At 67.6% G+C, this 57671-nt stretch carries 46 protein-coding genes and 1 riboswitch (2 of these 47 cut by a window edge); of the genes, 23 read left to right on the top strand and 23 right to left on the bottom strand.

The annotated features are described in order from the left end of the window. The 3 genes from ACZK1G_RS17005 to hslO all read right to left on the bottom strand — a co-directional run. Positions 1-2488: the 5' portion of a TonB-dependent receptor domain-containing protein gene (locus ACZK1G_RS17005; RefSeq protein ID WP_049442991.1), read on the bottom strand. The gene continues 401 nt to the left of window position 1, outside the view; the window shows 2488 of its 2889 coding nt (coding positions 1-2488); its start codon is at positions 2486-2488; its stop codon lies beyond the left edge, outside the window. 385 nt (positions 2489-2873) lie between these two features. Next, positions 2874-3722, bottom strand: coding sequence for an XOO1806 family protein (locus ACZK1G_RS17000; protein WP_014038162.1), 849 nt, complete (start codon positions 3720-3722; stop codon positions 2874-2876). A gap of 116 nt (positions 3723-3838) precedes the next feature. Beyond that, the gene (gene hslO / locus ACZK1G_RS16995) at positions 3839-4732 is read right to left on the bottom strand and encodes an Hsp33 family molecular chaperone HslO (RefSeq protein WP_049442992.1); all 894 of its coding nucleotides are present in this window, start codon (positions 4730-4732) and stop codon (positions 3839-3841) included. Positions 4733-4809: 77 nt separating this feature from the next. Between hslO and mtgA the strand changes: the two genes are divergently transcribed. From mtgA to ACZK1G_RS16980, 3 genes are all read left to right on the top strand, one after another. Next, positions 4810-5559, top strand: coding sequence for a monofunctional biosynthetic peptidoglycan transglycosylase (gene mtgA / locus ACZK1G_RS16990; protein ID WP_014038160.1), 750 nt, complete (start codon positions 4810-4812; stop codon positions 5557-5559). Between the two features lie 64 nt (positions 5560-5623). Next, positions 5624-6643 (top strand): glycosyltransferase family 2 protein, encoded by a 1020-nt coding sequence (locus tag ACZK1G_RS16985; RefSeq protein WP_101765936.1) that lies wholly within the window; start codon positions 5624-5626, stop codon positions 6641-6643. Continuing rightward, the gene (locus tag ACZK1G_RS16980; RefSeq protein ID WP_014038158.1) at positions 6603-7034 is read left to right on the top strand and encodes a CBS domain-containing protein; all 432 of its coding nucleotides are present in this window, start codon (positions 6603-6605) and stop codon (positions 7032-7034) included. The genes ACZK1G_RS16985 and ACZK1G_RS16980 overlap by 41 nt, the downstream gene beginning before the upstream one ends. 488 nt (positions 7035-7522) lie before the next feature. On the opposite strand, the gene ACZK1G_RS16975 is transcribed toward ACZK1G_RS16980, so the two are convergent. The 4 genes from ACZK1G_RS16975 to ACZK1G_RS16960 form a co-directional block, all read right to left on the bottom strand. Next, the gene (locus ACZK1G_RS16975; protein ID WP_049442994.1) at positions 7523-9496 is read right to left on the bottom strand and encodes an AsmA family protein; all 1974 of its coding nucleotides are present in this window, start codon (positions 9494-9496) and stop codon (positions 7523-7525) included. Between the two features lie 80 nt (positions 9497-9576). Then, positions 9577-10215 carry a PAQR family membrane homeostasis protein TrhA gene (gene trhA, locus ACZK1G_RS16970; protein ID WP_014038156.1) on the bottom strand — a complete coding sequence of 213 codons (639 nt, stop codon included), beginning with the start codon at positions 10213-10215 and terminating at the stop codon, positions 9577-9579. A 177-nt stretch (positions 10216-10392) separates the two neighbouring features. Continuing rightward, on the bottom strand, positions 10393-11997 hold the full coding sequence (locus ACZK1G_RS16965) for a peptide chain release factor 3 (RefSeq protein WP_014038155.1): 1605 nt from the start codon (positions 11995-11997) through the stop codon (positions 10393-10395). A gap of 66 nt (positions 11998-12063) precedes the next feature. Next, positions 12064-12948, bottom strand: coding sequence for a M23 family metallopeptidase (locus tag ACZK1G_RS16960; RefSeq protein WP_197659453.1), 885 nt, complete (start codon positions 12946-12948; stop codon positions 12064-12066). 148 nt (positions 12949-13096) lie between these two features. Next, positions 13097-13215, top strand: a riboswitch (SAM riboswitch). A 77-nt stretch (positions 13216-13292) separates the two neighbouring features. Between ACZK1G_RS16960 and metX the strand changes: the two genes are divergently transcribed. Genes metX through ACZK1G_RS16945 form a run of 3 tightly spaced genes read left to right on the top strand, consistent with a single transcriptional unit; the run spans position 13293 to position 16620 of the window. Further along, positions 13293-14324 carry a homoserine O-succinyltransferase MetX gene (gene metX / locus ACZK1G_RS16955; RefSeq protein ID WP_049442996.1) on the top strand — a complete coding sequence of 344 codons (1032 nt, stop codon included), beginning with the start codon at positions 13293-13295 and terminating at the stop codon, positions 14322-14324. Next, on the top strand, positions 14321-15556 hold the full coding sequence (locus ACZK1G_RS16950; RefSeq protein ID WP_101765934.1) for an O-succinylhomoserine (thiol)-lyase: 1236 nt from the start codon (positions 14321-14323) through the stop codon (positions 15554-15556). The genes metX and ACZK1G_RS16950 overlap by 4 nt, the downstream gene beginning before the upstream one ends. After that, positions 15553-16620 carry a homoserine dehydrogenase family protein gene (locus tag ACZK1G_RS16945; protein WP_101765933.1) on the top strand — a complete coding sequence of 356 codons (1068 nt, stop codon included), beginning with the start codon at positions 15553-15555 and terminating at the stop codon, positions 16618-16620. The genes ACZK1G_RS16950 and ACZK1G_RS16945 overlap by 4 nt, the downstream gene beginning before the upstream one ends. 107 nt (positions 16621-16727) lie before the next feature. Here ACZK1G_RS16945 and ACZK1G_RS16940 read toward each other — a convergent pair whose 3' ends face one another. Together ACZK1G_RS16940 and ACZK1G_RS16935 are read right to left on the bottom strand one after the other, a co-directional pair. After that, entirely contained in the window at positions 16728-17723 is a 996-nt protein-coding gene (locus ACZK1G_RS16940) for an alpha/beta fold hydrolase (protein ID WP_049442999.1), read from the bottom strand. Between the two features lie 94 nt (positions 17724-17817). Continuing rightward, a complete protein-coding gene (locus ACZK1G_RS16935; protein ID WP_049443000.1) occupies positions 17818-19200 on the bottom strand; it encodes an L-serine ammonia-lyase in 1383 nt (460 codons plus the stop codon). Positions 19201-19299: 99 nt separating this feature from the next. Here ACZK1G_RS16935 and ACZK1G_RS16930 point away from each other — a divergent pair, with 99 nt between their 5' ends. After that, entirely contained in the window at positions 19300-19572 is a 273-nt protein-coding gene (locus ACZK1G_RS16930; protein WP_080347449.1) for a glutaredoxin family protein, read from the top strand. Positions 19573-19605: 33 nt separating this feature from the next. On the opposite strand, the gene ACZK1G_RS16925 is transcribed toward ACZK1G_RS16930, so the two are convergent. From ACZK1G_RS16925 to ACZK1G_RS16915, 3 genes are read right to left on the bottom strand one after another with little or no spacing between them, the layout of a single operon-like run. Next, positions 19606-20178 (bottom strand): YceI family protein, encoded by a 573-nt coding sequence (locus tag ACZK1G_RS16925; RefSeq protein WP_101765932.1) that lies wholly within the window; start codon positions 20176-20178, stop codon positions 19606-19608. Positions 20179-20181: 3 nt separating this feature from the next. Further along, positions 20182-20754 carry a cytochrome b gene (locus ACZK1G_RS16920; RefSeq protein WP_005418388.1) on the bottom strand — a complete coding sequence of 191 codons (573 nt, stop codon included), beginning with the start codon at positions 20752-20754 and terminating at the stop codon, positions 20182-20184. Further along, the gene (locus ACZK1G_RS16915) at positions 20751-21395 is read right to left on the bottom strand and encodes a YceI family protein (RefSeq protein ID WP_014038146.1); all 645 of its coding nucleotides are present in this window, start codon (positions 21393-21395) and stop codon (positions 20751-20753) included. The genes ACZK1G_RS16920 and ACZK1G_RS16915 overlap by 4 nt, the downstream gene beginning before the upstream one ends. Positions 21396-21559: 164 nt before the next feature. Here ACZK1G_RS16915 and ACZK1G_RS16910 point away from each other — a divergent pair, with 164 nt between their 5' ends. Beyond that, entirely contained in the window at positions 21560-25102 is a 3543-nt protein-coding gene (locus tag ACZK1G_RS16910; protein WP_049443003.1) for a sensor histidine kinase, read from the top strand. 96 nt (positions 25103-25198) lie between these two features. Beyond that, complete coding sequence (locus ACZK1G_RS16905) at positions 25199-28726, top strand: ATP-binding protein (protein ID WP_197622252.1); 3528 nt, start codon at positions 25199-25201, stop codon at positions 28724-28726. Positions 28727-29213: 487 nt separating this feature from the next. Here the strand turns inward: ACZK1G_RS16905 and mdtD are convergent, their stop codons facing one another. From mdtD to ACZK1G_RS16880, 5 genes are all read right to left on the bottom strand, one after another. Then, positions 29214-30623, bottom strand: coding sequence for a multidrug transporter subunit MdtD (mdtD, locus tag ACZK1G_RS16900; protein ID WP_101766438.1), 1410 nt, complete (start codon positions 30621-30623; stop codon positions 29214-29216). Positions 30624-30715: 92 nt separating this feature from the next. Then, the gene (hemE, locus tag ACZK1G_RS16895; protein ID WP_049443006.1) at positions 30716-31798 is read right to left on the bottom strand and encodes a uroporphyrinogen decarboxylase; all 1083 of its coding nucleotides are present in this window, start codon (positions 31796-31798) and stop codon (positions 30716-30718) included. A 25-nt stretch (positions 31799-31823) separates the two neighbouring features. Beyond that, on the bottom strand, positions 31824-32063 hold the full coding sequence (locus ACZK1G_RS16890; RefSeq protein WP_014038141.1) for a WGR domain-containing protein: 240 nt from the start codon (positions 32061-32063) through the stop codon (positions 31824-31826). 143 nt (positions 32064-32206) lie between these two features. After that, positions 32207-33319, bottom strand: a complete 1113-nt coding sequence (gene aroB, locus ACZK1G_RS16885; protein WP_101765930.1) for a 3-dehydroquinate synthase — start codon at positions 33317-33319, stop codon at positions 32207-32209. Beyond that, positions 33316-33858: a shikimate kinase gene (locus ACZK1G_RS16880; RefSeq protein WP_014648049.1), complete on the bottom strand. Its 543-nt coding sequence runs from the start codon at positions 33856-33858 to the stop codon at positions 33316-33318. Before ACZK1G_RS16880 ends, aroB begins: the two co-directional genes overlap by 4 nt. Positions 33859-33956: 98 nt before the next feature. Here ACZK1G_RS16880 and ACZK1G_RS16875 point away from each other — a divergent pair, with 98 nt between their 5' ends. Continuing rightward, positions 33957-34160, top strand: a complete 204-nt coding sequence (locus ACZK1G_RS16875; RefSeq protein ID WP_005410663.1) for a dodecin family protein — start codon at positions 33957-33959, stop codon at positions 34158-34160. Positions 34161-34166: 6 nt separating this feature from the next. Here the strand turns inward: ACZK1G_RS16875 and ACZK1G_RS16870 are convergent, their stop codons facing one another. Next, a complete protein-coding gene (locus tag ACZK1G_RS16870) occupies positions 34167-34994 on the bottom strand; it encodes a kinase (protein ID WP_101765929.1) in 828 nt (275 codons plus the stop codon). A 40-nt stretch (positions 34995-35034) separates the two neighbouring features. On the opposite strand from ACZK1G_RS16870, the gene pdxH reads away from it, so the two are divergent. From pdxH to ACZK1G_RS16855, 3 genes are all read left to right on the top strand, one after another. Then, positions 35035-35634: a pyridoxamine 5'-phosphate oxidase gene (pdxH, locus tag ACZK1G_RS16865; protein ID WP_049443009.1), complete on the top strand. Its 600-nt coding sequence runs from the start codon at positions 35035-35037 to the stop codon at positions 35632-35634. Next, positions 35631-36098 (top strand): aminoglycoside 6'-N-acetyltransferase, encoded by a 468-nt coding sequence (gene aacA, locus ACZK1G_RS16860; protein ID WP_049443010.1) that lies wholly within the window; start codon positions 35631-35633, stop codon positions 36096-36098. The genes pdxH and aacA overlap by 4 nt, the downstream gene beginning before the upstream one ends. Before the next feature lie 122 nt (positions 36099-36220). Next, the gene (locus ACZK1G_RS16855; RefSeq protein ID WP_049443011.1) at positions 36221-36682 is read left to right on the top strand and encodes a DoxX family protein; all 462 of its coding nucleotides are present in this window, start codon (positions 36221-36223) and stop codon (positions 36680-36682) included. Positions 36683-36818: 136 nt separating this feature from the next. Here ACZK1G_RS16855 and prpR read toward each other — a convergent pair whose 3' ends face one another. After that, the gene (gene prpR / locus ACZK1G_RS16850) at positions 36819-38402 is read right to left on the bottom strand and encodes a propionate catabolism operon regulatory protein PrpR (protein ID WP_049443012.1); all 1584 of its coding nucleotides are present in this window, start codon (positions 38400-38402) and stop codon (positions 36819-36821) included. A 153-nt stretch (positions 38403-38555) separates the two neighbouring features. Between prpR and prpB the strand changes: the two genes are divergently transcribed. The 9 genes from prpB (at position 38556) to pbpC (ending at position 54274) form a co-directional block, all read left to right on the top strand. Beyond that, positions 38556-39449, top strand: a complete 894-nt coding sequence (gene prpB / locus ACZK1G_RS16845; protein ID WP_049443047.1) for a methylisocitrate lyase — start codon at positions 38556-38558, stop codon at positions 39447-39449. A gap of 36 nt (positions 39450-39485) precedes the next feature. Then, positions 39486-40643 carry a bifunctional 2-methylcitrate synthase/citrate synthase gene (prpC, locus tag ACZK1G_RS16840; protein ID WP_014038133.1) on the top strand — a complete coding sequence of 386 codons (1158 nt, stop codon included), beginning with the start codon at positions 39486-39488 and terminating at the stop codon, positions 40641-40643. 97 nt (positions 40644-40740) lie between these two features. Next, positions 40741-43359 carry a Fe/S-dependent 2-methylisocitrate dehydratase AcnD gene (gene acnD / locus ACZK1G_RS16835; RefSeq protein ID WP_101765928.1) on the top strand — a complete coding sequence of 873 codons (2619 nt, stop codon included), beginning with the start codon at positions 40741-40743 and terminating at the stop codon, positions 43357-43359. A 101-nt stretch (positions 43360-43460) separates the two neighbouring features. Then, positions 43461-43718 carry a type II toxin-antitoxin system ParD family antitoxin gene (locus ACZK1G_RS16830; protein WP_006384133.1) on the top strand — a complete coding sequence of 86 codons (258 nt, stop codon included), beginning with the start codon at positions 43461-43463 and terminating at the stop codon, positions 43716-43718. Further along, positions 43705-44031: a type II toxin-antitoxin system RelE/ParE family toxin gene (locus ACZK1G_RS16825; protein WP_049443014.1), complete on the top strand. Its 327-nt coding sequence runs from the start codon at positions 43705-43707 to the stop codon at positions 44029-44031. The genes ACZK1G_RS16830 and ACZK1G_RS16825 overlap by 14 nt, the downstream gene beginning before the upstream one ends. Positions 44032-44054: 23 nt before the next feature. Further along, positions 44055-45233 (top strand): 2-methylaconitate cis-trans isomerase PrpF, encoded by a 1179-nt coding sequence (gene prpF / locus ACZK1G_RS16820; protein WP_049443015.1) that lies wholly within the window; start codon positions 44055-44057, stop codon positions 45231-45233. A 71-nt stretch (positions 45234-45304) separates the two neighbouring features. Further along, positions 45305-46765 carry a bifunctional 2-methylcitrate dehydratase/aconitate hydratase gene (locus ACZK1G_RS16815; RefSeq protein ID WP_049443016.1) on the top strand — a complete coding sequence of 487 codons (1461 nt, stop codon included), beginning with the start codon at positions 45305-45307 and terminating at the stop codon, positions 46763-46765. A gap of 155 nt (positions 46766-46920) precedes the next feature. Next, complete coding sequence (locus tag ACZK1G_RS16810; RefSeq protein WP_101765927.1) at positions 46921-51828, top strand: alpha-2-macroglobulin family protein; 4908 nt, start codon at positions 46921-46923, stop codon at positions 51826-51828. 64 nt (positions 51829-51892) lie between these two features. Continuing rightward, on the top strand, positions 51893-54274 hold the full coding sequence (gene pbpC, locus ACZK1G_RS16805) for a penicillin-binding protein 1C (RefSeq protein ID WP_049443019.1): 2382 nt from the start codon (positions 51893-51895) through the stop codon (positions 54272-54274). Between the two features lie 114 nt (positions 54275-54388). On the opposite strand, the gene ACZK1G_RS16800 is transcribed toward pbpC, so the two are convergent. Continuing rightward, positions 54389-54964, bottom strand: coding sequence for a ferritin-like domain-containing protein (locus ACZK1G_RS16800; RefSeq protein ID WP_049443020.1), 576 nt, complete (start codon positions 54962-54964; stop codon positions 54389-54391). Between the two features lie 29 nt (positions 54965-54993). After that, positions 54994-55476: a peroxiredoxin gene (locus ACZK1G_RS16795; protein WP_032127816.1), complete on the bottom strand. Its 483-nt coding sequence runs from the start codon at positions 55474-55476 to the stop codon at positions 54994-54996. A gap of 261 nt (positions 55477-55737) precedes the next feature. On the opposite strand from ACZK1G_RS16795, the gene ACZK1G_RS16790 reads away from it, so the two are divergent. After that, positions 55738-56631, top strand: a complete 894-nt coding sequence (locus ACZK1G_RS16790) for a DnaJ C-terminal domain-containing protein (RefSeq protein WP_049443022.1) — start codon at positions 55738-55740, stop codon at positions 56629-56631. Positions 56632-56760: 129 nt separating this feature from the next. Here the strand turns inward: ACZK1G_RS16790 and pilH are convergent, their stop codons facing one another. Together pilH and ACZK1G_RS16780 are read right to left on the bottom strand one after the other, a co-directional pair. Beyond that, on the bottom strand, positions 56761-57132 hold the full coding sequence (gene pilH, locus ACZK1G_RS16785) for a twitching motility response regulator PilH (RefSeq protein ID WP_005410644.1): 372 nt from the start codon (positions 57130-57132) through the stop codon (positions 56761-56763). 88 nt (positions 57133-57220) lie between these two features. Continuing rightward, a protein-coding gene (locus ACZK1G_RS16780; RefSeq protein WP_101765926.1) for a YhdH/YhfP family quinone oxidoreductase crosses the window boundary here: on the bottom strand, positions 57221-57671 show its 3' end. Its footprint extends 545 nt past the window's final position; only the last 451 of its 996 coding nucleotides appear in the window; its start codon lies beyond the right edge, outside the window; the stop codon is at positions 57221-57223.

The following is a 57671-nucleotide window of genomic DNA, read 5'->3' as shown; positions in this document are numbered from 1 at the left end:
ACTCGGCATTGGTGGTCTTCAGCACGTTCTTGCTGACGTAGGTGTTCTGCAGGTTGGCGTTGAAGCTGCCCCAGCTGCTGGTTTCGAAGCGATAGGCCACATCGAAGTCGAAGCCTTCGGTTTCCTGGTAACCGGCATTACGCGGTGCGTACGTCAGGTTCGTCACGATGCCGCGGGTTGCGTCGCGGGTGAACGAGTTGCAGCGGTCGGCGATGCCGAGCACGTAGCAGTCGTTGAGCTGGGTGGTCGGATCGTCGGTGACGATGGTGTTGGTGATCTTGATGTTCCACCAGTCCAGGCTCATGTTCAGGCCCTGGGCGAAGGTCGGGCTCCACACCAGGCCGACGGTCTTGGACTTGGACTTTTCCGGAGTCAGGTTCGGGTTGGAGACGGCGTTGAACGGCACCGGGCTCTGCTCATCCTGGCCTTCCGCCGGGACGTAACCCTGCTTCAGCTGGCGGAAATTCGGGGCCAGTGCGCCCAGGGCGGCGGCGCAACGCTGGGCGGTGGCCGGATCGCTGGCAGCCAGACCGAAATCGGTATCGCACGGATCGGTGAAGTAGGCGAAGGTCTGCGAGCTGCCGCCGTACAGGTTGTCGATGGTCGGCGCGCGGAAGCCTTCGGCGTAGGTTGCACGCACCAGCAGCTGGTCGATCGGCTTCCACTTCAGGCCGAACTTGTTGTTGGTGGTGTTGCCGAAGGTGTTGTACTTCGAGTAGCGCGATGCGGCGTTGAAGCTCAGTTCCTTGGCACCCGGCAGGTCAGCCAGGATCGGAACGTTCAGCTCCAGATAGACTTCGTTGACGTTGTAGCCACCACCGGTCGGGCCGGCGGCCAGATCGGTCGAGTAGCCCGACTGCGACAGCGCATCCGGAACGTAGGTGCCCTTGTCTTCGCGGTACTCGTAACCCAGTGCGAAGCCCAGGTCGCCGGCGGGCAGGGTGAACAGGCTGCCGGCGATGTTCGCGTAGTAGGTCTTGGTGGTGACTTCACCGGTGTTCTTGGTGGTCGGGAACAGGAACTGCTGCAGGGCAGGATTGCCGGTCAGGCCGCCGTCGCCGGTACGTCCGTACGGAATGGCCGGATTCCACGGAATGCAGCCGCCCGGGCCCGGGCCATAGATCGGGTTGGTGCCTGCGGCCAGGCCGGCGGCTGTGCCGCACTCGACGCGGCCGGTGGCCGGGTTGAGGAACGACGCACCGGTGGCCTGGGTGACCGCCAGCATGTTGTAGTTGCCGGTCTGGGTCTGCAGGTTCTCCGAATTCTGGTAGATGTAGCCGGCTTCCCAGTCGAAGTACTTGTCATTGAACTGGAAGCTGCCCTGCAGGGCGCCAGTGAAGCGGAAGGTGGTCAGCTTGTTGGTCGACAGGCGCGGCACTTCCCAGCCACGGCGGATGAAGCCCATGTCGGTGCCGAACGGGTTGTAGTAGCTGTCCTGCGAGAGCACGGTACCCAGCTGGCGCTCGTAGTCGGCCGACTGCAGCGGATAACCGGCGACCTGGGCCTGCGACTCGCGACGGGTGTACAGCAGGTCGGAGACGAAGCGGATGTTGTCGGTCAGGTCGTACTGCACGTTTGCGAACACCGAGCGACGCTTGGTCGGCGTCAGCAGGTGCATCTGCTCGTTCGAGTTGCTGACGTCACCGGTGATCGGGGTGAGGTCGGTCTCGTGATAGGCGTTCGGATCGAACGGATTTCCGCCACGGTTCAGCGTCAGCAGCGGTGCTTCTTCATCATTCAGATCATAGAGCGCGCCCCACTGACTGACCGAGGTCCAACCGCGGTCGGGGTGGCGGTTGGTGCGCTGGGACTTACTGAACCAGCGATCCTTGGCCCAGACGGCCTTTTCTTCGGCGTATTCGGCGCCGATGGTGACCGAACCACGATCACCGGTGAAGCCGGCCACGAAGTCGAAGCTGCTCTTCTGGCCATCGCCTTCGCCGTACTGGCCGACGTAGGCATTGGCTTCCAGGCCCTGGAAGTTCTTGCGGGTGATGATGTTGATCACGCCGGCAATCGCGTCGGAGCCGTAGATCGACGAGGCGCCGTCCTTCAGCACGTCGATGCGTTCGACGATGGAGGACGGAATCTGCGACACGTCCTGCAGGCCACTGACGCTGGCGCCGAGGCGCTTGCCGTCGACCAGCACCAGCGTGCGTTCGGCACCGAGGTTGCGCAGGTCGATGTAGAAGCCACCGACGGCTTCACCGGAGGACAGCGGCTCGGAACGGCTGATGGCCGGGCTGCCGGCGGCAGAGATGTTCTGCAGGACGTCGGCAACCGTCTTGAAGCCGCTCTTCTCGATCGAAGCGCGGCTGATGCTCAGGACGGGCTGGGCGGTTTCGGTATCGACCTGACGGATGCGCGAACCGGTGACCTCGATACGGTCGAGGTTGGTGGCTTCCTGGGCGTGGGCCGTCGCGGTGGTGGCACCGGCGACAAGCGCGATCACAACTGCGTCACGCAGCTGGCTGGACTTGAGTTTCATTGGCTCTCTCTCTCTCCAAGAAATCTTGGCTGGGGTTAATGCCCGGCGGGGGAGCGAAAAAGCGCTCCCAAATCGCGAGGCTGACCCGATAGTAACGGGCGTTCGCCAAGAATTAAAGCTGTGTTAATCAAGTCTGTGATTTTGGTAAAAATGCGCTTTCTCCATGCCAATCAAAAGGTTGCTGGTATGGGCATGACGTTCTGCCTCGTTTGTTAACGCAGAATGATGAAAAAAGTTTCGATTGAAATGTATCTCACTATGTCGATGCGCACTGTTTCATCGCCCAGTGGCGATACCGATTACGTAAGTGCGTAGCAGGCATGCTTATGCAAAAGGCGCCTTTCGGCGCCTTTGGGAATATCGTTGCTGAGCCTGTTTACCGGGATCAGAGATCCTGTTCGTAACGCACATACGGCACGGTGCCGTCGTCGTTGCTTTCGTTGCGCGGGGAGAACGGATTCTTGCCGCGGCTGATCACATTCTCGGCGCCGACGGTGAGCTGGCCGGACCACGGGGTACGCCAGGTCAGGCCGATGCCCAGGCCTTCCCACTTGCCGGGCTTGCCCGGGACGTCGACCACGCGGCCGATGATGCTGCCGGTGAAGTTGCCGTAACCGGCGCCGATGCTCAGGCTCTTGCTGTCCCAGCGGTCGACGATGGCCGGCGAGGCGTCGGCCAGCGGAACCAGGCGCGCCTTGGCGTAGGTACCGGCAATGGAGACGAAGCCTTCGCGACCGATGTTCTTCTGCGCGAACACGGTCAGATCGTTCTGCTCGGCGCGCAGCGAGGGTGTCTTGTTCGGGCCCGACAACCAGGCGGGCAGGGTTTCACGGCCGGTGCCGGCGGTGATGCCAAGGCGGCTGTTGCCCCGGTTCAGCGCGGCGGTACCGCTGAAACGACGGCTGTTCAGATCATCCTCGTCGCCCAGGCTGGCCAGCATGCAATGGCTGGCCAGGCCGCTGATGCTGGTGCCGCTGCTGCTGTTGCAGAGCAGGCCCAGCGAATCGCCGGAGGACAGGCCAAAGGCCGCGTCCAGCGAATTGCGGCCGAAATGCCAGCGGGCGCCGGCTGCCTGTTCACCGGTCGGTTCCAGGTACAGCAGCGCCTCGACCTTGCCGCTGCCCTTGTTCCATACCGGCAGGACGGTGCGGGTGTCCTTGCTCTGCGCATGCACGCCCGTGATCGCGCCAAGGGCGATCAGCAGGGCCAGCGGTAGACGCAGGTAGGTACGCATCGGACCAGTTCAGACAGGGACGGACAACGGAAGTTCCCGTGGGGACGGGAACCTGATCCTAGGGTGTTTATGAATTCTTAACAAGCCTTGATCCTCCCCAGGTACAAGACTGCCGTTTACTGAAGTCGTTCAGGCGCCGGTACAACCCCCTGGGCGCCGTGGAACAGTATGCCGAACTCCGTCAATGGAAAGTGATACTCGCGCCCGCAGAATTCGCAACGCACCTCGACGGCGCCAGTGTCCTCGGCGGCCGCACGGGCCTCCTCTTCCCCCAGCGACTGCAGCATGCCGGCCACCCGCTCGCGCGAGCAGGAGCAGGCGAAGGACAGCGGCTTGTCGCCCAGCAGTTCCGGCCGCTCCTCGTGGAACAGGCGGTGCAGCAGCTGCTCGGCCGGGGTCGCCAGCAGCTCGGCCTTGCCCAGGGTCTCGAACAAGGCGCTGGCGCGGGCCCAGCCATCCTCGTCGCCTTCGTCGCCCGGCAGCTTCTGCAGCAGCAGGCCAGCGGCACCGTTGCGGTCGGCCGCCAGCAGCAGGCGGGTCGGCAGCTGCTCCGACTGGCGGAAGTAGTCCTCGAAGGCCTCGTCCAGTTCCGGCGCGGTCAGCGCGACCAGGCTCTGGTAGCGCTGCGGCTCGCGCGGGTCCAGGCCGGGGTTCTCGATGGTGATGGCCAGGATGGCGTCCTCGCCGAGGCTGGACAGGTCACGCGGCGCGTCGGCGCCTTCGCTGAGCTGGGCGATGCCGCGCAGGGTGCCGGCGGCGGTGCATTCGGCGAACAGGGTGCGCAGGGCGGTGCTGCTGCGCAGCTGCACCGACAGGCGGCCGTCGATCTTGGTGTGGCCGGTGAACAGTGCCGAGGCGACACAGGCCTCGCCGAGCAGCTCGGCAGCGGCGTCCGGGTACGCGGCGTGGGACAGGATTTCCTGCCAGGTGGCCTGCAGGCGCACATGCACGCCGCGGACGCCGGCGTCGGGGAGCAGGAAACGGATCAGGGAATCGGAGTTGGCGGTCATCGGCTCACATCGCGCGTAAACGGGGGCGGTTGCCGGATAATGCGCCGACAACCAGACAGAAGAAGGATGCACCAGTAATGGGGGCAGCGGGAGAGCAGCACAAGGTAGAGGCGGTGGTGGCCGCGCCGCGCCGGCGACGCTGGCGCTGGAAGCGGCTGCTGTGGCTGCCGGTGCTGCTGGCCGCCTTCAGCTGCCTGCAGGTGCTGGTGCTGCGGTTCATCGACCCGCCGGTGTCCACGGTGATGCTGTGGCGCTATGGCGAGGCGCTGGGCGAGGCCGACTGGTCCTATCGGCTGCATTACCAGTGGCGCGACCTCGACCAGATGGCCCCGAGCCTGCCGATCTCGCTGGTGGCGGCCGAGGACCAGCGCTTCCCCGACCACAATGGCTTCGACCTGCAGGCCATCGAAAAGGCCCGCGACCACAACGCCAGGGGCGGGCGCCTGCGCGGCGCCAGCACGATCAGCCAGCAGGTGGCCAAGAACCTGTTCCTGTGGCAGGGCCGCAGCTGGATCCGCAAGGGCCTGGAAGTCTGGTACACGGTGCTGATCGAGGCGCTGTGGCCGAAGGAGCGCATCCTGGAGATGTACGCCAACATCGCCGAATTCGGTGATGGTGTGTACGGCGCGCAGGCGGCAGCGCAGAAATACTGGGGCAAGGACGCGGCCCGGCTGAGCCCGGCCGAGAGCGCGCGACTGGCGGCGGTACTGCCGGCACCGCGACGCTACAACGCGGCCGCACCGGGGCCGTATGTGCAGCGGCGCGCCGCATGGATCCAGCGCCAGGCGCGCCAGCTGGGGGGCGCGTCATACCTGTCGGAGGACTGAGACAGGCGTGGCGTGATCGACAGGCGACGGGCCGTGCGCCCGGCGGGCAACGTACAATCCGGGCATGACCCGCGAACGGCTCACTTTTGTCATCGCCGCCTACAACGAGGCCCTGGCACTGCCGCTGCTGCATCCGCGGTTGTGCGCGGTGCTGGACGGCCTGCCCGACATCGACGGCCACATCCTCTATGTGGATGACGGCAGCCACGATCGCACCTGGGAGGTGATCGCCGGGCTGGCCCAGGCCGATGCGCGCGTCTCGGCGCTGAAGCTGTCGCGCAACTTCGGCAAGGAGGCGGCGCTGACCGCAGGCCTGGATCTGGTGCACGAGGGTGCTGCGATGATCCTCGATGCCGACGGCCAGGATCCGCCGGAGCTGGTGCCGCAGTTCGTCGCGCGCTGGCGCGAGGGCCATGACAATGTCTACGGCACGCGCATGGCCCGCGATGGCGAGGCCTGGATCAAGCGCGCCACGGCAGCGGTGTTCTATCGGGTGATGGGCCGCCTGTCGCGTACGCCGATTCCGGCTGATACCGGAGATTTCCGCCTGCTGTCGCCGCGCGCGCTGAGCGCCCTGCGCGGGATGCGTGAGCGCCACCGCTTCATGAAGGGGCTTTTCAGCTGGGTAGGCTTCAAGCGGATTGCCGTGCCCTATCACCGCCACGCGCGCGTGGCCGGCACCAGCAAATTCAGCCTGTGGCGGCTGTGGAATTTCGCCCTTGAAGGCATCACCGGGTTCTCGACCGTGCCGCTGCGAGCCGCCACCTACCTGGGCCTGGCAACCGCAGCGGTCGCGTTCGTGTTCGGCCTGTGGGTGATCGTGAAGGCGGCGCTGTATGGCGACCGGGTGGCGGGTTGGCCGACGATGATGGCGGTGATCCTGTTCCTGGGTGGGGTGCAGCTGATCGCGCTGGGCCTGATCGGCGAGTACCTGGGGCGGCTGTACGAAGAGTCCAAGCAGCGGCCGTTGTACCTGGTTGACGCGTGGCTAGCATCCGCCGTGGCAGACTCGGCCCTGCAACCCACCCTCGGAGGGCAGGCAGATGACGACGGTACGGCAACTGTTGGACGGCAAGTCTCCTGAAGTACATGCGGTCGCGCCGGATGCGGCGGTGATCGATGCGATCCGGTTGATGGCGGAAAAGGGCATCGGTGCGGTGCTGGTGATGGACGGGCCGCGGCTGGTCGGGATCCTGTCCGAGCGTGATTACGCGCGCAAGATCGTGCTGCGTGATCGTTCGTCGCGCGATACCGCGGTGGCGGAGATCATGACGGCGCAGGTGGTGACCGTGTCGCCGGGCGAGAAGGTGGAGCACTGCCTGCAACTGGTGACCGACTACCGCATCCGCCACTTGCCGGTGGTCGAGGGCGCGCAGGTGCTGGGGGTGATCTCCATCGGCGATCTGGTGAAGTCGGTGATCGATGCGCAGCGGCGCGAGCTGGACCAGCTGCAGCAGTACATCGTGGCAGGGTGAGTTGTTCGCTGGCGGGCCTGCGGCCCGCCGGCCCGCTTTTTGAAGCTCAAAGCCAAAGCCAAAGCCAAAGCAGCGCCTTCCTGATACGTCGGTAGGCTGAGGGCATGGGCGTGCAGGACACGCCGCAAGTACATCCCTGTAGGCTCGATGGCGCCATCCATGGCGCCAACGGTCCTGCACGCCCATGCCCTCAGCCTCTGGATACATTGCCGCGAGCGCGGTGAGCTTTGTCGCAGGCGATCTGCTTTTGGTAGCTGCCAACCTTGGTTGGCAACCGCTTTTGACTTTGCTTTTTTCTTTTGACTTTGAATTTCCGCTCTCGTTCCGCGCGCTGGAAACTGTCCGGAGCCGGAGCAAGGCGGCAGGCAGGACCGTGAGGCGCATGGATGCGCCGACCGAGCCTACAGGGACGTATTTACGGCGTGTCCTGCCTGTCGCCTTGCTCCGGCTCTACGCGCGGAAAAACGAGGCGCCGCGAACACCCGCTCCTACTTCGCATACTGCCCGCCGCAGTCGGCATCCTTGCCCGGCCCCAGTTCGATGGTCGCCAGCAATGCCGCCGGCGGGGCGATGCTGCCCAGTGCCAGAGCCACCGCGCCGCGGATGCCCAGCGCCTTGAAGTCCGGGCGGAACGACGGGTCCTTGAAGGTGCCGGCGATGTGCAATGGCGAGCGCAGCACCAGGATGCTTTTGTCCTTCGGGCGCGGTTTCAGCAGCAGGTCCAGGGTCTCATCGCGCAGGCTGACCGTACCCTCGCCGATGATGATCGTGTCGGTGGTATCCACCGCCAGCGCCTGGCTGGTCATCAGGCCGTCGCGCACGCCGAAGTCGGCGAAGGCGCAGCGCAGGGGGATCTGCTTGTCGCCGGTCACCAGGAATTTCAGCGACTCGGTGATATCCAGGCCGGCCAGCTCCATCACCAGGTTGCCGACATGGCCACGGCCCATCGCCAGGCCGACCTTGCCGTTGCTGCTGCCGAGCATCGCGGCGATCGAATTGCCGCGGCCACTCAGGTCCACCTCGCCGCCGATGCCGCCCTTGGCCTGTTCGGCCAGCTTGGCGTCGGGGAACAACTGGCCGAGCTGCACGCCGCGCACGCTGGCCTTCAGCGCGGTACTGATCTGCGGCTGGCGCGCGTCCATGCGGATCGTGCTGCGGATGTCGCCGCCGGCGACGCCGAAGTTCAGTGGGTCCAGCCGCAGCACGCCGTCATCCAGCAACAGGTGTGCATCCATGTCGTCAAGCGGCAACGAGGGCGCGTTGATGCGATGGGCCTTCCAGCGCACGTCGGCATCCATCGCACGCAGCTTGCCGAGGTTGTAGGGCGTGTCGGGCAGCACGCGCGCACGGGCAGCCACCCGTGCGGCCTCGGCCTTCTGCTGCGCATTGGCGGTTTCGCCGCCGCCGGTCTTCGGTGGCGCACCGACGAAGCCGGCCAGGTCATCGAAGTCCAGGCGTTTGGATTCCAGCGTGGCCGTCAGTCGCGGGCGCGCGCCGCCCACTTCGAACTGCAGGTTGCCGCCGAGGTCGCTGTCGCCGACCTTGCCGGTGAACTGCTCATAACGCCAGAGGTTGTGGTCACGCTTGAGCCGACCGTTCAACGCATAGGGCGGGGACGGCGGAATGGCGATGCCGAGCAAGGGGTAGAGGTCGGCCAGGTCCTGGCCGCTGAGCGCGAACTGCAGGTCGAACACACGCAGCTGGAAGGGGTTGGTCAATGTGCCGCTGGCGACGGCGTGGGTGGCGCCGGCGCGGCCGTCGAGGTGGATGCGGAACGGGTGGTCGCTGTCGGTCAGCTGCAGTGGAGATTCGGTGCCGCCGCGAAGGGTGAACGGATTGCCCTGCCAGTGCCCTTTACCCTGCACCAGCAGAGGCGGTGCGGCGTCGGCCTGCTTCGGCTGGCCGCTGCGCACGTCCACGCGGATATCGGTGCGGCCGAGCGCATCGAGGAACTGCAGGCGGCCGTCATCGATGCGCAGCCGTTTGAGCTGCGGGCTTGCCCCGCCGGCGCTGTCACCGAGGAAATCCCAGTTGCCCGGTTCGCCCTTGCGCGGGGCGGTTTCCAGCAGCACGTCCGGCCGGGTCAGGCGCACTTCGGGCAGCTGCACGCTGCCGCGCAGCAGGGGCCAGACCCGCACGTCGATCTCGACGCGGTCGGCGCTGGCCATGTTCGGCTGCTTCGCCCAGCCTGCATTGGCGAAGGTGATCGCATCGGCGCGGATCGTACTGGTACGGCCGAGGTCGACATCAAGGTTCCCGATGTGCAGCACACGGCCGGTACGCGCCTGCACGGCACGCTCGACCGGTCCCTTGAACCAGTTCCAGTCCCACAGGGCGATCAGCACCAGGATCGCCGCCAGCAGAAAGACCAGGGCGGTCAGCCAGCGTCGGCCACGTGGGCCGGGTCGACGGAGGCGCCAGCGCGAGGTGCGCGGCGCGGCGGGGGAGGCGGCGGCATTCACGCGGCCATGGTTGCTCCCTCATCGTGGACGGGGCGCGAAGCGTCCATGTGCGCGGTGTGCACGCACACATGGACTGGGATCTACAGCACCTGCATGGTGACCGCGACGAAGTGGCAGACGCTGCCACCGATCACGAACAGGTGCCAGATCGCATGCGAATAGGGGATCGATTCGCGGTGGTAGAAATAGGTGCCCAGCGTGTACGACAGGCCGCCGGCCAGCAGCCAGCCCAGCGTCCAGCCGTCGATCGAGGCCAGCATCGGCTTGACCGCCACGATCACCAGCCAGCCCATGGCCACGTAGATGGCGGTGGACAGGCGCTTGAAACGGCCGGTGTAGAACAGCTTGAACACCACGCCGGCCAGGGCCAGGGTCCAGATCGCGGCGAACAGGCCCCAGCCCCACGGGCCGCGCAGGCCGATCAGGGTGAATGGGGTGTAGGTGCCGGCGATCAGCACGTAGATCGCGCAGTGGTCGAACACCTTGAGCCGCCCCTTGGCGACCGGGTGCTGGATGGCGTGGTAGAGGGTGGAGGCGGTGTACAGCAGCAGCAGCGCGATGCCGAACACGATGGCACCGGCCAGCTGCCAGCCATCGCTGTAGATGGCGGCCAGGGTGATCAGCACCGCGCCGGCACCCAGCGCGAACACGGCACCGAGGCCGTGGGTCAGGGCGCTGGCGATTTCTTCGCGGATCGAAGCAACGGAAGTCGTGGACATGACGTAGGCATCGTTCGCGGGGAGGGGGACCCGCACCCCCCTATCATCGCCGCGATGGGCGACATGTGCACGCCCGTCACCGTATGGTCGGTGAATCCCTGTGTTGCGTGGATGAACCGCCCGCGACGGCTGGGGTCAGAGCTCTTTCCTGCCGGAAAGGGATCCGACCCCGTGGCATCAGCCTACCGAAACGGTATGCGCTGCTTCGCGGGTGGCCGAGAAGCGCACGTCCGGCGAGCGTTCCTGGGCCAGCTGCAGGTTGACCCGGGTCGGTGCCAGGTAGACCAGGTGGCCGGCCGCATCCAGCGCCAGGTTCAGCGCGTTCTTCTCGCGGAACTCTTCCAGCTTCTTCTCGTTGCTGCAGTGGACCCAACGCGCAGTGGTCACGCTGACCGGCTCGAAGGTGGCTTCCACACCGTACTCATCCTTCAGGCGGTAGGCGGCCACGTCGAACTGCAGCACGCCGACGGCACCCAGGATCAGGTCGTTGCTGGTGAGCGGGCGGAAGAACTGGGTCGCGCCTTCCTCGGACAGCTGGGCCAGGCCCTTCTGCAGCTGCTTGAGCTTGAGCGGATCGCGCAGGCGGGCGCGGCGGAACAGTTCCGGGGCGAAGTTGGGGATGCCGGTGAAGGTCACCGCTTCGCCTTCGGTGAAGGTGTCGCCGATGGAGATGGTGCCGTGGTTGTGGATACCGATCACATCGCCCGGCCACGCCTCGGCGGCGATCTCGCGGTCGCTGGCCATGAAGGTCAGCGCGTTGGCCAGCTTCATTTCCTTGCCGGTACGCACGTGGAAGGTCTTCATGCCAGCGCTGAAACGGCCCGAGCAGACCCGCATGAAGGCCACGCGGTCGCGGTGCTGCGGGTCCATGTTGGCCTGGATCTTGAACACGAAGCCGGTCAGCTTGTTTTCTTCCGGGGCGATCTCGCGGCCGGTGGTGGAGCGCGCCTGCGGCGACGGTGCGTGCTCGACGAAGAAGTCCAGCAGCGGCTGCACGCCGAAATTGTTCACGCCGGACCCGAAGAACACCGGGGTCTGCTTGCCGGCGCGGTAGGCGTCCAGGTCGAACGGGTGGCTGGCGCCCTGCACCAGTTCCAGTTCGTCGCGCAGGTCGGCCAGCATCTGTGCACCGATCTTCTCGGCCAGGCCCGGGGCATCGATGGACGGGAAGATGGTCGAGTCCTGGCGGGTGAAGTTGCGGCCCGGTTCGTACAGGTGCACTTCGCCGGTCAGCAGGTGGACCACGCCCTTCAGGCGCTGGCCCATGCCGATCGGCCAGGTGACCGGCGCGCACTGGATGCCGAGCACGGTTTCCACTTCATCCAGCAGCTCGATCGGGTCCTTGCCCTCGCGGTCGAGCTTGTTGATGAAGGTCATGATCGGGGTGTCGCGCAGGCGGCAGACTTCCATCAGCTTGATGGTGCGCTCTTCCACGCCCTTGGCCACGTCGATCACCATCAGCGCCGAGTCCACCGCGGTCAGCACGCGGTAGGTGTCTTCGCCGAAGTCGGCGTGGCCGGGGGTGTCGAGCAGGTTGACGATCTTGCCTTCGTACGGGAACTGCATCACCGAGGAGGTGACGGAGATGCCGCGCTCCTTTTCCAGCGCCATCCAGTCGGACGTGGCGTGGCGGGCGGCCTTGCGGCCCTTGACCGAACCGGCCATCTGGATCGCGCCTCCGAACAGCAGCAGCTTTTCGGTCAGCGTGGTCTTGCCGGCGTCAGGGTGGGAAATGATGGCGAAGGTGCGGCGACGCGACGCTTCGTTGGCGACTTCGGACATGGCAGTGGCGCCCGCCCGGGGCGCTTTTCAAAGAGATAAGCGCCCGATTATACCGGCCAGGGGCGGTCAGCGCCCGGTACCGCCTTCGGCCTCGCCCTGGCGGGCGAACTGCAGCTGGCCCTGCTCGGCGAAGATGCGCACCGGCACCGAGCGCAGGCCCATGCCGCGGTTGACCTGCACCACGAAGTGCAGGTGCGGGGCACTGCTGTAGCCGCTGTTGCCGGACAGGCCGATCGGCTGTCCGGCCCCTATCGCCTGGCCGCGACGCACGCGCATGCCGCCGGCCTGCAGGTGGCCGTACAGGGCCATGCTGCCGTCGCTGTGCAGCACGCGGATGAAGTTGGCGCGGGCACCATCGCGTTCGCGGTCCTGGCCGTTGCCACGGAAGCCATCCTGGATCTGCATCACCGTGCCCTCGCGCGCGGCCAGCACCAGGGTACCCTCCGGCAGCGCGAAGTCGACCGCGTCGCGGTTCTCCTCGTCGTCATGGCTGAAGCGTCCCTGCGGCGCCTGGTCCACGCGCAGGCGGGCCGCATCGAAAGGCAGGCGGTAGGCGATATCTTCGGCCTGTGCGGCCGGGTTGCCCGGCACCGACTGCAGACGCAGGTCCAGCGTGCGGCCATCGATCGGGGCGGTCAGGTGGCCGACCACCAGGCTGCTGTCGCCCTGGATCAGCGATTCGACCGGGAGGCCTTCGACCGGGTGTCCGGGGGCGGCGCGCAGCTGGATCTGCAGCGGCCCTGCCAGCCCGTTGTCGATCCGGGCCTGCCATTGCGTACCGACCGGCTGCAGGCGCAACTGGGCCATGGGGGCGGCGCCTCCGGCGCTGCCTGAGCGGGTTGCCGAGGCAGGCGAGGCAACCAGTCCCCAGCCCTGGCGCCAGTCGCCGGCGTGTGCGGTCGCGCTCGCCAGCAGAGGCAGCAGCAGGCAGGACAGGGGCAGGCGCGGCATCGGCGTTTCCAGCGAAAAGGACCGCCGGGACTGTAGCTGATCCTGAACGGGGCGACCGGGACCGCCCTCGCAGAGTGGATCTGAAAATATTCATCGCTTTATCCGCATGAAGGGATTGACAGTGCCGGAAAGGGCTGGCATCGTGGCCCCACCATCGAGACCGGCAGAGGGACAGGCCCTTTGAAGCCGGGGCAGCCCGCAGGCGCGCAAGCGTCTGCGTAGGTGCCAAATCCTGCGGGGACCGTGGCGTCCACCGAAAGATGGTTCGAACCATGCACCACACGTGCATCTCGAACGCGGGCCCCGCGAAGGCTCGATGGCCGATTCCCCAACCGGATCCCGCCATGAGCTTCGCCGCCAGTACCGCGCTTCGCCCCGAACCCTTTGTCCCCGTCAGCGTGCCGGTTGAAGACCGCGTGCATGCCGAGCGCGGTGAGTTCGCCGCGGTGCTGTCGATGCGCCACGCCGGCCCCAGCCCGGTGCGCCTGCGCTATGAGTGGGTCGGCCCGGCCAACGCACCGGTGGTGGTGCTGGCCGGCGGCATTTCCGCCCATCGCCACGTGGCGTCCAACGCGCAGTTCAGCGAGAAGGGCTGGGCCGAAGACCTGGTGGGCAGCGGCCGCGCGCTGGATCCGCAGCAGCTGCGCGTGCTGGCCTTCGATTTCATCGGTGCCGACGGTGCACTGGATGTGCCGATCGATACCGCCGACCAGGCCGATGCCTTGGCGCTGCTGCTGGACCATCTCGGTATCCGCGCGCTGAAGGCCTTCGTCGGCTATTCGTATGGTGCGCTGGTCGGCCAGCAGTTCGCGATCCGGCATCGTGCCCGCGTGCGCCAACTGGTGCTGGCCAGCGGTGCGCATCGCCCGCATCCGTATGCCGCCGCCTGGCGCGCATTGCAGCGCCGCGCGGTCGCGCTGGGCCAGCTGCAGTGCGGCGAAGACCACGGCCTGGCCCTGGCCCGGCAGTTCGCCATGCTCAGCTATCGCACGCCGGAGGAATTCGGCGAGCGCTTCGATGCCGCGCCGGAGGTCATCAATGGCCGTGTACGTGTAGCCGCCGAAGACTATCTCGATGCGGCCGGTGCGCAGTACGTCGCGCGCACGCCGGTGACCGCCTACCTGCGCCTGTCCGAATCGATCGACCTGCACCGCGTCGACCCCACCGCGATCCTGCCGCCGACCGTGGTGGTGGCCGTGGAGGGCGACCGCCTGGTGCCGCTGGCCGACCTGGTCGGCCTGGTCGAAGGGCTGGGCCCGCGTGGCAGCCTGCGCGTGCTGCGCTCGCCCTATGGCCACGACGCCTTCCTCAAAGAAACCGATCGCATCGACGCGATCCTCGCCACCGCCTTCCGCACTTCTGGAGAGTCCACATGAGCCTGCACGCCAACGAGCCGTCCTGTAGTCGTACCACTGCCGCCGTCCGTGCGGGCATCGATCGGGACACCGCGCATGGCGCAGTCACGCCGCCGATCGTGCTGTCGTCGAACTTCAGCTTTGAAGGCTTCGGCAACAAGCGCCAGTACGACTACACGCGCAGTGGCAACCCCACCCGCGATCTGCTGGGTGAAGCGCTGGCCGAACTGGAGGGCGGCGCCGGCGGCGTCATCACCGCGACGGGCATGGGCGCGATCAATCTGGTGCTGAACGCGCTGCTGCAGCCGGGCGACACCCTGGTGGTGCCGCACGATGCCTACGGCGGCAGCTGGCGCCTGTTCAATGCGCTGGCGAAGAAGGGCCACTTCGAACTGGTCACCGCCGACCTGACCGATCCGCGCGCGCTGGCGCAGGCGCTGGCCACGCAGCCGAAGCTGGTGCTGGTGGAAACCCCGTCCAACCCGCTGCTGCGCATCACCGACCTGCGCTTCGTCATCGATGCCGCGCACAAGGCCGGTGCACTCGTGGTGGTCGACAACACCTTCCTGTCGCCGGCGCTGCAGCAGCCGCTGTCGTTTGGTGCGGACCTGGTGCTGCATTCCACCACCAAGTACATCAATGGCCACAGCGATGTGGTCGGCGGTGCGGTGGTCGCGCGCGATCCGGCGCTGCACGAGCAACTGGTGTGGTGGGGCAACGCGCTGGGCCTGACCGGTTCGCCGTTCGATGCGTTCCTGACCCTGCGCGGCCTGCGCACGCTGGATGCGCGCCTGCGCGTGCACCAGGAAAACACGGCGTCGATCGTTGCCCTGCTGGACCAGCATCCGGCGGTCGGTGCGGTGTACTACCCGGGCCTGGCCGATCACCCGGGCCACGCCATCGCCGCGCGCCAGCAACATGGCTTCGGCGCGATGCTGTCGTTCGAACTGGCCGACTGCGAAGGCGATGATCCGCACGCGGCAGTGCGTGCGTTTGTCGACGGGCTGCGCTGTTTCACCCTGGCCGAATCGCTGGGCGGCGTCGAAAGCCTGATCGCGCATCCGGCCACCATGACCCATGCAGCGATGACGGCCGAAGCACGCGCGGCGGCCGGCATCAGCGAAGGACTGCTGCGCCTGTCGGTCGGTATCGAGGCCGAACGTGACCTGCTGGCCGATCTCGGTGCCGCGCTGCAGCGCGCCGAAGCGGTGATCGATGCCGCCGCACGTCGCAAACAGGTGGTGGACGCATGAGCGCACTCGCCGCTGACATTCCTGCGCTGGGCGCGGGACGCCTGGCATTGCTCGGTACCGGTACGGTCGGCTCGGCCTTCGTGCAGCGCTACCAGGCGCTGCAGGCACGCGGGTTGGAACTGCCCAGCGTGCAGTGGCTGGCCAACTCGCGCACCGCGCTGGAGATCGATCGCGACCTGGCGTTGCCGCTGGAACTGGCACGCCGTGCACCGCGTGGCGGCCTCAACTCGCCGCCGTGGGCCAGCGCCGAAGGACTGGAGCGTGGCGACGTGGTGGTCGATGCCACGGCCAGTGAAGACGTGGCCGCCCGCCACGTGCAATGGCTGGCGCGCGGCGTGCACGTGGTGACCGCCAACAAGCTGGGCCGAGGCGCGCAGCTCGCCCGCGCGCAGGCCATTGCCGAAAGCTGTGCCGACAGTGGCGCGCGGTATGGCGACAGCGCCACCGTGGGCGCCGGCCTGCCGCTGCTGAGCAGCCTGCGCGCGCTGGTGGCCGGTGGTGATCACATCCACGCCATCGAAGGCGTGCTGTCCGGTTCGCTGGCGTGGCTGTTCCATCGCTATGACGGCCAGTCGCCGTTTTCGGCTGCGGTGCGTGAGGCACTGGCGACCGGCTATACCGAACCGGACCCGCGCCTGGACCTGTCCGGCGAGGACGTGCGCCGTAAGCTGCTGATCCTGGCGCGCAGCAGCGGGCTGGCGCTGGATGCTTCGCAGGTGCAGGTGGATTCACTGGTGCCTGATGCGCTGGCGGCGTTGCCACTGGAAGATGCCGTGGCTGCCTTGGAGCAGCTGGATGCGCCGCTGCAGGCGCGTTGGCAGCAGGCACGTGACAACGGTCGCGTGCTGCGTTTCGTTGGCCGTGTTGACGGCGAAGGTGCGCAGGTGGGCCTGCGCGAGCTGCCTGCCGATCATCCCTTGGCGCAGGGCGCGGGCACCGACAACCGCGTGGCCATCCACAGCGATCGCTACCGCCGCCAGCCGTTGTTGATCCAGGGGCCGGGCGCCGGCGCGGAAGTCACTGCGGCCGCGTTGCTGGATGACGTGCTGCGGATCGTGGGTTGATCGCACCGCTTCTGTAGAGCCGAGCCTACGCTCGGCTGCTGCTGGCAAAATCCCCTCCTGCCGGATGAGCCGAGCGTGGGCTCGGCTCTACAGGGGAGGGCTGCCGTTCAATGCGCTTTCAATGCCTTCAGCAACGCCGCATTGAACTGCTTCGGGTCCTGCACCTGCGGCGAATGGCCCAGTTCGGCGAACTCGACCAGCGTCGCGCCGGGAATCGCTGCGGCCGCCGCCTTGCCGAGTGCCGGATAGTTGCCCAGCGCCGCCTTCACCGCAGGCGGTGCCTGGTCACGGCCGATCGCGGTGCGGTCCTTCTGGCCGATGAACAGCGTGGTCGGCACCTGCAGGTTTTTCAGTTCGTACACCACCGGTTGGTTGAACACCATGTCCGAGGCCAGCGCCTGGCTCCATGCAACGGCCTGCCTGCCCGGGCCTTCGTACATGCCCGACTGCATCCGCGCCCACGGTTCGTAGGCCGGCTTCCATTTGCCGTCGTAGTACACCTCCAGCTGGTAGCGGCGGATGCTGTCATAGCTGATGTTCATTTCGCCGGCGTACCACGCGTCGACGCTGCGCCAGGGGACGCCCAGCGCCTTCCAGTCTTCCAGGCCGATCGGGTTGACCAGCGACAGGCTGCGCAGGTCCTGCGGGAACATCAGCGCGTAGCGCACCGCCAGCATGCCACCCATCGAGTGCCCGACCAGGTGCACCGGTACATCACCCAGCTGCAGTTGCTGCAACAGCGCATGGGTGTTGGCGGCCAGCTGCGCGAACGTGTACTGATAGCGCTCCGGCTTGCTGGACTTGCAGAACCCCACCTGGTCCGGGGCGATCACCCGGTAGCCGGCGTTCAACAGCGGCGCGATGGTCTGCTGCCAGGTGGCTGCGCAGAAATTCTTGCCGTGCAGCAGCACCACCACGCCGATGGCGCGGCGTTTGGGCAGGACATCCAGGTAGGCCATTTCCAGTGGCTGCCGCTGCGACTCCAGCGCGAAGATCTTCACCGGATAGCCGTAGTCGAAGCCCTCCAGCCGCGGACCATAGGTCGGCGCGGCAAACGCGGACAGCGGCAGGCAGGCAAGCAGGGCAGCAGCGATCACGCGCATGGGGCAAATCCGGGGCAGGGTAGCCCCGAGCCTAACCGGAACGCGGTGACGGTGTCGTCCAATGTAGAGCCGAGCAGGGGCCCGGCTCCACAACTCAGCACTCGATGACGTTCACCGCCAGGCCACCGCGGCTGGTTTCCTTGTACTTGTCCTGCATGTCGCGGCCGGTATCGCGCATGGTCTTGATGACCTTGTCCAGCGACACCTTGTGCTTGCCGTCGCCACGCATCGCCATGCGCGAGGCATTGATCGCCTTCACCGCGCCCATCGCATTGCGTTCGATGCAGGGGATCTGCACCAGGCCGCCGATCGGGTCGCAGGTCAGGCCGAGGTTGTGTTCCATGCCGATTTCCGCGGCGTTCTCGATCTGGCTGGGATTGCCGCCCAGCGCCGCGACCAGGCCACCGGCCGCCATCGAGCAGGCCACGCCCACTTCGCCCTGGCAGCCGACTTCGGCGCCGGAAATCGAAGCGTTTTCCTTGTACAGGATGCCGATCGCCGCCGAGGTCAGCAGGAAGTCGAACACGCGCTGCTCGTTGGCGCCGGGGCAGAAACGGTCGAAGTAATGCAGCACCGCCGGCAGCACGCCGGCGGCGCCGTTGGTCGGTGCGGTCACCACGCGGCCACCGGCGGCGTTTTCTTCGTTCACCGCCAGTGCGTACAGGTTGACCCAGTCCAGCGTGGTCAGCGGGTCGCGCATCGCCGCTTCCGGCTTCGACGACAGTTCGCGGTACAGCGCCGGTGCGCGACGGCCGACCTTCAGGCCACCCGGCAGCACGCCTTCCTCGCGGATGCCACGCGCGACGCACGACTGCATCGCGCTCCAGATCTCGCGCAGGTTGGCGCGGATCTCGTCTTCGCTGCGCCAGCACTTCTCGTTCTCGAACATCAGCTGGGCGATGCTCAGGCCGCTGCGCGCGGTCTGCGCCAGCAGCTCGTCGCCGCTCTTGAACGGGTAGGGCAGCGGGGTCTCGTCGGGCACGATGCGGTCATCGGCCGCGTCGTCCTGGTTGACCACGAAGCCGCCACCGACCGAGTAGTAATCGCGGGTGGCGATCACTTCATCGTCGGCGTTGTACGCGGTGAAGCGCATGCCGTTGGTGTGGTATGGCAGCTTCTGGCGCTTGTTCATGCCGAGGTCGCGCTTCTCGTCGAAGGCGATCTCGTGCTGGCCCATCAGCTGGATGCGCTTGCTGCTGCGGATGCGCTCCAGGGTGGCCGGGATGATGTCCGGGTCGATCAGGTTCGGCCGCTGGCCCTCCAGGCCCAGCAGGATCGCCTTGTCGGTGCCATGGCCGCGGCCGGTCAGCGCCAGCGAGCCATAGACATCGGAGCGGATGCGCGCGACCTCGTGCAGGCGGCCCGGATCGAGCAGCCAGCGATGGATGAATCGCTCGGCGGCCTTCATCGGCCCGACGGTGTGCGAGGAACTCGGACCAATGCCGATCTTGAAAACGTCGAACGTGCTGACAGCCATGGATGCCAAACTGCGGGTACCGGACAAGCGGCTATTCTAGCGGCTTGCCGGGCCATCCGATGGCTGCGGCGCAGCATTTCCACCACGGGAGCCTGACTGGTGTTGACCCTGATCCAGCGTGACGATTGCCACCTGTGCGACCTGGCCCTGGCCGAACTGGCCAAAGCGCGGGCGCCGGAGTTCGAATCGGTGTTCCTGGATGACCAGCCGGCGCTGGAAGCGCGCTATGGCGCGCGGGTGCCGGTGCTGCGCGACGAGCGCGGCGAGCGCGAGCTGGACTGGCCGTTCGATGCGGCCACGGTGCAGGCGTGGTTGGCCGAAGGCGGTCAGGTAGTGCCGTCCGCTGGCCGGCAACCACCCGATATCCGTTAATGCCGGCCAGCGGCCGGCACTACCGGAAGCGTCTTATTTCGCGTCGAACTTCACGATCGTGCTGATCGCGGTGTCGTCCGGAATGGTCTTGGTATCGGCCCAGTCACCGCCGCCGACGCCGAAGTCCAGACGCTTGACCGTGGCCTTGCCGGTCAGCACCGGCTGTGTGCCCGGCTTCCAGGTGAAGGTGAGGGTGACCGGCTTGCTGACACCGCGCAGTTCCAGGGTGCCATCGGCGACGAACTGGTCGTTGCCCACGGCGCGGAAGCCCTTGGCGGTGTAACGCGCAGTAGCGAACTTGCCGACATTGAAGAAGTCGGCACCCTGCAGGGTCGAGTCACGGTCGCTGTTGCCGCTCTTGGCGCCTGCCAGCGGAATCACCACATCCAGCGAGCCGACGGCCGGGTTGGCCGGGTCGAAGCTGAGCTTGGTGGCGAAGCCCGGGAAGCTGCCGGTGAACACTTCGCCGTCGTACTTGGTGGCGAACACCAGGATCGAGCCGGCACCCGGGGCCTGCGCATAGTCCGCAGCGAGCGCCGGGGCGGTGGCCAGCATGCCGGCCAGGGCGGCGGCCACGGCGGCCGGAGTGGTCAGTTTCAGGTTCATCGGTCAGTCCTTCTGAGGGGAGGCGAGCCAGCCGCGCGGCAACATGCGGGACAGCGTTGCATCGCGCTGGAACAGGTGGTGGTAGAAAGCAGCGCCGGCATGGGCCAGCACCACCGCGATCAACAGCCAGAAGCCGTACTCGTGGAGGGCATGGGATACCGCGACGACCTGCGGGTCGGGGCCGCTCAGCTTGGGCACGTCGACCAGGCCGAACCAACGGAACGGGCGCAGGCCACTGGCCGAATCGTACAGCCAGCCCGACAGCGGGATGGCGAACATCAGCACATACAGCAGCACGTGGGTGGCACTGGCGATGCGCTCCTGCCAGCTGGGCACGCCCGGCACCGGCTTCGGTGCACCGGCATACAGGCGCCAGCCGAGACGGAACAGCACCAGCGCCAGCACGGTGATGCCGATCGACTTGTGCGCGGTGTAGACCCAGAAGTACTTGGGCGTCTTGGGCAGTTCGCCCATGGTCAGGCCAACCACGCCCAAGGCGAGGATCAGCAGTGCGATCAACCAGTGCAGGATCTGGCTGACACTCCCCCAGGCGGCGGGGGTGTTCTTGGCGGTCATGAAGGGTCCTTGGGGGCCGTCGTGTGGTCGGAGTGTGGAACGGGAGCGGGAGTTCCCGGGGCGTCGCTGCGGTCGAGGGTGGCCTCAGCCTCGATCCGCACCTGTACCGCATCACCGATGACGCCCGGCCAGGCGGTGATGCCGAACGCGCGCCGGCTCAGCGTCGTGCTGGCGGAAAACCCGGCGGTGCGTCGGAAGGGAGGGAGCGGGTAGCGCTTGAGCGCGTTGAGGGTCACGTCCAGGGTGACTTCCTGGCTGACCCCGCGCAGGGTCAGCGTGCCGATCACATGCGCATGCTTGGCGTCGATCGGTTCGACCCGGCTGGAGACAAAACGCGCGGTCGGGAATCGCTCGCCATCGAGCAGGCTGCGGGCCAGCGTGGCCTGGTTCCACTTGGCGTCGCCAAGGTCCAGACGCGACACAGGAATGTCCACTTCCAGGGTGGCATCGCGCCAGTTGTCGGGATCGAACAGCACGCGGCCTTCGCTGCCGGACACCGTGCCCATGGCCTGCGAGTAGCCCGCGTGGTCGATGGAGAACAGCACCCGCGTGTGCACCGGATCGAGGCGATAGGTGTCAGCGGCCGCCCAGGCAGGGGCGGTGGCGAGCAGCATCGGCAGCAGGGCCAGGCAGGGACGCATCGATGGCGGGCTCCGGAAGGGGACGCTGTGATCATACGCACAGCCCCCTGCCAACGTTGCGTGCATGGCTGCAACAGTTCGTGGTGGTGCCACCGCTGGAAACAGCCTGTTGCAGCCATGAACCCGGCCCTGTGTGACAATCGGCCCAGGACAGGGGGTTCAGGATGACGAGCGGCTGGCGCCGGTGGTGCCGTGGCATCGCAGGTATGGGACTGCTGCTGATGGCGATGGCCACGGCGGCTGCGACCCTGGACATGGCAGAAACACCGCGCCTGCGCCGCTTCGGTGCCGCCGAAGGCTTGCCGTCGCGCATGGTGGTGGCGCTGGCCGAGGACCGCCAGGGCCACATCTGGGCCGCCACCGATGGTGGGCTCGCCCGTTATGACGGCAACAGCCTGCGAGTCTGGGAGCACGATCCGGAACAGCCGGGCTCGCTGCCTGGCAACGAGATCGAGACCCTGCTGATCGATCCGCTGGACCGGGTCTGGGTGGGCATCAACGGCAAGGGCGTGGCCCGCCTGGATGCCGACCGCGAGCGCTTCCGGACCTTCGACACGGTCAATTCCACCTGCCAGGGGCAGTTCTGGGCACTGGCCTATGTCGACGATGCCTTGTGGATCGGGACCAACAACCATGGCGTCTGCCGGCTTGGCGAAGACGGCAGCGTGCGCCTCTACACCCATGATCCAGCGCAGCCGGGGGGCCTGCCCAGCAACAGCATCTTCACCAGCCTGGTCGATACGCGGGGCCGCCTGTGGGTGGGCACCGAAGCCGGCGTGGCGCGTTGGAACGGCAGCGGGTTCGAGCCGGTGGCCGCGCGGGAACTGGGCACGCTGAGCGTGCTCCGGTTGAGCCGTGATGCGGAGGGTTCGATCTGGGTGGGCAGCCAGAACGATGGCCTGTACCGCATCGACGGGCAGGACCGGGTCAGTCGTCCGCGATGGGCCGACAGCGCCCAGCTGCGCTCGGCCCTGGTCCTGGCCGATCGCCAGGGGGGCTACTGGGCCGGCACCTCCGATGGTTTGTTGCGGGGGGATGCGGCGGCGCTGCGCCGGCTGGAGGGCGACCGCGGCAGCGGCTTCCTGACCGCGCACAGCGGTGTGCTCGATCTGCTGCAGGACCACGAGGGCGGATTGTGGGTGGCGCTGCTGACCCAGGGCCTGGCCTATCTGCCACCGGACTGGCGGCGCTTCTCGATCTGGAACCAGCTCGACGGCAAGCCGCTGGACAGCCAGTACCTGTTGAGCGCGGCCAGCGACGGCAAGAACTACTACGTCGGCTCGGCGCGAGGGGTCTATCAGCTGGATGCGCAGGGCACCCTGCGCCTGCTGGCCAGCGACCGGCAGCTGGGCAACGGCGTGGTGTGGTCGGTGCTGCCGCGCCCGGATGGTCGCCTGTGGCTGGGGCGCGGCGGTCGCATCACCGTCTACGATCCGGCCACCGGCGCGCTGCGCGATCTGCGGATCGATGGCAGTGCCGATCTGCGCCAGCGCATCGACCTGATGCGGCAGGCGCCCGACGGCACGGTGTGGGTGTCGGTGATGGGCCTGGACCTGCAGCAGCGCAATGCAGAGGGCCGGCTGCTGCACAGCTATCCGCTGGAGCATTTCCGCGGGACCGCCGATGCGCCGATCGAGCAGATCCGCTTCGACGCCCATGGCCGGCCCTGGGTGATGGGCGACATGGGCATCTGGCGCGAGCAGGCTGGACGCTTCGAGGCAGTGCCGGGTGTTTCGCGCGGGCCCATCTACGACCTGGTGTGGATCGATCCGCAGCAGTTGTGGCTGGCGCGCCAAGGCGCCTTCGAGCGCTACCAGTGGGATGGCATGAGCCTGCGCCTGATCCAGCGCATCGACGGCAGTGCAGGCGTGCCGCCGGTCACCATGGGTGGGCTGGCGCTGGCCGACAATGGCCAGCTGTGGGCCACCACGCCGCGCGGCCTGCTGCGTTGGGACCCTAAAACGCGGCGCCTGCAGCAGTTCAACGAGCGCGATGGACTGTCCGATGCGGAGTTCACCGGCCGGCCACCAGCAGTGAATGCCGATGGCCGCGTGCTGGCCGTCACCCAGACCGGGTTGGTTGCCTTCGATGTGAATGCCGACGACACCGTGCTGCCGTCGTCATCGCTGGTGATCGCCGAAGTGCGGGTACGCCGCGACGACGCGCGCGGCTGGCAACCGTTGCCGCTCACCGGCACCCTGTTGCTGGGACCGGATGACCGCGATCTGCAGATCGATGCGCGGCTGCTGTCCTATGCCAGCCCGCAGGGCAACCGCTACCGCTTCCGCGTGCAGGGCTACGACCAGGACTGGGTGGAGCAGGGCGGCGATGGCCAGCGCACCCTGTCGCGGCTGCCGACCGGCAGCTACGTCATCGAGGTGCAGGCAGCGACCGCCCGGGGCGCGTGGACACCTTCGCAGCAGTTGCAGGTGAAGGTGCTGCCGCCGTGGTGGCGCAGCGGCATGGCGATCTTCGGCTACATCCTGCTGGGGTCGCTGCTGCTGGTGGTCCTGGTCTGGTCGGTCCGCGCGCGGCTGCGCCGTCGCCAGCAATGGCAGCTGACGGTGCACAAGCAGCAGCTGGCCGAACAGGCCTCGCAGGCCAAGAGCCGTTTCCTGGCCACGCTGGGCCACGAAGTGCGCACGCCGATGACTGGCGTGCTGGGCATGAGCGAGCTGCTGCTGGCGACCCCGCTGGATCCGGTGCAGCGCGGCTACGCGGGGTCGATCCAGCAGGCCGGTAGTCATCTGCTGCGGCTGGTCAACGATGCGCTGGACCTGGCCCGCATCGAAGCCGGGCGGCTGGAGCTGGACCTGCGTCCGTTCGATCTGGGGGAGCTGCTCGACCAGGTGCAGGGCCTGATGCAGCCGATGGCGCAGCAGCGCCAGCTGGAGTTCCAGCGCGGCGAAGATCCGCCCGGGCCGGTGAGTGTCAGCGGCGACGAGATGCGCGTGCGCCAGATCCTGCTGAACCTGCTCGGCAACGCGATCAAGTTCACCGAGCGTGGCCACGTCGGCCTGGCCGTGCGCCTGGAAGAAAAGGGCGGGCTGTGTTTCGAAGTGCATGACAGTGGCCCGGGCATCAATGCCGAACAGCAGCAGCGCCTGTTCCATCGTTTTGAACAGGCCGACGGCCCGCGCACCGCGTCGCGCTACGGGGGCAGCGGGCTGGGGCTGGCGATCTGCCAGGAGCTGGCGATGGCGATGGGCGGGTGCATCGAAGTAGACAGCCAGCCGGGCAAGGGCGCGCGGTTCCGCGTGCGCCTGCCGTTGCCCTGGACGCGCCAGGCCGCCAGCACCGCGGGCGAGGTCGCGGCCCTGCCGGAACTGCCGCCGCTGCGCATCCTGCTGGTCGAGGACGATGCCACGGTGGCCGAGGTCATCGCCGGCCTGCTGCGGGTGCGCGGGCATGAGGTGGTCCACGTGCTGCATGGCCTGGGCGCGCTGTCGGAGATCGCCACCGATGGTTTCGACGTCGGCCTGCTCGATCTCGATCTGCCCGCGCTGGACGGTACGGCCATCGCCCGCCAGCTGCGCACCATGGGCTATGAACTGCCGCTGGTGGCAGTGACTGCCCGTTCCGATGCCTACGCTGAAACCCAGGTGCTGGCCGCAGGCTTCGATGGCTTCCTGCGCAAGCCGGTGACCGGCGATCTGCTGGTGGCGGCCATCGCCCAGGCGCGTGCGAAACGGCAAGCGACTGCGTGACTGTGCCGGCGCCGGGCGTGAACGGCGCGACTTTCGGTTTACCATGCCGACGCCCGCAGCGCGGGAATCATCAGGACCAGCGTGAGGAGGCAATCGGTGGTGTATCTGCGGGCGGCGATGCTGCTGCTGGTCCTCCTGTGCTGCGCGTTGCCCGCTGCGGCACAGCCGGTGCCTCCGAGCCCGCGGCAGGTGACGGTGTTCGATGGCCTGCCGTCCAATACCGTCAACCGCATGGCCGAGGACCGGTACGGCTACCTGTGGATCGCCACCAACGATGGCCTGGCCCGCTATGACGGTCGCACCTACCGGGTGTGGCGCTCGGAGGACGGGCTGCGTGACAACCGCATCTGGACGGTGCTGGTCGATGCCCGCAACCAGCTGTGGATAGGCACCGAGAATGCCGGCCTGGTGCGGATGTCCGCCGACCGCCGGCAGCTGCACTTCTACGACCGCAGCAGCCAGCCGTTGATGGGCACCAACACGGTCTGGAGCCTGGCCAGCACGCCTGATGGCTCGATCTGGTTCGGTACCCATGAGGGCGGCCTGTACCGCCTGGACAGCCAGGACCGCCTGCAGCGCTTCCTGCCCGAGCCGAACAATCCGCGCAGCCTGCCCTCGTCGTCGGTGCCCTACCTGGCCACGCTGGCCGATGGCAGCCTGTGGATCGGCACCAAGCATGGCGTGGCGCGCTGGACCGGGACCGACTTCGAGCGTGTCGGTACGGACATCATCCCCAGCCTGCTGATCAACGGGCTGACCGCCGAACCGGATGGCAGCCTGTGGATCAGCACGATGGCCGGGGCCACCGTGCGCCGTCCGGATGGGCGCTTCGAAGCCCCTCCGTGGAAGCTGCCGCCGGGCGAGCAGGTGCTGGGCATGATGCTGCGCGACGAGCAGGGCGGGCACTGGCTGGACACGCGCACTGGGCTGGGGCGTGCGGTCGATGGCCAGTACCAGACCGTGCCGCTGTACAGCGCGATCGCGCGCGGTCCGGTGCGGCCGAACTGGACCGGTGCCTACGAGGACCGCGAAGGTGGCATCTGGTTGGCCAGCACCAATGCCGGGCTGTGGCACCTGCTGCCACGCTGGTGGCAGTTCTCGGTGCTGTCGCGCCTGGAGGACGACCCCAGCTCGCTGCGCAATGCGCTCGTGCTGGGCACCAGCCCATCCAGCAATGGCGGTGTCTGGACGGTGGGCAGCCATGGCGCGCTGGATCGCTTCGATCCGAAAACCGGCAGGATCGAGCAGCACCGTACCTGGGTCAACGGCATGCACTGGCTGTCGTCGGTGCGCGAGGACCGGCGTGGCCAGGTCTGGATCGGATCGACCGATGCGCTGGTGCGCTACGACCCGCAACGGCGCGAGCTGCGTCGCTGGGGGCGTGACGCCGGTGCCGATGCAGCGATGGAAGGGGTCATCGAAGCGATGATGACCTGCGACGGCGACAGCCTCTGGTTGATGCTGCCCGCAGGCCTGCAGCAGCGCGACCTCGATGGGCGCGTGCGGCGCGAGCTGGACAATGGCCAGCGTGGCCTGCAGCAGGGCCAGCTCAACCTCGATGTGGAATGCGGTCCGCAGGACCATATCTGGCTGGCCAGCAGCCGTGGCCTGCTGCAGTGGCTGCCGGAAAGCGAGCGCTTCCAGCCGGTGCCGGGTGCGCCGGCAACGGCCATCCATGCGCTGCACGTGGGCCGCGATGGCCAGGTCTGGTTGTCCGAGGACGGGCGCCTGTCGCGATACCGCTGGAGCCAGGGGCGCCTGGAACGGCAGGCGGTGGTCGGTGCCGAACAGGGCTATCCGGCGATCTCCGCCTCTGGCCTGGTGGTGGATGCGCAGGGCGTGGCCTGGGCGACCAGCGCACGCGGCCTGGTCCGTGTCAGTGCCGATGGGCAGAGCGTGCGCCTGTACGGCGTGCACGACGGCCTGCCGAGCCAGGAATTCCGCGAACACACCTTGATCGCGGCGGCCGATGGCCACCTGGTGGCCGGAACGGCGGCAGGCGCAGTGGTGTTCGACCCGGAGCAGGTGCGGCCTTCAGTACGCCGCGCGCCACTGGTGATCGAGCGGGTGGAAGTGCGCCGCAATGAGCAGGTGCTGGACATGACCCACGATGCACCGTTGCAGATCGCCGATGGCGACCGCGACCTGCGCATCGTCGCGCGATTGCTGTCCTTCGCCGACTCGGCGTCCAATACCTACCGTTACCGCCTGGCCGGCTACGACCCGGATTGGGTCGAAGTGGGTCCGGCGGGCGAGCGCCTGTTCTCGCGCCTGGCGCCCGGCAGCTACCGGCTGGAAGTGCAGGCACGCTCGGCCGACCATGTGTGGTCGCGGGTGCAGAGCCTGGAATTCCGCGTGCAACCGCCATGGTGGCGCAGCCTGTCCGGCCTGCTGGTGCTGGCGTCGGTCGGGTTGCTGCTGACCAGCTGGTTCGCCTGGTTGTACCGACGCCGCCTGCAGCGGCGCCACGCCTACCAGCTGGCGCTGCACAAGCAGGAACTGGCCGAGCAGGCCTCGGCGGCCAAGACCCGCTTCCTGGCCAACCTTGGGCATGAGATCCGTACGCCGATGACCGGCGTGCTGGGCATGAGCGAGCTGCTGCTGGCCTCGCCACTGGACCCGCAGCAGCGCGGCTACACGCAGTCGATCCGGCATGCTGGCGAACACCTGCTGCACCTGGTCAACGATGCGCTGGACCTGGCGCGGATCGAGTCCGGGCGCCTGGAACTGCAGTCGCAGTCGTTTGCGTTGAATGGCCTGTTGCAGGATCTGGCGGCGCTGATGGGCCCGCTGGCCGCCCAGAAGGGCCTGCGCTTCACCCTCGACAACCAGCTGCCGCCGGGCCTGCAGGCGACCGGTGACGCCATGCGCGTGCGGCAGATCCTGCTCAACCTGCTGTCGAATGCAGTGAAATTCACCAGCCGCGGCACCATCACCCTGCACGCACGTTGCGATGGCGAGCTGCGCGCGCTGCATTTCGAAGTGCGCGATACCGGCCCCGGCATCAGCCAGGAACAGCAGCAGCGCCTGTTCCGCCGCTTCGAGCAGGCCGATGGTGCACGTACCGCTGCGCAGTACGGTGGCAGCGGCCTCGGCCTGGCGATCTGCCGCGAGCTGGCACATGCGATGCAGGGGCGGATCCAGGTGGAGAGCCAGCTGGGCCGAGGCACCTGTTTTGGCGTGACCCTGCCGTTGCCACTGGTGGTGGACAGTGATGCCGAGGCGTCCGCCGAAGGGCATCGCGACGAGGCGACGAACATGCCACCGCTGCGGGTGCTGCTGGTCGAGGACGATGCCACCGTGGCCGATGTGGTGCGGGGGCTGCTGAGCGCACGCGGCCACGAGGTGGTGCATGCCGGCCATGCGCTGGCGGCGCTGCGCGAGATCAGTGCCGGCGATTTCGACGTCGGCCTGCTGGATCTGGATCTGCCGGGCCTGAGCGGCTTCGAACTGGCCCAGCACCTGCGCAACCAGGGCTACATGCTGCCGTTGCTGGCGGTGACCGCGCGCACTGATCCGGACCTGCAGCAGCAGGTGGAAGCGGCCGGCATCGGCGGCTTCCTGCGCAAGCCGGTGACCGGCGAACTGCTGGTGGAAGCGATTGCCAGGGTGATGGGGAGGTAGGTTCGGCAGGGCCTGCGGCCCTGCACCTGCTGCAAGCCGGAGCAACAGCAACAGCCGAAGCAAAAGCTGGCTTCCTGTGGGATGGCGGGGTGGATCCGGTTGCGGGAGACGCCGTAAACCCATCCATGGGGGCTTGGCCGCGGCATCCATGCCGCGGACACTCCCGCAACCGGACCCACCCCGCCTTCGACAGTTTTCCGCGATCTGTCGGATCTGACCCCAGATGTATTTCGATATCTGACAGATGTGTCGACCAAGGTCGACACCCACCAACAGCAGCGACCATCTGTCAGAGGTGGGGTGGTGTCGCAGTGCGGGGTGTCAGCCGCATGGATGCGGCTGCCAAGCCTACAGGGACGTACTTGCGGCGTCCCCGCGCTGCGACACCGCCTCGCCAACCCACGGAATGCTCGCTGTTGCTGTTGCTGTTGCTGTTGCTTCGGCTTCGGCCTCTGCGGGTGCAGGGCCGCAGGCCCTGCCGAACCCCTCACTCCGCGACGTGCTCGACCTGCCGTGGCTCCGGCTTGGTGTCGGGCAGCTGCCAGAAGATCATTGTCGAGGTCAGCGTGATCGCACCCACGCACAGGAACGTGGCATGCAACGCCGCAGTGGCGTCGGTGCTGTCCAGGTGGGTGCCGAACGCGGCCAGCAGGCTGCCGGCGGCTGCGGCGCCGAAACCGGCGGCCAGCATCATCACCATCGACAGCAGGCTGTTGCCGGAACTGGCGAATTCGCGATCGAGATCGCGCAGGGTCACGGTGTTCATCACGGTGAACTGCAGGGAATTGACCGCACCGAAGAACGCCAGCTGCATCAGGCGCCAGGCCAGGTGCTGGCCGGGTGTCATCAGGATGAAGCTGGCCATCGCCAGGCCGACCAGCACGGTGTTGACCATCAGCACGCGGCGGTAACCGTAGCGTTCGACCAGCTTCACCGCCAGCTGCTTGGAGACCATGCCGGCCGCCGCCACCGGCACCATCATCAGGCCGGCATGCATCGGGCCCAGGCCGAGGCCGACCTGCAGCAGCAGCGGGATCAGCATCGGCATGGCGCTGCTGCCGATGCGCGAGAACAGGTTGCCGAGAATACCGATGCGGTAGCTGGGCACGCGGAACAGTGCCAGCGAGAACAACGGCGCAGTCGAATTGGCGGCGTGCAGCCAGTAGCCCACCAGCGCGGCCAGGCCGGCCACGGTCATCAGCATCACCAGTGCGTGTGGCGTGCCGAGCCCGGAGATGCCGTCCAGTGCCAGCGACAGCACCACCATCGCGAAGGCCAGCATGATGTAGCCGCGCAGGTCGAAGCGGGTGCGATGGCTGGCGTAATGGTCGGGCATGATCTTCATCGCGGCGATGAAACCGATCACGCCGATCGGCAGGTTGATCAGGAACACCCAGTGCCATGAGGCGATCTCGACCAGCCAGCCGCCGAGTGTCGGGCCGATCAGCGGACCGACCAGCGCGGGGATGGCGATGAAGCTCATCGCGCGCAGGAAATCCTCGCGCGGCACCGAACGCATCACCGCCAGCCGACCGACCGGCAGCAGCATCGCACCGCCGATGCCCTGCAGCACGCGTGCACCGACCAGCTGGTGCAGGTGCTGGGCCAGCGCGCAGGCCAGCGAGCCGAGGGTGAACAGGATGATCGCCACCAGGAAGGTGCGCCGGGTGCCATAGCGGTCGGCGATCCAGCCCGAGGCGGGAATGAAGGTGGCGACCGCCAGCGCATAGCTGAACACCACCGATTGCATCTGCAGCGGGCTCTCGCCCAGGCTGGCCGCCATCGCCGGCAACGCCGTGTTGACGATGGTCGAGTCCAGCATCTGCATGAAAATCGCCAAGGACACCAGCCACAGCAGGGGGCGGTGGCGGTTGTAGGTCGATGACGATGTAGGCATGGCGTGCGGCCGGTGCAGCGTGGGGGCCGCCATGATCGCGCAATGCGGGTCACGGCGCGATCAAGGTCGCGCCGTACCTGCATGCGGAATGCTCAGCGTTGGCTGTGCGCGTGCACCGCGTCGACCAGCACCTGTACATGCGCAGGGTCCATGTCCGGCGACATGCCATGGCCGAGGTTGAACACATGGCCCTCGCGCGAACCGCCGTTGCCGGCCGCATAGGTGTCGAGCACGCGCGCGGCGGCCGCGGCGATCGCATCCGGTGAGGCGTACAGCGTGGTCGGGTCGAGGTTGCCCTGCAGGGCGACGCGGCCACCGGTGCGGCGCATCGCTTCGTCCAGGTCCAGCGTCCAGTCCAGGCCCAGTGCATCGGCGCCGGTCTGCGACAGCGCTTCCAGGTGCAGGCCGGTGCCCTTGCCGAACAGGATCAGCGGGGTGCGCTCGCTGCCCTCGCCACGGTCCAGGCCCTGCGCAATCCGCTGCAGGTAACGCAGCGAGAACTCGCGGTACATCGCCGGCGACAGCACGCCGCCCCAGGTGTCGAACACCTGCAGCGCCTGTGCGCCGGCCGCGCGCTGCGCGCCGAGGTAGGCGATCACCGCGTCGGTGGTGACTTCCAGCAGGCGGTGCAGGGCCTGCGGATGGTTCAGCGCCATCGCCTTGATGCGCGCGAAATCCTTGCTGCCGCCGCCTTCCACCATGTAGCAGGCCAGCGTCCACGGGCTGCCGGAGAAGCCGATCAGCGGCACCTGGCCGTCCAGCTCGCGGCGGATCAGGCGTACCGCATCCATCACGTAGCCCAGGTCCTGTTCCATGTCCGGCACCGCCAGCCTGGCGATGGCCGCTTCATCACGCACCGGATGGCGGAACTTCGGGCCTTCGCCTTCGACGAAGTACAGCTCCAGGCCCATCGCATCGGGAATGGTGAGGATGTCCGAGAACAGGATGGCCGCGTCCAGCGGGAACCGGCGCAGCGGCTGCAGGGTGACTTCGCAGGCGATCTCCGGGGTCTTGGCCATGGCCAGGAAACTGCCGGCCTTGGCCCGGGTCGCGCGGTATTCCGGCAGGTAGCGGCCGGCCTGGCGCATCAGCCAGACGGGGGTGCAGTCCACCGGTTCGCGGCGCAGGGCGCGCAGCAGGCGATCGTTGCGGAGAGGGCTGGTCACGATGGGCATTCCTTGGACGGGAGGAGCAGCGGCGTCAGTCGCCGTGCGAAAGGATCTGGAAGCCGCGATGCAGTTCAGCATCGCGGGCCTTCTCGAAGGCGTGGCGGGCTTCGTCGGCCTGCAGGAACAGCTCGCGCCGCAGCTGCGAGCGGCTGCCGACGCGGCCGCTCTCGCGCAGCAGCTCCCAGCCGCCGAACAGGTCCGGCAGCAGGCTCAGGCGCAGGAAGCGCGGTGCCTGCGCACCGGCGTCGGGATGTTGCAGGTAGACGTGCATGGCGCCGATTGTAGCGGGGCACGGGTGACCCCTGCCGCAACGTGGTGGTGCCGGCCGCTGGCCAGCAACGTCATCAACGGGGAAGCCGGCCAGCGGCCGGCACTACCAGGCTGCGCGGCAGGATTGCCGGCCAGCGGCCGGCACTACCGGGCCGACAGCACCTTCAGCACCGCCGCTTCATCCACGTCCGGCACCACTTCAGCGCGGCCCATGCCACGCCACAGCACCAGGCGCAGGCGGCCGGCCACGTTCTTCTTGTCCAGGCGCATGCGGCCGAGCAGGGCCTGCGGGTCCAGCCCGGCCGGGATCGCCACCGGCAGGCCGAGGCGTTCCAGCAGGGCCTGCAGGCGTGCGCGGTCGGCATCGTCGGCCAGGCCCAGGTCGGTGGACAGCTTCGCCGCCAGCACCATGCCCACCGCCACCGCTTCGCCATGGTTCAGCGCATCGCGGCCTGGGGCCGAATAGCCCTGTTCGGTCTCGATGGCGTGGCCGAAGGTGTGGCCGAGGTTGAGCAGGGCACGCTCGCCCTTCTCGAACGGGTCGCGCTCGACGATGGCGGCCTTGTGCCGGCAGCTGCGCGCGATGGCCTCGGCCAGCACCGCATCCTCGCCGGCCAGCAGCGCATCGGCATGCTGCTGCAGCCACTCGAAGAACACCGCGTCACCCAATGCACCGTACTTCACCACTTCGGCCAGGCCGGCGCGCAGCTCGCGAGGCGGCAGGGTGGCCAGCACGCGGGTATCGGCGATGACCGCACGCGGCGGATGGAAGGCGCCGACCAGGTTCTTGCCGGCCGGGATGTCGACGGCGGTCTTGCCGCCCACCGACGAATCGACCATCGCCAGCAGGGTGGTCGGCAGCTGCACGCAGTCCACGCCGCGCATCCAGCAGGCGGCAGCGAAACCGGCAAGGTCACCGACCACGCCGCCGCCGAGGGCGAACACGCAGGCGTCGCGGGTGGCACCGAGCGCGGCCAGCGCTTCGATCGCGCGGCCGAACTCGGCCAGGGTCTTGGAGGCCTCGCCGGCGGCCAGCACGTGCTCGCCGATGATCAGGTCCGCGCGTGCGGCCAGCAGCGTCTGTTTGACCGATGCCAGATAGCGCGGGGCGACTTCGCTGTCGCTGAGCAGCAGCACATGACGGCCGCGCACGTGCGAGGCCAGCGCGTTGCCGTCGGCCTGGGCGCCGGCGCCGATGGTGATGGAGTAGGGGCGGTCGCCGCCAACGGCGACCTGCAGCAGGGCGGGGGAGGTCATGCGGTCAGGTCCTGGCGCTGCCATTGCGTGGCCAGCTTGACCACCAGCTGGGCGGTCGCATCGGCAGCGGTATACGGGTCGGTGTCGAGGGTGAGGTCGGCCAGTTCGCGGTACAGCGGGTCGCGGTGTGCGGCCAGATCGTGCAGCACCTGCTCGCGGTCCGGACGCTGCAGCAGCGGCCGGCCCTTGTCGCGGGCCAGGCGCTCGAGCTGTTCGGCCACGCTCACCCGCAGATAGACCACGAAGCCGCGCCGGGCGATCAGTGCGCGGTTGTCCGGATCCAGTACGGCGCCACCACCGGTGGAGACCAGCTGGCCGCGGCCTTCCAGCACCCGCGCAAGCGCCTGGCGTTCATGGCTGCGGAAGCCGGCTTCGCCGGAGTGCTCGAAGATGGTCGGAATGCTGGCGCCGGCGGCATCGACGATGGCCTGGTCGACATCGACGAAATCCAGCGTGAAACGCTCGGCCAGGCGGCGGCCGATGCAGGTTTTGCCGGCGCCCATCGGGCCGATCAGGATCAGGTTCGGAGCAGGATTCATGCCCTCTGATGCTAACACCTCCGTGCCCCGGCCTTTACGTTCTTCACGTCAGGGTAGGCGTTCCTGCGGGGTCTCCCGCGCCAGCCGGAGTACAGGCCATGACGGTCGCCAAGGTCATCGAAATCACCGCCTCCTCGCCGAAGAGCGTGGAAGACGCCGTGCGCAGCGGGCTGAAGAAGGTCTCCGAGACGGTCAAGGGCATCCAGGGCGCCTGGGTGAACGAGACCAAGGTGGTCACCAACGGCAGCGGCGAGATCACCGAATGGCGGGTCAACCTGCGGGTGACCTTCCTGGTGGAGTAGTCGCGCTCAGCGCACGTCCTGCACCTGGCGCTGGCCGTCCAGCACCACCACATGGTCGGCGAGGGTGGGCAGGGCGTGCAGCGCCTGCCGGCTGACCCGCTCGTAGTACTGCACGAAACGCTCCAGCTGTGGCCGGCTCATGCCGTGCCGGCCCGGCTGCGCGGCCTGCAGGTTCTGCTCCTGCTGCCAGCGCCAGCGTGGCACCACCGAGAAATCCGGTGGCTGCAGGAACCACAGGCGGTTGCAGCGCTGCCACAGTGCCGGGTAGTCGCGGGCCAGCGCCTGGTTGCACCAGCGACGCCAGCGGCCATCGGTGTCGGCCTCGCGCTCCAGCGCGTTCAGCGGGCTGTCCAGCGCGTCGTCATCCTGCGCAGGCGTGCCCAGGAACCAGCCTTCGAATACCAGCAGGTCCAGCGGTTGTTGCAGCTGCGGCCATTGCGCTTCGGGCAGGCGTTCATCGGCCAGCTTGTCGAAGCGCGGCATCGCGAAAGGCTGGCGTGCGGCCACCGCGTCCAGCACGGCGTGGGCCAGCGGGAGGTCATGGGTGCCCGGCGGGCCGCGGGTGATCAACAGCGGGTGCACCTGGCGCGCCAGTCGCTGGCGCTGTGCGCGGGTCAGGTAGACGTCATCGATCGACAGCGTGGCCGCGTTCAGGCCGCGTGCCTGGGCGCGCGCCACCACCTGCGCAGCCAGCGTCGATTTGCCGCTCCCCTGCAGGCCGCTGATCGCCAATACTGGAACCGCTGCACCGCTGGCCAGTGCATCGTCCAGCGCCTGTTCGGCCAATGTTTCGGGGAATCCTTTCACCTGGGGCATATACGCAGCAGCGGCCATGCAGCCACAATAGCCCAATCCGTGTGAGAAGAACGCAATCATGAGCGACCTGTACGCCGAAGCCCTGTCCACGTTTGCCGGCCTGTTCGAAGAGGCCAAACAGAGCCGCGAGGTCGAGCCGAACGCGATGACCGTGGCCACCGCCGATGCGCAGGGCCGTCCCTCGGCGCGTACCGTGCTGCTGAAGGCCTTCGACGAGCGCGGCTTTGTCTTCTACACCCACCTGGACAGCCACAAGGGCCAGGAACTGCAGGCCAATCCGCAGGCCGCACTGCTGTTCCTGTGGCGCAGCCTGCGCGAGGCTGGCATCCAGGTGCGCATCGAAGGCCGTGTCGAGCAGGTGGCAGACACAGAGGCCGATGCCTATTTCGCCAGCCGCCCGCGCATGAGCCAGATCGGTGCGTGGGCCTCGCAACAGTCGAAGACGCTGGCAAGCCGCGAGGAATTCGACGCGCGCGTGGCCGAAATCGAAGCCCGTTTCGAGGGCAAGGACGTACCGCGCCCGGCCGGCTGGAGCGGCCTGCGGGTGGTGCCTGACCGTATCGAGTTCTGGTACGGCGCGCAGTTCCGCCTGCATGAACGCTGGTGCTATGAAGCCGGTGCCGAAGGGCGCTGGAGCAAGCGCCTGCTGTACCCGTGATCGACAGTGTGCCCACGATCCGCCAGGCCACGCCGGCCGATGTGGCCGCGTGGGCGCAGTTGCGTCTCGGCCTGTGGCCCGATGCCGATGATCCGCTGGAGGAACTGGCGGAGTCGCTGGCCGATGCCGAAGGCGCGGTATTCCTTGCCTGTCTGGCCGGTGGCGAAGCGGTGGGGTTCGCCGAAGTGCGCCTGCGCCACGACTACGTGAATGGCACCGAGTCTTCGCCGGTCGGCTTCCTGGAAGGCTGGTACGTGCAGCCGCAGTGGCAGGGCCACGCCGTGGGCCGCGCTCTGCTGGCGGCAGTGCAGGCGTGGACGCGCACGGCCGGCTGCAGCGAGCTGGCGTCTGACAGTCGCGTGGAAGACGTACAGGCGCATGCCGCGCATCGTGCGTGTGGTTTCGAGGAAACCGAGCGCGTGGTGTATTTCCGCATGGTGTTGGACGCCGAGCTGCCCCGGTAGCCGCCAACCTTGGTTGGCGACGCTACAGGAGCAGATTGTCGCGAACCGACGGGTTCGCTTCATCTGCGAGCAGGCCAGCGACCGGCACACTCGGCTGGATGCCCTCGACTTCCGGAGTCGCCATGCCCTCTTGGCGTTGCCTGTTTGCCGTGCCGCCGCCACGCCGCGGCATGGAAGCCTTCCTACTGCTGCTTGCCCGCATCGTCGCCGGCGTGATGTTCTGCGTATCCGGCTGGAACAAGGTGTTTACCGACGCAGGGCGCGAGCGCATGGTGCATACGCTGGTTGATGCGGGCATCCCGTTCCCGATATTCAGTGCGCCGGTGCTCGGTGCGATCGAATGGATCGCCGGCGGCCTGCTGGTGCTGGGTCTGTTGAGCCGCCCCTCGGCGCTGCTGCTGGCGGGCATCTGTGCGGTGGCCGCAATGACTGATGGCATCGCGCGCATTCCGGCGGGATTGAGCGTGCCCGATTGGCTGAGCTGGTTCTTCTACCTGAGCGAAGTGCCGCTGGGCGTGCTGCTGCTATGGGTTGCGGCGGTAGGGAGCGGTCGGTTCGCCATCGAGGCGCGTTGGGCACGGTGAGCGTTCCTCGTCCGCACGCAGCCGGAGCGCGTCTGTAGCATTTGGTATGTTCCGGTAGATCCACGCCATGCGTGGATGAGATGCTTGACGGAAGAGCGTTGCGAACCAAGGTTCGCACCCACCAGGCAACGAGTGGTTATAACCCCTCCGCGCGCAGCCAGCGCCACAGCGTAGTGCGTGAGACGCCCAGCGCCTGCGCCATCCCCTCGCGATCATTGCGATGTTTCTGCAGTAGCGTCTCCAGCTGCGCACGCGGCGGGCGCTTGCCGTTGCTTTCCACCGGCAATGCTGCAGCGCCCTCATTCACCAGTTCGGGGGCCAACTGCAGCAGTCGTGCAGCATCAATCAGGCCTTCTCCTGGCTGCCAGTGGATGCGCAGGCGATCCACCAGATTACGCAGCTCACGCACGTTGCCGGGCCACTCGGCGGCGGTCAGCACCGCCAGCGTATCCTCATCCAATGGCGCGTCGATGCCACGCAGCTGGCGGAAGAAATGCTGCGCCAGCAGCGGGATGTCGCCGCGTCGGGCGCGCAGCGGCGGCAGCACGATGCGCAGTGCTGCCAGCCGATAGTAGAGGTCGCGGCGGAAGCTGCCGACGGCCGCGCGCTGCTCCAGCGACTGCAGGGTGGCGGCGACCACACGCAGGTCCACCGGCGTCGGTTCGGTGGCACCCACGCGCAGCACTTCACGTTCCTCCAGCACGCGCAGCAGGCGGGTCTGCAGCGGCAGCGGCAGTTCGCCGATTTCGTCCAGGAACAGGGTGCCGCCGTCTGCGGCTTCAACCAGGCCAACGCGGCCGCCACGGCGTGCGCCGGTGAAGGCGCCATCGCTGTAGCCGAACAGCTCCGCTTCCAGCAGTGATTCGCTGATCGCGCCGCAGTTCAGCGCCACGAAGCGTCCGCGACGACCGCTGGCGGCGTGCAGCTGGCGCGCCACCAGTTCCTTGCCAGTGCCGGTTTCGCCGCTGACCAGCACGGTGCTGTCATGTGGGGCGTAGAGCGCGATCTGCGCGCGCACCTGCGCCATCGCGTCGCTGTCGCCGAGCAGTTCATGCGCATCGGCACGCGCTGCCGGGCGCCGGCGCGGGGCAGGGCGGTTGCTGCCGGAACGTGCCAGGGTCTGGGTCAGTTCCAGCGCATGTTCGAACGCCTGCCGCACCGAGTCGGCCGAATACAGCAGCACCCCGGGCAGGCCGGCCTGCTCGGCATGGTCGATGGCCATGCCGGTGCCGACGATCACTTCGATGCCGTTGGCGCGCAGGTCGGCGATGCAGTCGCGAGCGTCCTCGCGGGTGACGAAGCGGCGATGCTCGATATCCAGGCCGAAACTCTGCTGGAAGTTGCTGAACACCGGTACGTCGCTGGCGTGGGTGACCAGGCCGATGCGGCTGGCGATGCGGCGGGCGCGGGCCAGCGCCTCCATCAGGTCGAAGCCGTTGGCCTGGATCGGCACCAGCGGCAGCTCCAGCCGGCCGCGCAGCCAGGCGGCGTTGGAGCCACCCGCGATCACCACATCGCAGTGCTCGCGACGCAGGCGCTGGCCGATCACCTCCACCGCTTCCTCGAAGCCGAGGTTGATCTGCTCGATGCGCGCGCGGCGGTCGAACTCGGGAATGACGTCGCCGAGCAGGCCGGTCAGCCGCGAGACGCTGACCGTCCAGATCACCGGGCGGCCGGGGTCGGCATCTGCATGGCGCAGGGGTGAGCGGGGCAGATACATGGCGGCGGGTCCGGGTGGGGTGTTTCATGATACATCTGTTTCAATGTTTCATTTGTTTCACTGCTGCATGCCGGTCATCCCCGTGAAATCAACTGCTTGCAGCTTGGCATGGTGCTTGCGCCTACCCATCCGTTCTTCAACCTGGATTGCCGCATGACTGCTTCCGCCCCTTTCTCCGCCGGTGCCCGCTTCCGTGAGGCGCTGGTTGCCGAATCGCCGCTGCAGGTGATCGGCGCGATCAACGCCAACCACGCCCTGCTGGCCAAGCGCGCCGGCTTCCGCGCCATCTACCTGTCCGGCGGCGGCGTTGCCGCGGGCTCGCTGGGCCTGCCGGACCTGGGCATCAACACCCTGGAAGACGTGCTGGTTGATGTGCGCCGCATCACCGATGTCTGCGACCTGCCGCTGATGGTCGACATCGATACCGGCTTCGGCCCGAGCGCGTTCAATATCGCGCGCACCGTGAAGTCGCTGATCAAGGCCGGCGCAGCCGCCTGCCACATCGAGGACCAGGTCGGCGCCAAGCGCTGCGGCCACCGTCCGGGCAAGGAGATCGTCTCGCAGGGGGAAATGGTCGACCGCGTGAAGGCCGCCGCCGATGCCAAGACCGATCCGGGCTTCTTCCTGATCGCACGCACCGACGCCATCCAGGTGGACGGCGTGGACAAGGCCATCGAGCGCGCCATCGCCTGTGTCGAGGCCGGTGCCGATGGCATCTTCGCCGAGGCTGCCTACGACCTGGATACCTACCGCCGCTTCGTCGACGCGGTGAAGGTGCCGGTGCTGGCAAACATCACCGAATTCGGCGCCACCCCGCTGTTCAGCCGCGATGAACTGGCCTCGGCCGGCGTTGCCATCCAGCTGTTCCCGCTGTCGGCGTTCCGTGCCGCCAACAAGGCCGCCGAGAACGTCTACCAGGCGGTGCGCCGTGATGGCCACCAGCGCAATGTGGTCGAGACCATGCAGACCCGCGAAGAACTCTACGACCGCATCGGCTACCACGCGTTCGAGCAGCAGCTCGATGCACTGTTCGCCGCCAAGAAATAAGCAGTACCCTGCACCATCAAGTTTTCGGAGGGAAACATGAACGATACGACCGCAACCCCGACCTTCAAGCCGAAGAAGTCCGTCGCCCTGTCCGGCACCGCTGCCGGCAACACCGCGCTGTGCAGCGTGGGCCGCAGTGGCAACGATCTGCACTACCGTGGCTATGACATCCTGGACCTGGCCAACACCAGCGAGTTCGAGGAAATCGCCTACCTGCTGGTGCACGGCAAGCTGCCGACCCGCGCCGAGCTGGTTTCCTACAAGGCCAAGCTGAAGTCGCTGCGTGGCATCCCGGCCGCGGTGAAGGCGGCGCTGGAAGAACTGCCGCCGTCGGCGCACCCGATGGACGTGATGCGCACCGGCGTGTCCGTGCTCGGCTGCGTGGCGCCTGAGAAGGACGACCACAACCATCCGGGCGCGCGCGACATCGCCGACAAGCTGATGGCCTGCCTCGGTTCGATGCTGCTGTACTGGTACCACTGGAGCCACAACGGCCGCGCCATCGACGTGGAAACCGACGACGACTCGATCGGTGGCCACTTCCTGCACCTGCTGCACGGCGAGAAGCCGCAGGAGTCGTGGGTGAAGGCGATGCACACCTCGCTGATCCTGTACGCCGAACACGAGTTCAACGCCTCGACCTTCACCTGCCGTGTCATCGCCGGTACCGGCAGCGACATGTACAGCGCGATCTGCGGTGGCATCGGCGCGCTGCGCGGCCCGAAGCATGGCGGCGCCAACGAAGTGGCGTTCGAAGTGCAGAAGCGCTACGACAACCCGGATGAGGCCGAGGAAGACATCAAGGCGCGCGTTGAGCGCAAGGAAGTGGTGATCGGTTTCGGCCACCCGGTCTACACCGTCTCCGATCCGCGCAACAAGGTGATCAAGGATGTGGCCCGCGAGCTGTCCGAAGAGCAGTCGAGCATGAAGATGTACGACATCGCCGAGCGCCTGGAATCGGTGATGTGGGACATCAAGAAGATGTTCCCGAACCTGGACTGGTTCAGCGCCGTCAGCTACCACATGATGGGCGTGCCGACCGCGATGTTCACTCCCCTGTTCGTGATCGCCCGCACCGCCGGCTGGAGCGCGCACATCGTCGAGCAGCGCATCGACGGCAAGATCATCCGCCCGAGCGCCAACTACATCGGTCCGGAAGACCGCGACTTCGTCGCCATCGACAAGCGCGTCTGATCCACCTGCTGTACCCATCCGGCCGGCCGCGTGCCGGCCGGATGCTTTCGCCGCCGCACCGCCGGCACCCGGCCCGCCCCAAGCACTCCGCCAGCCCATGAATACCGATTACCGCAAGAACCTCCCCGGCAGCGCGCTGGACTATTTCGATGCGCGTGCCGCCGTCGATGCGATCCAGCCCGGCGCCTATGCCACCCTGCCGTACACCTCGCGCGTGCTGGCCGAGAACCTGGTGCGCCGCTGCGATCCGGCCACGCTCGGCGATTCGCTGAAGCAGCTGATCGAGCGCCGCCGCGACCTCGATTTCCCGTGGTTCCCTGCACGCGTTGTGTGCCACGACATCCTCGGCCAGACCGCGCTGGTCGATCTGGCCGGCCTGCGTGATGCGATCGCCGACAAGGGCGGTGACCCGGCCAAGGTGAATCCGGTGGTGCCGGTGCAGCTGATCGTCGATCACTCGCTGGCAGTGGAGTGCGGTGGTTTCGATCCGCAGGCGTTCGAGAAGAACCGCGCCATCGAAGATCGCCGCAACGAAGACCGATTCCACTTCATCGACTGGACCAAGCTGGCGTTCGAGAACGTGGACGTGATTCCGCCGGGCAACGGCATCATGCACCAGATCAACCTGGAGAAGATGTCGCCGGTGGTCTACGTGCAGGACGGCGTGGCCTTCCCGGATACCTGCGTGGGTACCGACAGCCATACCCCGCACGTGGATGCGCTGGGCGTGATCGCGATTGGTGTTGGCGGACTGGAAGCCGAGAACGTGATGCTGGGCCGTGCCTCGTGGATGCGCCTGCCGGATATCATCGGCGTCGAGCTGACCGGCAGGCCGCAGCCGGGCATCACCGCCACCGACGTGGTGCTGGCACTGACCGAGTTCCTGCGCAAGGAACGCGTGGTGGGTGCGTATCTTGAATTCTTCGGCGAGGGTGCTGCGGCACTGACCATCGGTGACCGCGCCACCATTTCCAACATGTGCCCCGAATACGGCGCCACCGCCGCGATGTTCTACATCGACGGGCAGACCATCGATTACCTGCGCCTGACCGGCCGCGAGGAATCGCAGGTGGCGCTGGTGGAGAACTACGCCCGTACCACCGGCCTGTGGGCTGACGATCTGGCCACCGCGCAGTACGAGCGCGTGCTGCGCTTCGACCTGTCCAGCGTGGTGCGCAACATGGCCGGCCCGTCCAACCCGCACAAGCGCGTGGCGACCGCCGAGCTGGCCGAGCGCGGCATCGCCGACGAAGCCAAGCTGGAAGCGGGCAAGGCCGAGCAGGCGCAGGGGCTGATGCCCGATGGCGCGGTGATCATTGCCGCCATCACCAGCTGCACCAATACGTCCAATCCGCGCAACGTGATCGCCGCCGCACTGCTGGCGCGCAAGGCCAACGAGCGTGGCCTGCTGCGCAAGCCGTGGGTGAAGTCGTCGCTGGCGCCGGGCTCGAAGGCGGTGCAGCTGTACCTGGAAGAGGCGGGCCTGCTGCCGGACCTGGAAAAGCTCGGCTTCGGCATCGTCGCCTTCGCCTGCACCACCTGCAACGGCATGAGTGGCGCGCTGGATCCGGCGATCCAGCAGGAGATCATCGACCGTGACCTGTATTCCACCGCCGTGTTGTCGGGCAACCGCAACTTCGATGGCCGCATCCACCCGTATGCGAAGCAGGCCTTCCTGGCCTCGCCGCCGCTGGTGATCGCCTACGCCATCGCCGGCACCGTGCGCTTCGATATCGAGAAGGACGTGCTGGGCGTGGACGCCGACGGCAACGAGGTGCGCCTGAAGGACATCTGGCCGAGCGACGCCGAGATCGACGCGGTGGTGAAGGCCTCGGTGAAGCCGGAGCAGTTCCGCCGCGTCTACAACCCGATGTTCAACGTGCGCGTGGAGCACGGTGCGGCGGTCAGCCCGCTGTACGACTGGCGCCCGCAGAGCACCTACATCCGCCGTCCGCCTTACTGGGAGGGCGCACTGGCCGGTGAGCGCACGCTGTCTGGCATGCGCGCGCTGGCGGTGCTGCCGGACAACATCACCACCGACCACCTGTCGCCGTCCAACGCCATCCTGGCGTCCAGTGCCGCCGGCGAGTACCTGGCGAAGATGGGCCTGCCGGAAGAGGACTTCAATTCCTACGCCACCCACCGCGGCGACCACCTGACCGCGCAGCGTGCCACCTTCGCCAACCCGAAGCTGTTCAACGAGATGGTGCGCAACGACGACGGCAGCGTGAAGCAGGGTTCGCTGGCGCGCGTGGAGCCGGAAGGCAAGGTGATGCGCATGTGGGAAGCGATCGAGACCTACATGGATCGCAAGCAGCCACTGATCATCATTGCCGGTGCCGACTATGGCCAGGGCAGCTCGCGTGACTGGGCCGCCAAGGGCGTGCGCCTGGCTGGCGTGGAGGCGATCGTGGCCGAAGGCTTCGAGCGCATCCACCGCACCAACCTGATCGGCATGGGCGTGCTGCCGCTGGAGTTCAAGCCGGGCACCACCCGCCTGACCCTGGGCATTGACGGCACCGAGACCTTCGATGTGATCGGCGAGCGCACCCCGCGCGCCGACCTGACCCTGGTCATTCACCGCCGCGACGGCCAGGACGTGATCGTGCCGGTCACCTGCCGGCTGGACAGCGACGAGGAAGTGGCGATCTACGAAGCCGGTGGCGTGCTGCAGCGCTTCGCCCAGGACTTCCTGGAAGGCGCCAAGGTGGCGTGATGCCGTGCTGAATGCCTGCCCCCCGGCCGCCGGGGGCGGGCTTGTCCGATACCAGGACGGGGCGCACACTGACTTGGCAAAAACTGCCAAAGGAGAGTTTCATGGCCACCATGAACATTTCGCTGACCGATCCGCTCAAGCAGTTCGTGGACGAGGAAGTGCGCGAAGGCGGCTACTCCAGTACGTCGGATTATGTGCGTGATCTGATCCGCCAGCGTCAGCGCAGCAAGGCCGAAGAACTGCTCAAGCAGCTGATTGCCGAGGGGCTGGCGTCGGGGCCTGCCGTTCCGGTGACAGCGGCTACATTCGAGCGGATGCGTCGCGAACTGACCGAAAGGATGGAGCGTGAAGGCGATTGAATGGAGGCCCCGGGCCGAAGCCGACGCAGCCGATGCCGCGCTGTGGTTCGCACGGCAGGGTGGCCTGGTACTGGGTCGGCGCTTTCTCGCCGAGTTGGAGGCCACGCTTCAACGCATCGCGGTGTTTCCAGGCTCGGGTTCCACCCGGCACGCCGATCTTGCAGCACAGCTGCCGGTGCCGTTGCGCTTCATGCTGGTTCCGGGCTTCGAACGCTACCTCGTCTATTACCTCGATCTACCGGACCGCGTGGACATCATGCGTGTGTGGTGCGTTGACCGTGGCCTTGTCGCACTGATGCAAGACATTTCCTGAAATTCAAACGCGTGGATTCGACGATGACCTTCCTCCCGCAACTCCGTATTCCCGCCACCTACATGCGCGGCGGCACCAGCAAGGGCGTGTTCTTCCGCCTGCAGGACCTGCCCGAGGCCGCGCAGGTGCCCGGCGCCGCGCGCGATGCGCTGCTGATGCGCGTGATCGGTTCGCCCGATCCGTATGGCAAGCAGACCGACGGCATGGGCGGCGCCACCTCCAGCACCAGCAAGTGCGTGATCATTTCCACCGCCTCGGTGCCTGACCACGACGTGGACTACCTGTACGGCCAGGTCTCGATCGACACCGCCTTCGTCGACTGGAGCGGCAACTGCGGCAACCTCAGTACTGCAGTGGGTCCGTTCGCGATCGCCAATGGGCTGATCGATCCGGCCCGCGTACCGCGCGATGGCCTGTGCACCGTGCGCATCTGGCAGGCCAACATCGGAAAGACCATCATCGCCCACGTGCCGATGCGCGATGGCGAAGTGCAGGAGATCGGCGATTTCGAGCTGGACGGCGTGACCTTCCCGGCCGCCGAGATCCAGCTGGAATTCATCGATCCGTCCGATGACGGCGATGCGGGCGCGATGTTCCCGACCGGCAACCTGGTCGACACCCTCGATGTTCCCGGCGTGGGCAGTTTCGAGGTGACGATGATCACCGCGGGCATCCCGACCATCTTCCTCAACGCCGCCGACCTGGGCTACACCGGCACCGAGCTGCAGCCGGCGATCAACGAAGACAAGGCTGCGCTGCAGAAGTTCGAGACCATCCGCGCCTACGGCGCCTTGCGCATGGGGTTGATCAAGAGCCTGGAAGACGCGGCGACCCGCCAGCACACGCCGAAGGTGGCCTTCGTGGCGCCGGCACAGGACTACGTTTCGTCCAGCGGCAAGGCCATTCCGGCGTCGGCGATCGACCTGCATGCGCGTGCGCTGTCGATGGGCAAGCTGCACCACGCGATGATGGGAACTGCCGCCGTGGCGATCGGCACCGCAGCAGCGATTCCGGGCACCCTGGTCAACCGTGCCGCCGGTGGTGGCGAACGCGAATCGGTGACCTTCGGTCATCCCTCCGGCACGCTGCGCGTGGGCGCGCAGGCCGGACGCGTTGACGGCCAGTGGACGGTGACCAAGGCCATCATGAGCCGCAGCGCCCGCGTGCTGATGGAAGGCAAGGTGCGGGTACCGGCCGAGTAGTGCTCTGGTAGATGCCAACCTTGGTTGGCCTGGTGCACGGGCAACCGTGCACCGCAATGAGGAGATCGACGATGTCCAGCAACCCCATTCCATCCAACGAGCGTGCAGCGTGGGATGCGCTGCTGGTGGACATCGTCGACTACGTGCGCGACGCGCGCATCGATTCACCCCTGGCGTTCCAGACCGCACATCACTGCCTGCTCGATACGCTGGGCTGTGGCCTGGAAGCGCTGTCCTTCCCAGCCTGCAGCAAGCTGCTCGGTCCTCTGGTGCCGGGTATCAGCGTGGTCAACGGTGCGCGCGTGCCGGGTACGCACTACGTGCTGGACCCGGTGCAGGCGGCCTTCAACCTGGGCGCGATGGTGCGCTGGCTGGATTTCAACGACACCTGGCTGGCCGCCGAATGGGGCCACCCGTCGGACAACCTAGGCGGCATCCTGTCTGTCTGCGATTGGCTGGGGCGCAACGCACAGGCCCTGCATCGCCCCGCGCCGACCCTGCATGACGTGCTGCTGGCGATGATCAAGGCGCACGAAATCCAGGGCGTGCTGGCCCTGCAGAATTCCTTCAACCGGGTTGGGCTGGACCACGTGGTGCTGGTCAAGGTGGCCACCACCGCAGTGGTCGCGCAGTTGCTCGGTCTGGATCGCGAACGCATGCTCAATGCGCTGTCGCTGGCCTGGGTCGATGGCCAGGCGCTGCGCACCTACCGGCACGCGCCCAACACCGGTTCGCGCAAGAGCTGGGCGGCTGGCGACGCCACCAGCCGTGGCGTGCGCCTGGCGCTGATGGCGGCCAGCGGCGAGATGGGCTATCCCAGCGTGCTGAGCGCGCCGACCTGGGGCTTCGAGGCGGTGTCCATGCATGGCCAGAGGCTGACGCTGGGGCGACCGCTGGGCAGCTACGTGATGGAGAACGTGCTGTTCAAGATCAGCTACCCGGCCGAGTTCCACGGCCAGACCGCGGTGGAGGCAGCGATCGCGCTGCACCAGCAGCTGCGTGCGACGGGGCGGCGGGTCGAGGACATCGCGCACATCGCGATCCGCACCCAGGAAGCCTGCATCCGCATCATCGACAAGCAGGGGCCGCTGCACAACCCGGCCGACCGCGACCACTGCGTGCAGTACATGGTCGCCATCGCGCTGCTGCATGGGCGGCTGGTGGCCGAGGACTATGAGGACGACGTGGCGGCGGATCCACGCATCGACGCCCTGCGCGCGAAGATGGCCTGCCATGAGGATCCACGGCTCAGCGCCGACTACCTGGACCCGGACAAGCGCAGCATCGCCAACGGCCTGAGCGTGCGCTTCGCTGATGGCACCGAACTGCCGGAGGTACTGGTGGAGTACCCACTCGGCCACGCCCGACGCCGCGAGGAAGGCATTCCGCTGCTGATGGACAAGTTCCGCCGGCACCTGGCCCACCGCTTCCCGACCGCCCAGCAGCAGCGCATCCTGGCCGCATCGCTGGACCCGGTGGCGCTGGCCGCGATGCCGGTGACCGACTACGTGGACCTGTACCTGCCGGGGTAGGGGCGCTCTGGCAGATGCCAACCTTGGTTGGCAGGAGGGCGCCAACCAAGGTTGGCGGCTACCAGGTCCCGGGCGGGACCGGGTTTCCGACCGCCGGGTGTCAACGCCTTGACGCGGCCTGCCTATAATGGCCGCCTCGATCAAGGAGTGACGACATGAGCGGTCCGGCACGGCGGAAGCGGTGGGGATGGGCGGCGGCGATACTGGCAGGAGGCCTGTTGCTGGGCCTGGCCGGCTGCCGCAACGACAGCGGGCAGCTGCCCAAGGCCAGTGGTGAAGCCATCACCACCAAGGCCGAGCAGGTGAAGGAGTTCACCCTGCTGCGCGCCTACCCGGACCAGAAGAATGACGGCCTGTCGCTGGCGCTGGAGTTCTCGCGCCCGCTGGTCGGCACCCAGGATTTCGACACACTGGTGCGCTTCGAGGAGAAGGTCGGCACCGACGACAGCAGCTGGACGCTGTCCGATGACGGCCTGACCCTGCGTTACCCGTTCGTAGAGGCCGGCAAGGAGTTCAGCCTGGTGGTCTCGCCGGACCTGCTGGCCGCCGATGGCAGCCGCCTGGGCAAGGAACTGAAGCAGAAGGTGTTCAGTGGCGAACTGAAGCCGGTGGTGGGTTTCGCGTCGCAGGGCAGCGTGCTGCCGGCCAAGGACAGCCGCGGCCTGCCCGTGGTCTCGGTGAACGTGCCGGAAGTCGACGTCGAATTCCTGCGCGTGCGCGAGAAGGACCTGCCGACCTTCTTCAGCCAGTACCAGCGCGGCGGCCGCCGTGGCAGCTGGGAACTGAGCAGCGACTACGAACGCAGCCCGATCAACAAGCTGGCCGAGCCGGTCTACGTCAACCGCTTCATCCTTGGCGGCAAGAAGAACGAGCGGGTGCTGACCTACCTGCCGACCCAGGACATCAAGGAACTGCAGGAGCCGGGCCTGTACTTCGCCCTGCTCAAGCGCACCGGTGACTACGAAGGCGAGTTCGATACCGCGTTCTTCTCGGTCAGCGACATCGGCCTGCATACCCGCGCCTACAAGGACAAGCTGTTCGTGCACACCGCCGGCCTCAAGGACGGTGCGCCGCTGAAGGGCATCGACCTGCGCGTGCTCGACGCCAAGGGCGAGGTGGTACTGAAGGGCAGCACCGACGGCAATGGCAACGCACTGCTGAACTACACCCTGGACGCCACCCACGTGCTGGTCGCCAGCAGTGGCAAGGACACCAGCTTCCTGCCGTTTAACCAGCCGGCGCTGGACCTGAGCGAATTCGCCGTGGCCGGCCGTGACAATGCCTGGTTCGACGTCTATGCCTGGTCCGGGCGCGACCTGTACCGGCCGGGCGAGACCGTGCGCCTGTCCGCGCTGCTGCGCGACAACGACGGCAAGCCGGTCAAGGCCCAGCCGGTGTTCCTGCGCCTGAAGCAGCCCGATGGCAAGACCTTCCGCGAGACCCGGCTGCAGCCGGGTGACCAGGGCTACATCAATTTCGAGCAGGTCATCCCCGCCGAGGCGCCGACCGGGCGTTGGCAGGTCGAGTTCCGCACCGACCCGGCCAGCAAGGAAGCGATCCAGGGCATGACCCTGCGCATCGAGGAGTTCCTGCCCGAGCGCATGAAGCTGGACCTGGACAGCGCGCAGAAGACGCTGAAGCCGGGTGAGGACCTGCGCCTGCAGGCCAATGGCGCCTATCTGTATGGCGCGCCGGCCGATGGCAACCGCTTCACCGCGCGCATGGCGGTGGCCGCCGAGCAGAAGCCGGTGGACGGTCTGCCGGGCTATTTCTTCGGTGACCCGACCCTGCAGCTGCCGCGCGAGGCCAAGGACGTGATCGATACCACGCTGCCGGGCAATGGCCAGCTGCGTGAGGACGTGGCGTTGCCGGAAGAGGCGGCCAAGGCTAAGGCACCGATCGCCGTGGTGCTGTCCGGCAGCCTGTATGAAACCGGTGGCCGCACGGTCACCCGTACCCTGAAGCGGGTGATGTGGCCGGCCAACGCGCTGGTCGGCGTGCGGCCGCTGTTCAACCCCGACGATGGCGCTGATTCCAACGGCAACGCACGCTTCGAACTGATGCGCGTGGATGCCGCCGGCACACCGCAGCCAGCCAAGGGCCTGAAGATCACCCTGGTGCGCGAACTGCGCGACTACCACTGGACCTTCAACGACAACCGCTGGGACTACGACTTCACCCGCCGTTTCGAGAACAAGGAAACCCGCACCGTCGATGCCGGCAGCAGCGCGGTCGCCTTCGACTTCCCGGTGGAGTGGGGTGAGTACCGGGTGGACGTGTTCGATCCGTCCACCGGCCTGACCAGCCGCTATCCGTTCCGCGCCGGCTGGAGCTGGGGCGACGACAACCGCGGCCTGGACGCGCGCCCGGACAAGGTCAAGCTGGGCCTGGACAAGACCGGCTACAAGGCCGGTGATACCCTGGAGGTGACGGTGACCCCGCCGCACGCCGGCAAGGGCATCCTGATGGTCGAGACCGACCGCATGCTGTACGTGCAGGACATCGAGGCCAAGCCGGGTTCGACCTTCAAGATTCCGGTCACCGCCGACTGGGAGCGCCACGACGTCTACATCACCGCGCTGGTGTTCCGTGGCGGCAGTGCACCGAGCAAGATCACCCCGGCCCGCGCCGTGGGCGTGGTGCATGTGCCGATGGACCGCAAGGGCCGCACCGTGGCCGTCGGCCTGGTCGCGCCCAAGCAGATGCGGCCGGAACAGGACCTGCCGGTGACGGTCAGTGCGCCGCAGCTGGCCGGCAAGACCGCGCACGTGACCGTCTCGGCGGTGGACGTGGGCATCCTCAACATCACCCGTTTCCCGGTGCCCGACGCCGGTGCGCACTTCTTCGCCCAGCGTCGCCTCGGCATCGATGCCTATGACATCTACAGCCGGGTGATCGAGAGCTTCGATGGTGGCAGCGGCAAGCTGAAGTTCGGTGGTGACATGGCGCTGCAGGCATTGCCGCAGGCCAAGCGCCCGACGGCACGCGTGCAGACCGTGGACCTGTTCTCCGGCCCGGTGCAGCTCGATGCCAAGGGCAATGCCCGCATCCGCCTGAAGGTACCGGACTTCAACGGCACCCTGCGCGTGTCGGCGCTGGTCTACAGCGATGACCAGTATGGCAAGCGTGATGTGGAAACCATCGTGCGCGCGCCGATCCTGGCCGAAGCCAGCATGCCACGCGTGCTGGCCCCGGGCGACCGCAGCACCGTGACCCTGGACGTGCAGAACTTCACCGGCAAGCCGGGCCAGTTCAACGTGAAGGTGGAAAGCGAAGGCCCGTTGAACCTGGGCGAGGGCAGCCGCAGCGTGCAGTTGAATGCCGATGCCAAGACCACGCTGAGCTTCCCATTGTCGGCACGCGAAGGCCACAGCGTGGCCAAGGTGCGGGTGCGCGTGGATGGCAACGGCTTCAAGGCTGATCGCCGCTACGACCTGCCGGTGCGTGCGGCGTGGCCGCAGGTATTGCGTTCGCAGGTGCGTACGCTGGATCCGCTGGCCGCGGTCAGCCTCGACAACAGCCTGACCGATGGCCTGATGTCCGAGTCGGTGAATGCCCGCCTGCTGGTCAGCCCGCTGCCGCCGATTCCGTTCGCCAGTGCGCTGCAGGGCGCGCTGAACTACCCGTACGGCTGTGCCGAGCAGACCACCAGCAAGGGCTACGCCGCGCTGATCCTGGACCAGGCGACGTCGTCGATGCTCGGTGCCGACGGCCTGGATGCCAAGACCCGTCGCGAGCGCATGGAAGGCGCGTTCGGTCGCCTGGCGTCGATGCAGGTGGCCAACGGCAACTTCTCGATGTGGGGTGACGACGGCTACGTGAACCCGTGGCTGACCCCGTACATCACCGAGTTCCTGCTCGATGCCAAGGACGCCGGTTTCGCGGTGCCGGACAACGTGCTGCAGAAGGCACTGAACCGGCTCAGCGAGGACCTGCTGTCCGGTGGCAACCAGTTCTACGGCCAGGACGACCGCGAGAAGCTGAAGTTCGCCAACCAGGCGTATTCGGGCTACGTGCTGGCCCGGGTCAACCGTGCGCCGCTGGGTACCCTGCGCACGCTGTACGACAACGAGCGCAGCAAGGCGGTCGGTGGCCTGTCGCTGGTCCATCTGGGCGTGGCGCTCTCGCTGCAGGGCGATGCCAAGCGTGGCCAGGCCGCGCTGGCCGCGGCCTTCGCCAAGTCCAGCAGCGAACGCCCGTCCTATTTCGGCGACTACGGCAGCGCCATCCGTGATGACGCGCTGATGATCGCGCTGACCCACGAAAACAAGCTGGCCAAGCCGGCCTGGGATGCGCGTGCGGTGGATCTCGGCCGTGGCCTGGATGCGCGCCGCAATGCCGGCTGGATGTGGCTGAGCACGCAGGAACAGGTGGCGATTGCCCGCCTCGGCAAGGCGCTCGCCGCCAACCAGAAGGCGCTGGTGGCCGGTGAGCTGGTGATTGGAGGCAACACCGAAGCCATCGGCGAGCGCAAGCTGTTCGGCCGCACCTTCAGCGCCAGCGAACTGGCCAGCGGCGTACGCTTCACCCCGCAGGGCCAGCCGCCGATGTTCGCCAGCATCGACGTGGCCGGTATTCCGCGCAGCGCACCGGCACCGGACAACAGCGTGCTGGGCGTTGAGCGCAGCTACTACGGCACCGATGGCAAGCCGTGGTCGCCGCGCCCGCTGAAGGAAGGCGAAGCGCTGATCGTGCGCGTCACCGTCACCGGCGACACTACGATGCCGGACGCACTGCTGACCGACCTGCTGCCGGCCGGCCTGGAGATCGAGAACTTCAACCTGGGCGACGCCAAGCAGTGGGCCGACGTGGTGGTCGATGGCATCACCATCAGCGACCGCGGCGAAGCTGCCGATACCAAGCATGAGGAGTTCCGCGACGATCGCTATGTGGCCGCGCTGAAGCTCTCGCGTGGCAGCAAGGCCAACGTGTTCTACCTGGTGCGTGCGGTGACGCCGGGAACCTACTCGGTGCCGCCGCCGCTGGTGGAGGACATGTACCGGCCGCAGCTGCGTGGCGTCGGCCGCAGCAACCCGACCACGATCACGGTGGTGCAGCCGTGACCGCGCGGACGGGCCGCGACGGCGCGGCCCGTCCCGCTGGCAAGCTCCAATCCGGCACGCTGCAATGAAGAACACGATGACGACCCGGCTGGCGGCCCTGCGCCGCTGGCTGCGGCCGCTGTGGCCGTGGCTGCGCTGGGGCACGGCCGCCACGCTGGCGCTGCTGCTGGTGCTGGATGTCGTCTTCCCGCCGCCGCTGCCGAAGCAGCGCGATACCAGCACCCTGGTGGTGGCTGCCGACGGCACGCCATTGCGCGCGTTTGCCGATGCCGAGGGCGTGTGGCGCTATCCGGCATCGATCGACAGCGTCTCGCCGCTGTATCTGCAGGCGCTGCTGACCTACGAGGACCGCTGGTTCTGGCGCCATCCGGGCATCAACCCGCTGGCGATCCTGCGTGCCAGCGGCCAGCTGCTGCGCGGTGGCCGCATTGTTTCCGGTGGCTCGACCCTGACCATGCAGGTCGCCCGCATCCTCGACCCGCACACGCGCACGCCGTGGGGCAAGCTCAAGCAGATGCTGCGCGCGGTGCAGCTGGAAGTGCACCTGAGCAAGCGGCAGATCCTGGCCCTGTACCTGGAGCGCGCGCCTTACGGGGGAACCATCGAGGGCGTGGAAGCGGCCAGCTGGGCCTATCTGGGCAAGCCGGCGGCGCAGCTGTCGCATGCCGAAGCCGCGTTGCTGGCGGTGCTGCCACAGGCGCCGAGCCGGCTGCGCCCGGACCGCCATCCGGAAGCCGCGCAGAAGGCACGCGACAAGGTGCTGTCACGCATGGCCGAACTGGGCGCGTGGACACCGGAAGAGGTGGAGGACGCGCGCATCGAGAACGTGGTGGCGCGCTCGTTGCGGCCTCCACTGCATGCCGCACTGCTGGCGCAACGACTTCACTCGGCGTACCCCGGCCAGGCACGCATCCAGAGCAGCATCGACATCGGCCTGCAACGCACGCTGGAAGAACGCGTGGCCAGCTATTTCTCGACGCTGCCCGAGCGCACCTCGGCCGCCTTGCTGGTGGTCGACAACCAGACCCTGCAGGCGCGTGCCTATGTCGGCACCTTGGCGTTCGGTGACCGCCAGCGGCTGGGCCACGTGGACATGGTGCAGGCCTGGCGTTCGCCGGGCTCCACGCTCAAGCCGTTCCTGTATGCAATGGCGCTGGATGATGGCCTGATCCATTCGGAAAGCCTGCTGGTCGATGCGCCGCAGAGTTTCGGCAGCTACCGCCCCGGCAACTTCGACATGGCCTTCAATGGGCCGATTGGTGCTTCCAGCGCATTGCGGCTGTCGCTCAATGTGCCCTCGGTGGACCTGCTGCAGCGGGTCGGGGCCGCGCGCTTCGCCGCGCGCCTGTCGCACGCCGGCATCCAGCTGCGCTTCCCACCGGGCAGCACGCCCAACCTGTCGCTGATCCTGGGTGGCACCGGTGCGCGGCTGGAAGATCTGGTCGGTGCGTTCGCCGCGCTCAACCGCAACGGCATCGCCGGCCGCGTGCGCTACACCGATGACGAGCCGATGATCGAGCGGCGCCTGGCCTCGCCGGGCGCCAGCTGGATCGTGCGCGAGATGCTGGAATCGAACCCGCGTCCGGGCTACAGCGTCGGCACCTTCGATGTCGGTGGCCGCCCGCGCGTGGCGTGGAAGACCGGCACCAGCTATGGCTATCGCGATGCGTGGGCGATCGGCAGTACCCGCCACTACACCGTGGGCGTGTGGGTGGGTCGGCCGGACGGCACGCCGTTGCCGGGCCAGTATGGCGCGGTCACCGCACTGCCGCTGATGTTCGAGGTGGTGGACAGCCTGCCGCGCCAGCGCGGCGATTCGGCGGCCGCACCGATGCCGGCCAGTGTCAGCCAGGAAGACATCTGCTGGCCCACCGGCGAACGCGCCGAGGGCCTGCCGGCGGCGCTGTGCCAACGTCGGATGTCGGCCTATCTGCTGGACGGTGCGGCGCCGCCGACCTTCCCCGAGCGCGAGGCGCGGCGCTGGCAGCCGGGGCGGCAGCGTTACCTGGCCGACGCGCGGACCGGACTGCGTGTATCCGCGGATTGCCGTTTGCCGCATGAGGAAGTCGCGCGGGAGATCGCGCGCTGGCCGGCGTTGTTGTCCCCATGGCTACCCAAGGCCACGCGCGAGGCCTCGCAGCTGCCGGCGCTGTCGCCGGACTGCCGCGACGACGGGCGGGAGGCCAGCGTCGCGCTGCACGTGGACGGACTCAATGATGGCGCCACGCTGGCGCGCGCGCCGAATTCGGAACATGGCGTACGCCTGCAGCTGCGCGCGCTGGGCAGCGAGCAGGCAGTGGACTGGTTGCTGGATGGACGCTGGATCGCGCAGACCCACGGCGCGCAGCTGATGCAGCGCGAATTCGCCGAACCGGGCGCACACACCCTGACCGCGCTGGCGGCCGACGGCGCGTGGACGCAGGTGCGGTTCAACGTCCTCCGCTAGATGCCAACCTTGGTCGGCGCGCGGCCCAACGCCAACGACACCGCCGTGCTCTGATAGGTGCCAACCTTGGTTGGCACGCGGCAAAGGCGCCCACCAAGGTGGGCATCTACCAGCTCATTCCCCGATCCACCCATCCAGCAGGTCGGCAAACTCGTCGGCGTGTTCCTCTTCCTGCGCCAGGATCTCTTCGAGGATGCGCTTGGTGGTGGTGTCGCGGTCGCCGATGAAGTTGATCATCTCGCGGTAGCTGTCGATGGCAATCCGTTCGGCCACCAGGTTCTCGCGGACCATGTCGCGCAGGTCGCTGCCTTCCTTGTATTCGGCATGCGAGCGTGCGGTCAGCGTATCCGGGTTGAGGTCGGGCTCGCCGCCAAGCTGGACGATGCGCTCGGCCAGCTTGCCGGCGTGCGCCTGTTCCTGCTGTGCATGCTCGAGGAACTCGGCCTTGACCGCGTCGGCCAGCATGCCCTTGGCCATGAAGTAATGCCGGTAGTAGCGCAGCACGCATACGTACTCGGTGGCCAGTGCATCGTTGAGCAGCTTGATCACCACCTTGCGGTCGGCGCTGTAGCTGTCGGTGATCGCACCGTCTTCGATGTTGCGCCGGGCGCGTTCGCGCAGGGTCTTGCGGTCGCTGATGCCGGGAACCCTGGCGGCGGGCTTTGCGGCTTTGGCTGGCTTGCTGGACATGGCTGGCCGTTTCCTCTTGCGGTGGGGAATCAGGTAGGCAGGTGCTCCAGCACGTACTCGGCGGAAGACACCTCGAACTGGCCCGGCTGCTCGATCCAGGCCGCACGCACCACGCCATCCACCACGTACAGGGCGAACCGGCGTGAGCGGATGCCCATGCCCGAGGCGCTGGCGTCGAGCTCCAGGCCGAGCGCGCGGGTCAGTTCGGCATTGCCGTCGGACAGCATCAGCAGGCCGTCGGGCACGCTCTGGTCGGCAGCCCAGGCCTTCATCACGAACGGGTCGTTGACGGCCATGCAGTAGACATCGATGCCGCGCTGGCGGAACGCCTGGAACTTCTCGACGTAGCCGGGCAGGTGGCGCGCCGAGCAGGTCGGGGTGAACGCGCCGGGCACGGCGAACAGAACCACTTTGCGCGCGTCGAACAGCGAATGCGTATCGAGCGTTTCGATGCCCTCGCGGATGCGCTTGAGGGTCACTTCCGGAATGCGGTCGCCGACATGGATGGTCATGGGGAACTCCTTGCTGGGGCAGGCTAGTGGGCCGGATGGGACAGGGGCGTCAAGACATTGGAAAACCCGTGTGCAGGCCCCATCTTCAGGCTTTGCGGCGGGGGCTTCCAGCCACAGCCTGGGGTATCGGGATGGCAGCCGCATTGCGCAGGATCAGTCGGCCTCACCGGGGCCGCACGAGGGGCGGCGTAGCATCGCCGGCGCGTAGAATGAACCCGGGGCGGCGCCACCGGCGCGGCCGAAGCAGATCGAGGTAGCTGGATGGAATTCAAGGATTACTACGCCACCCTGGGGGTGGAACCGAGCGCGGGCGAGGCGGAGATCAAGACCGCCTACCGCCGGCTGGCACGCAAGTACCACCCGGACGTCAGCAAGGAGGCCGGGGCGGAAGACAAGTTCAAGGCGGTCAACGAGGCCTACGAGGCGCTGCGCGATCCGGAAAAGCGCGCGGCCTACGACCAGCTGCGCGCGCAGGGCTATCGCCCGGGCGAGGAGTTCAACGTGCCGCCGAACTACGGCGGCGCCGGTGGTTTCAATTTCGAGGAAGTGTTCGGCGGTGGTGGCCCCAACGGCGGCTTCAGCGACTTCTTCGAAAGCCTGTTCGCGCGCCAGCGTGGCGGTGGCGGTGGCGGTCCGGGCCCGGGCTTCAGCAGCCAGGGCCACGCGCCCAACCGCGACACCCGCGCCAAGCTGTCGGTACCGCTGGAAGCGGCCTACAGCGGCGACAGCCTGCGCATCACCGTCAACGGCAAGCAGCTGGACGTGCGCGTGCCCAAAGGCATCCGTCCGGGCCAGGTGATCCGCCTGGCCGGGCAGGGCAACCATGGCGGCAACCTGCTGCTGGAAGTCGAGTACGCCGCCCACCCGCAGTTCGAGGTCGATGGCCGCAACATCCTCTATACGTTGCCGGTCACGCCGTGGCAGGCCGCGTTGGGCACCAGCCTGAGCGTCCCGACGCTGGGCGGCACGGTGGAGCTGAAGATTCCCGCCGATTCCGATGCAGGCCGCAAGCTGCGCCTGCGTGGCCGTGGCCTGCCGGGCAGCCCGGACGGCGACCAGATCGTCGAAATCGAGATCGTGGCTCCGGCTGCGACCGACGAGGCGCAGAAGAAGGCGTACCGGAATCTGGCCAAGGCGTTCGGCGAGTCAATCTGAGGCCGATTCTGGTGGGTGCAGACCTTGGTCCGCACGCCTTCCGGTAGTGCCGGCCGCTGGCCGGCAATTTCATGACCCGGAACGGTGATGCGTGGTTGCCGGCCAGCGGCCGGCACTACCGCGCGAATCTCAGCCCTGCCCGGCGAACACCCGCTCCAGCACCTCGGACAGCTCGTCTTCCGAGAACGGCTTGGTGATGTAGGCCTTGGCGCCCTGGCGCATGCCCCACATGCGGTCGGTGTCCTGGTCCTTGGTGGTCACCAGGATCACCGGGATATGCCGGGTCGCCTCGTCGCGGGCGAGGGTGCGGGTGGCCTGGAAGCCGTTGAGGTTGGGCATCACCACGTCCATCAGGACCAGGTCGGGCAGCTCGGCCTTGGCGGTTTCGACCCCGGCGGCGCCATCGGTGGCGGTCAGGATCTGGTGCCCGAGCTTCTCGACGATGCGCTGTATCCCCAACAGCTGCGACGGTGAGTCGTCGACGATCAGAATGCGTGCCATGTTGTTCCCCATGTAATGCCCGCAGTGTAGTGCGGGCTCATTACCGGCGGGAGGGGGGCATCTGCCGTCCGTCGCCTGCCTGCGACGTTCAGTCGATCCGCACCACGGTGCGGCCGAGCGATCCACCCGCCAGCATCCGCTCGAACACTGCCGGCAGGCCATCAAGGCCAACCTCGGCGGTGCAGATGCGGTCCAGGTGCTGCGGCTTCCATTCAGTGCCCAGGCGCGACCACACCTCTTCGCGCAGCGCCCGCGGTGCATTGGCCGAAGACACTCCGAGCAGCGACACACCGCGCAGGATGAACGGCATCACCGTCATGTCCAGCGTCGGGCTGGCCGCCAGGCCGGCGCTGACCACGCTGCCGTAGGGCACGGTCTGCGCCAGCAGGCTGGCGAGCATGGCGCCGCCGGCATTGTCGAGGCCCCCGCCGAAGCGCGCCGACTGCAGCGGGCCGGTGTCGGCCAGCGCCTCGCGCGGCAGCACCTCGCTGGCACCGATGGCGCGCAGGAAGTCGGTCTGGTCCGGCTTGCCACTGACC

The organism is Stenotrophomonas sp. 109824_Sma, assembly GCF_056480025.1.
This window is presented reverse-complemented; position numbering and strand designations above follow the sequence as displayed.

Bases quoted from the DNA above. Each gene is read 5' to 3' on its own strand.
- hslO (WP_049442992.1), bottom strand. From the start codon at position 4,732: ATGACCGCCAACTCCGATTCCCTGATCCGTTTCCTGCTCCCCGACGCC.
- mdtD (WP_101766438.1), bottom strand. From the start codon at position 30,623: ATGCCTACATCGTCATCGACCTACAACCGCCACCGCCCCCTGCTGTGG.
- mtgA (WP_014038160.1), top strand. From the start codon at position 4,810: ATGGGGGCAGCGGGAGAGCAGCACAAGGTAGAGGCGGTGGTGGCCGCG.
- ACZK1G_RS16910 (WP_049443003.1), top strand. From the start codon at position 21,560: ATGACGAGCGGCTGGCGCCGGTGGTGCCGTGGCATCGCAGGTATGGGA.
- ACZK1G_RS16920 (WP_005418388.1), bottom strand. From the start codon at position 20,754: ATGACCGCCAAGAACACCCCCGCCGCCTGGGGGAGTGTCAGCCAGATC.
- ACZK1G_RS16880 (WP_014648049.1), bottom strand. From the start codon at position 33,858: ATGAATCCTGCTCCGAACCTGATCCTGATCGGCCCGATGGGCGCCGGC.
- ACZK1G_RS16810 (WP_101765927.1), top strand. From the start codon at position 46,921: ATGAGCGGTCCGGCACGGCGGAAGCGGTGGGGATGGGCGGCGGCGATA.
- ACZK1G_RS16795 (WP_032127816.1), bottom strand. From the start codon at position 55,476: ATGACCATCCATGTCGGCGACCGCATTCCGGAAGTGACCCTCAAGCGC.
- ACZK1G_RS16945 (WP_101765933.1), top strand. From the start codon at position 15,553: ATGAGCGCACTCGCCGCTGACATTCCTGCGCTGGGCGCGGGACGCCTG.
- ACZK1G_RS16870 (WP_101765929.1), bottom strand. From the start codon at position 34,994: ATGGCCGCTGCTGCGTATATGCCCCAGGTGAAAGGATTCCCCGAAACA.
- ACZK1G_RS16855 (WP_049443011.1), top strand. From the start codon at position 36,221: ATGCCCTCTTGGCGTTGCCTGTTTGCCGTGCCGCCGCCACGCCGCGGC.
- ACZK1G_RS16815 (WP_049443016.1), top strand. From the start codon at position 45,305: ATGTCCAGCAACCCCATTCCATCCAACGAGCGTGCAGCGTGGGATGCG.
- prpB (WP_049443047.1), top strand. From the start codon at position 38,556: ATGACTGCTTCCGCCCCTTTCTCCGCCGGTGCCCGCTTCCGTGAGGCG.
- pbpC (WP_049443019.1), top strand. From the start codon at position 51,893: ATGAAGAACACGATGACGACCCGGCTGGCGGCCCTGCGCCGCTGGCTG.
- ACZK1G_RS16830 (WP_006384133.1), top strand. From the start codon at position 43,461: ATGGCCACCATGAACATTTCGCTGACCGATCCGCTCAAGCAGTTCGTG.
- metX (WP_049442996.1), top strand. From the start codon at position 13,293: ATGAGCTTCGCCGCCAGTACCGCGCTTCGCCCCGAACCCTTTGTCCCC.
- pdxH (WP_049443009.1), top strand. From the start codon at position 35,035: ATGAGCGACCTGTACGCCGAAGCCCTGTCCACGTTTGCCGGCCTGTTC.
- pilH (WP_005410644.1), bottom strand. From the start codon at position 57,132: ATGGCACGCATTCTGATCGTCGACGACTCACCGTCGCAGCTGTTGGGG.
- ACZK1G_RS16935 (WP_049443000.1), bottom strand. From the start codon at position 19,200: ATGGCTGTCAGCACGTTCGACGTTTTCAAGATCGGCATTGGTCCGAGT.
- ACZK1G_RS16790 (WP_049443022.1), top strand. From the start codon at position 55,738: ATGGAATTCAAGGATTACTACGCCACCCTGGGGGTGGAACCGAGCGCG.
- ACZK1G_RS17000 (WP_014038162.1), bottom strand. From the start codon at position 3,722: ATGCGTACCTACCTGCGTCTACCGCTGGCCCTGCTGATCGCCCTTGGC.
- acnD (WP_101765928.1), top strand. From the start codon at position 40,741: ATGAATACCGATTACCGCAAGAACCTCCCCGGCAGCGCGCTGGACTAT.
- ACZK1G_RS16980 (WP_014038158.1), top strand. From the start codon at position 6,603: ATGACGACGGTACGGCAACTGTTGGACGGCAAGTCTCCTGAAGTACAT.
- hemE (WP_049443006.1), bottom strand. From the start codon at position 31,798: ATGCCCATCGTGACCAGCCCTCTCCGCAACGATCGCCTGCTGCGCGCC.
- prpR (WP_049443012.1), bottom strand. From the start codon at position 38,402: ATGTATCTGCCCCGCTCACCCCTGCGCCATGCAGATGCCGACCCCGGC.
- ACZK1G_RS16940 (WP_049442999.1), bottom strand. From the start codon at position 17,723: ATGCGCGTGATCGCTGCTGCCCTGCTTGCCTGCCTGCCGCTGTCCGCG.
- ACZK1G_RS16875 (WP_005410663.1), top strand. From the start codon at position 33,957: ATGACGGTCGCCAAGGTCATCGAAATCACCGCCTCCTCGCCGAAGAGC.
- prpC (WP_014038133.1), top strand. From the start codon at position 39,486: ATGAACGATACGACCGCAACCCCGACCTTCAAGCCGAAGAAGTCCGTC.
- prpF (WP_049443015.1), top strand. From the start codon at position 44,055: ATGACCTTCCTCCCGCAACTCCGTATTCCCGCCACCTACATGCGCGGC.
- ACZK1G_RS16960 (WP_197659453.1), bottom strand. From the start codon at position 12,948: ATGCCGCGCCTGCCCCTGTCCTGCCTGCTGCTGCCTCTGCTGGCGAGC.
- aroB (WP_101765930.1), bottom strand. From the start codon at position 33,319: ATGACCTCCCCCGCCCTGCTGCAGGTCGCCGTTGGCGGCGACCGCCCC.
- ACZK1G_RS16950 (WP_101765934.1), top strand. From the start codon at position 14,321: ATGAGCCTGCACGCCAACGAGCCGTCCTGTAGTCGTACCACTGCCGCC.
- trhA (WP_014038156.1), bottom strand. From the start codon at position 10,215: ATGTCCACGACTTCCGTTGCTTCGATCCGCGAAGAAATCGCCAGCGCC.
- ACZK1G_RS16965 (WP_014038155.1), bottom strand. From the start codon at position 11,997: ATGTCCGAAGTCGCCAACGAAGCGTCGCGTCGCCGCACCTTCGCCATC.
- ACZK1G_RS16800 (WP_049443020.1), bottom strand. From the start codon at position 54,964: ATGTCCAGCAAGCCAGCCAAAGCCGCAAAGCCCGCCGCCAGGGTTCCC.
- ACZK1G_RS16925 (WP_101765932.1), bottom strand. From the start codon at position 20,178: ATGAACCTGAAACTGACCACTCCGGCCGCCGTGGCCGCCGCCCTGGCC.
- ACZK1G_RS16985 (WP_101765936.1), top strand. From the start codon at position 5,624: ATGACCCGCGAACGGCTCACTTTTGTCATCGCCGCCTACAACGAGGCC.
- ACZK1G_RS16890 (WP_014038141.1), bottom strand. From the start codon at position 32,063: ATGCACGTCTACCTGCAACATCCCGACGCCGGTGCGCAGGCACCGCGC.
- ACZK1G_RS16915 (WP_014038146.1), bottom strand. From the start codon at position 21,395: ATGCGTCCCTGCCTGGCCCTGCTGCCGATGCTGCTCGCCACCGCCCCT.